The sequence below is a fragment of the Ruegeria sp. CDSC081 genome, assembly GCF_059610485.1.
The window spans coordinates 401674-458530 of record NZ_JBXWNS010000003.1; the positions used below are offsets into that span (position 1 = coordinate 401674).

Annotated in this window: 53 protein-coding genes, 1 tRNA gene and 4 pseudogenes (1 of these 58 cut by a window edge); 20 read left to right on the plus strand and 38 right to left on the minus strand. The window is 55.5% G+C overall.

What is annotated here, in order from left to right:
- Window positions 1–97, minus strand: the 5' portion of a protein-coding gene (gene nqrM / locus AC2FH9_RS07425; RefSeq protein ID WP_271948901.1) for a (Na+)-NQR maturation NqrM. 140 nt of this gene lie to the left of the window's left edge; the window shows 97 of its 237 coding nt (coding positions 1–97); the start codon lies at window positions 95–97; the stop codon falls past the left edge of the window.
- A gap of 14 nt (window positions 98–111) precedes the next feature.
- The gene (locus AC2FH9_RS07430) at window positions 112–1137 is read right to left on the minus strand and encodes an FAD:protein FMN transferase (RefSeq protein WP_281972907.1); all 1026 of its coding nucleotides are present in this window, start codon (window positions 1135–1137) and stop codon (window positions 112–114) included.
- Window positions 1138–1500: 363 nt separating this feature from the next.
- On the opposite strand from AC2FH9_RS07430, the gene AC2FH9_RS07435 reads away from it, so the two are divergent.
- Window positions 1501–2025 (plus strand): CBS domain-containing protein, encoded by a 525-nt coding sequence (locus AC2FH9_RS07435; RefSeq protein ID WP_271948907.1) that lies wholly within the window; start codon window positions 1501–1503, stop codon window positions 2023–2025.
- 3 nt (window positions 2026–2028) lie between these two features.
- On the opposite strand, the gene AC2FH9_RS07440 is transcribed toward AC2FH9_RS07435, so the two are convergent.
- Window positions 2029–2799, minus strand: a complete 771-nt coding sequence (locus tag AC2FH9_RS07440; RefSeq protein ID WP_496713631.1) for a metallophosphoesterase family protein — start codon at window positions 2797–2799, stop codon at window positions 2029–2031.
- 159 nt (window positions 2800–2958) lie between these two features.
- Here AC2FH9_RS07440 and AC2FH9_RS07445 point away from each other — a divergent pair, with 159 nt between their 5' ends.
- Together AC2FH9_RS07445 and tviB are read left to right on the plus strand one after the other, a co-directional pair.
- A complete protein-coding gene (locus AC2FH9_RS07445; RefSeq protein ID WP_271948911.1) occupies window positions 2959–3972 on the plus strand; it encodes a GDP-mannose 4,6-dehydratase in 1014 nt (337 codons plus the stop codon).
- A gap of 5 nt (window positions 3973–3977) precedes the next feature.
- Window positions 3978–5261 carry a Vi polysaccharide biosynthesis UDP-N-acetylglucosamine C-6 dehydrogenase TviB gene (tviB, locus tag AC2FH9_RS07450; protein WP_496696970.1) on the plus strand — a complete coding sequence of 428 codons (1284 nt, stop codon included), beginning with the start codon at window positions 3978–3980 and terminating at the stop codon, window positions 5259–5261.
- Between the two features lie 53 nt (window positions 5262–5314).
- On the opposite strand, the gene nqrF is transcribed toward tviB, so the two are convergent.
- From nqrF to AC2FH9_RS07480, 6 genes are read right to left on the minus strand one after another with little or no spacing between them, the layout of a single operon-like run.
- Entirely contained in the window at window positions 5315–6538 is a 1224-nt protein-coding gene (gene nqrF / locus AC2FH9_RS07455; protein ID WP_142636376.1) for an NADH:ubiquinone reductase (Na(+)-transporting) subunit F, read from the minus strand.
- Between the two features lie 10 nt (window positions 6539–6548).
- Window positions 6549–7157 carry an NADH:ubiquinone reductase (Na(+)-transporting) subunit E gene (nqrE, locus tag AC2FH9_RS07460; protein WP_142636377.1) on the minus strand — a complete coding sequence of 203 codons (609 nt, stop codon included), beginning with the start codon at window positions 7155–7157 and terminating at the stop codon, window positions 6549–6551.
- Complete coding sequence (locus tag AC2FH9_RS07465; RefSeq protein ID WP_282021773.1) at window positions 7157–7810, minus strand: NADH:ubiquinone reductase (Na(+)-transporting) subunit D; 654 nt, start codon at window positions 7808–7810, stop codon at window positions 7157–7159. The genes nqrE and AC2FH9_RS07465 overlap by 1 nt, the downstream gene beginning before the upstream one ends.
- Window positions 7810–8625: a Na(+)-translocating NADH-quinone reductase subunit C gene (locus AC2FH9_RS07470; RefSeq protein ID WP_496677034.1), complete on the minus strand. Its 816-nt coding sequence runs from the start codon at window positions 8623–8625 to the stop codon at window positions 7810–7812. Before AC2FH9_RS07470 ends, AC2FH9_RS07465 begins: the two co-directional genes overlap by 1 nt.
- A complete protein-coding gene (locus AC2FH9_RS07475) occupies window positions 8618–9826 on the minus strand; it encodes an NADH:ubiquinone reductase (Na(+)-transporting) subunit B (RefSeq protein ID WP_282027194.1) in 1209 nt (402 codons plus the stop codon). The genes AC2FH9_RS07470 and AC2FH9_RS07475 overlap by 8 nt, the downstream gene beginning before the upstream one ends.
- Before the next feature lie 5 nt (window positions 9827–9831).
- Window positions 9832–11175, minus strand: coding sequence for a Na(+)-translocating NADH-quinone reductase subunit A (locus AC2FH9_RS07480; protein ID WP_496871174.1), 1344 nt, complete (start codon window positions 11173–11175; stop codon window positions 9832–9834).
- A gap of 276 nt (window positions 11176–11451) precedes the next feature.
- On the opposite strand from AC2FH9_RS07480, the gene AC2FH9_RS07485 reads away from it, so the two are divergent.
- The 5 genes from AC2FH9_RS07485 (at window position 11452) to AC2FH9_RS07505 (ending at window position 15720) form a co-directional block, all read left to right on the plus strand.
- Window positions 11452–12567, plus strand: a complete 1116-nt coding sequence (locus AC2FH9_RS07485) for a THUMP domain-containing class I SAM-dependent RNA methyltransferase (RefSeq protein WP_496871175.1) — start codon at window positions 11452–11454, stop codon at window positions 12565–12567.
- Between the two features lie 115 nt (window positions 12568–12682).
- Window positions 12683–12759, plus strand: a tRNA-Pro gene (locus AC2FH9_RS07490).
- Between the two features lie 24 nt (window positions 12760–12783).
- Window positions 12784–13704 carry a hypothetical protein gene (locus AC2FH9_RS07495; RefSeq protein WP_496677025.1) on the plus strand — a complete coding sequence of 307 codons (921 nt, stop codon included), beginning with the start codon at window positions 12784–12786 and terminating at the stop codon, window positions 13702–13704.
- 19 nt (window positions 13705–13723) lie between these two features.
- A complete protein-coding gene (locus tag AC2FH9_RS07500) occupies window positions 13724–14152 on the plus strand; it encodes a plasmid mobilization protein (RefSeq protein WP_082643591.1) in 429 nt (142 codons plus the stop codon).
- Window positions 14146–15720 carry a relaxase family protein gene (locus AC2FH9_RS07505; RefSeq protein ID WP_496677021.1) on the plus strand — a complete coding sequence of 525 codons (1575 nt, stop codon included), beginning with the start codon at window positions 14146–14148 and terminating at the stop codon, window positions 15718–15720. Before AC2FH9_RS07500 ends, AC2FH9_RS07505 begins: the two co-directional genes overlap by 7 nt.
- A 1316-nt stretch (window positions 15721–17036) precedes the next feature.
- Here AC2FH9_RS07505 and AC2FH9_RS07510 read toward each other — a convergent pair.
- From AC2FH9_RS07510 to dctP, 14 genes are all read right to left on the minus strand, one after another.
- Entirely contained in the window at window positions 17037–17549 is a 513-nt protein-coding gene (locus AC2FH9_RS07510) for a toll/interleukin-1 receptor domain-containing protein (RefSeq protein ID WP_496677018.1), read from the minus strand.
- 2 nt (window positions 17550–17551) lie between these two features.
- On the minus strand, window positions 17552–18190 hold the full coding sequence (locus AC2FH9_RS07515) for a TIR domain-containing protein (RefSeq protein WP_496677014.1): 639 nt from the start codon (window positions 18188–18190) through the stop codon (window positions 17552–17554).
- Window positions 18191–18625 (minus strand): hypothetical protein, encoded by a 435-nt coding sequence (locus tag AC2FH9_RS07520; protein WP_480600795.1) that lies wholly within the window; start codon window positions 18623–18625, stop codon window positions 18191–18193.
- A gap of 599 nt (window positions 18626–19224) precedes the next feature.
- Window positions 19225–19788 carry a sarcosine oxidase subunit gamma gene (locus AC2FH9_RS07525; RefSeq protein ID WP_142638799.1) on the minus strand — a complete coding sequence of 188 codons (564 nt, stop codon included), beginning with the start codon at window positions 19786–19788 and terminating at the stop codon, window positions 19225–19227.
- Window positions 19781–22738: a sarcosine oxidase subunit alpha family protein gene (locus AC2FH9_RS07530; RefSeq protein ID WP_496677010.1), complete on the minus strand. Its 2958-nt coding sequence runs from the start codon at window positions 22736–22738 to the stop codon at window positions 19781–19783. The genes AC2FH9_RS07525 and AC2FH9_RS07530 overlap by 8 nt, the downstream gene beginning before the upstream one ends.
- Window positions 22735–23022, minus strand: a complete 288-nt coding sequence (locus AC2FH9_RS07535; RefSeq protein ID WP_106607275.1) for a sarcosine oxidase subunit delta — start codon at window positions 23020–23022, stop codon at window positions 22735–22737. Before AC2FH9_RS07535 ends, AC2FH9_RS07530 begins: the two co-directional genes overlap by 4 nt.
- Before the next feature lie 11 nt (window positions 23023–23033).
- Window positions 23034–24281, minus strand: a complete 1248-nt coding sequence (locus tag AC2FH9_RS07540; protein ID WP_106607585.1) for a sarcosine oxidase subunit beta family protein — start codon at window positions 24279–24281, stop codon at window positions 23034–23036.
- 320 nt (window positions 24282–24601) lie between these two features.
- Window positions 24602–25702, minus strand: a complete 1101-nt coding sequence (locus AC2FH9_RS07545) for an Ldh family oxidoreductase (RefSeq protein WP_496677006.1) — start codon at window positions 25700–25702, stop codon at window positions 24602–24604.
- A 30-nt stretch (window positions 25703–25732) separates the two neighbouring features.
- Window positions 25733–26593: a dihydrodipicolinate synthase family protein gene (locus AC2FH9_RS07550; protein WP_496701830.1), complete on the minus strand. Its 861-nt coding sequence runs from the start codon at window positions 26591–26593 to the stop codon at window positions 25733–25735.
- 50 nt (window positions 26594–26643) lie between these two features.
- Complete coding sequence (locus AC2FH9_RS07555) at window positions 26644–27792, minus strand: mandelate racemase/muconate lactonizing enzyme family protein (protein ID WP_496677000.1); 1149 nt, start codon at window positions 27790–27792, stop codon at window positions 26644–26646.
- Window positions 27793–27823: 31 nt separating this feature from the next.
- The gene (locus AC2FH9_RS07560) at window positions 27824–29089 is read right to left on the minus strand and encodes an FAD-dependent oxidoreductase (protein ID WP_496676997.1); all 1266 of its coding nucleotides are present in this window, start codon (window positions 29087–29089) and stop codon (window positions 27824–27826) included.
- Window positions 29090–29237: 148 nt separating this feature from the next.
- A complete protein-coding gene (locus AC2FH9_RS07565; RefSeq protein WP_496676995.1) occupies window positions 29238–30530 on the minus strand; it encodes a TRAP transporter large permease in 1293 nt (430 codons plus the stop codon).
- On the minus strand, window positions 30524–31111 hold the full coding sequence (locus tag AC2FH9_RS07570; protein WP_496676992.1) for a TRAP transporter small permease: 588 nt from the start codon (window positions 31109–31111) through the stop codon (window positions 30524–30526). Before AC2FH9_RS07570 ends, AC2FH9_RS07565 begins: the two co-directional genes overlap by 7 nt.
- An 81-nt stretch (window positions 31112–31192) precedes the next feature.
- The gene (gene dctP / locus AC2FH9_RS07575) at window positions 31193–32194 is read right to left on the minus strand and encodes a TRAP transporter substrate-binding protein DctP (RefSeq protein WP_496676989.1); all 1002 of its coding nucleotides are present in this window, start codon (window positions 32192–32194) and stop codon (window positions 31193–31195) included.
- Window positions 32195–32391: 197 nt separating this feature from the next.
- Between dctP and AC2FH9_RS07580 the strand changes: the two genes are divergently transcribed.
- The gene (locus AC2FH9_RS07580; protein WP_106607283.1) at window positions 32392–33402 is read left to right on the plus strand and encodes a LacI family DNA-binding transcriptional regulator; all 1011 of its coding nucleotides are present in this window, start codon (window positions 32392–32394) and stop codon (window positions 33400–33402) included.
- A gap of 219 nt (window positions 33403–33621) precedes the next feature.
- Here the strand turns inward: AC2FH9_RS07580 and AC2FH9_RS07585 are convergent.
- The 8 genes and pseudogenes from AC2FH9_RS07585 to AC2FH9_RS07620 form a co-directional block, all read right to left on the minus strand.
- A pseudogene (locus AC2FH9_RS07585) lies at window positions 33622–34535 on the minus strand (dihydrodipicolinate synthase family protein).
- An 18-nt stretch (window positions 34536–34553) separates the two neighbouring features.
- Window positions 34554–36059, minus strand: coding sequence for an aldehyde dehydrogenase (NADP(+)) (locus AC2FH9_RS07590; protein ID WP_142638776.1), 1506 nt, complete (start codon window positions 36057–36059; stop codon window positions 34554–34556).
- Window positions 36060–36071: 12 nt separating this feature from the next.
- Complete coding sequence (locus AC2FH9_RS07595; protein ID WP_106607286.1) at window positions 36072–37220, minus strand: fumarylacetoacetate hydrolase family protein; 1149 nt, start codon at window positions 37218–37220, stop codon at window positions 36072–36074.
- A gap of 38 nt (window positions 37221–37258) precedes the next feature.
- Window positions 37259–37924 carry an RraA family protein gene (locus AC2FH9_RS07600; RefSeq protein WP_106607287.1) on the minus strand — a complete coding sequence of 222 codons (666 nt, stop codon included), beginning with the start codon at window positions 37922–37924 and terminating at the stop codon, window positions 37259–37261.
- 33 nt (window positions 37925–37957) lie between these two features.
- Window positions 37958–38686, minus strand: a complete 729-nt coding sequence (locus AC2FH9_RS07605; protein ID WP_106607586.1) for an SDR family NAD(P)-dependent oxidoreductase — start codon at window positions 38684–38686, stop codon at window positions 37958–37960.
- Between the two features lie 169 nt (window positions 38687–38855).
- The gene (locus tag AC2FH9_RS07610) at window positions 38856–39698 is read right to left on the minus strand and encodes a fumarylacetoacetate hydrolase family protein (protein WP_106607288.1); all 843 of its coding nucleotides are present in this window, start codon (window positions 39696–39698) and stop codon (window positions 38856–38858) included.
- 12 nt (window positions 39699–39710) lie between these two features.
- Window positions 39711–40457 (minus strand): SDR family oxidoreductase, encoded by a 747-nt coding sequence (locus AC2FH9_RS07615; RefSeq protein WP_496676981.1) that lies wholly within the window; start codon window positions 40455–40457, stop codon window positions 39711–39713.
- A 25-nt stretch (window positions 40458–40482) separates the two neighbouring features.
- A complete protein-coding gene (locus AC2FH9_RS07620; protein WP_496676978.1) occupies window positions 40483–41655 on the minus strand; it encodes a pyridoxal phosphate-dependent aminotransferase in 1173 nt (390 codons plus the stop codon).
- A 113-nt stretch (window positions 41656–41768) separates the two neighbouring features.
- Here AC2FH9_RS07620 and AC2FH9_RS07625 point away from each other — a divergent pair, with 113 nt between their 5' ends.
- Window positions 41769–42194 (plus strand): Lrp/AsnC family transcriptional regulator, encoded by a 426-nt coding sequence (locus AC2FH9_RS07625; protein WP_496676975.1) that lies wholly within the window; start codon window positions 41769–41771, stop codon window positions 42192–42194.
- 61 nt (window positions 42195–42255) lie between these two features.
- On the opposite strand, the pseudogene AC2FH9_RS07630 reads toward AC2FH9_RS07625, so the two are convergent.
- The 4 genes and pseudogenes from AC2FH9_RS07630 to AC2FH9_RS07645 form a co-directional block, all read right to left on the minus strand.
- Window positions 42256–42555: pseudogene (locus AC2FH9_RS07630) on the minus strand (IS3 family transposase); the annotation flags it as partial.
- 125 nt (window positions 42556–42680) lie between these two features.
- Window positions 42681–42767, minus strand: a complete 87-nt coding sequence (gene mobC, locus AC2FH9_RS07635) for a plasmid mobilization relaxosome protein MobC (protein WP_367575553.1) — start codon at window positions 42765–42767, stop codon at window positions 42681–42683.
- A gap of 4 nt (window positions 42768–42771) precedes the next feature.
- Window positions 42772–42858, minus strand: a pseudogene (locus AC2FH9_RS07640) (RidA family protein); the annotation flags it as partial.
- Window positions 42852–43106 (minus strand): annotated as a pseudogene (locus AC2FH9_RS07645) (IS110 family transposase); the annotation flags it as partial. The pseudogenes AC2FH9_RS07640 and AC2FH9_RS07645, both read right to left, overlap by 7 nt.
- Window positions 43107–43781: 675 nt before the next feature.
- Here AC2FH9_RS07645 and AC2FH9_RS07650 point away from each other — a divergent pair.
- The 9 genes from AC2FH9_RS07650 (at window position 43782) to AC2FH9_RS07690 (ending at window position 52525) form a co-directional block, all read left to right on the plus strand.
- Window positions 43782–44858 carry a sugar ABC transporter substrate-binding protein gene (locus tag AC2FH9_RS07650; RefSeq protein WP_299664530.1) on the plus strand — a complete coding sequence of 359 codons (1077 nt, stop codon included), beginning with the start codon at window positions 43782–43784 and terminating at the stop codon, window positions 44856–44858.
- 80 nt (window positions 44859–44938) lie between these two features.
- Entirely contained in the window at window positions 44939–46426 is a 1488-nt protein-coding gene (locus tag AC2FH9_RS07655) for a family 43 glycosylhydrolase (protein WP_496676972.1), read from the plus strand.
- 10 nt (window positions 46427–46436) lie between these two features.
- Window positions 46437–47510, plus strand: coding sequence for a class II fructose-bisphosphate aldolase (gene fba, locus AC2FH9_RS07660; RefSeq protein WP_496676969.1), 1074 nt, complete (start codon window positions 46437–46439; stop codon window positions 47508–47510).
- Window positions 47507–48358 (plus strand): PfkB family carbohydrate kinase, encoded by an 852-nt coding sequence (locus AC2FH9_RS07665; RefSeq protein WP_299664537.1) that lies wholly within the window; start codon window positions 47507–47509, stop codon window positions 48356–48358. Before fba ends, AC2FH9_RS07665 begins: the two co-directional genes overlap by 4 nt.
- Complete coding sequence (locus tag AC2FH9_RS07670; protein WP_299664539.1) at window positions 48351–48995, plus strand: AAA family ATPase; 645 nt, start codon at window positions 48351–48353, stop codon at window positions 48993–48995. Before AC2FH9_RS07665 ends, AC2FH9_RS07670 begins: the two co-directional genes overlap by 8 nt.
- A gap of 75 nt (window positions 48996–49070) precedes the next feature.
- Window positions 49071–50303 (plus strand): ROK family transcriptional regulator, encoded by a 1233-nt coding sequence (locus tag AC2FH9_RS07675; RefSeq protein WP_299664541.1) that lies wholly within the window; start codon window positions 49071–49073, stop codon window positions 50301–50303.
- 19 nt (window positions 50304–50322) lie between these two features.
- Window positions 50323–51078 (plus strand): ATP-binding cassette domain-containing protein, encoded by a 756-nt coding sequence (locus tag AC2FH9_RS07680; protein ID WP_299664544.1) that lies wholly within the window; start codon window positions 50323–50325, stop codon window positions 51076–51078.
- 10 nt (window positions 51079–51088) lie between these two features.
- Window positions 51089–52090, plus strand: a complete 1002-nt coding sequence (locus AC2FH9_RS07685; RefSeq protein ID WP_299664546.1) for an ABC transporter permease — start codon at window positions 51089–51091, stop codon at window positions 52088–52090.
- 228 nt (window positions 52091–52318) lie between these two features.
- Window positions 52319–52525, plus strand: a complete 207-nt coding sequence (locus tag AC2FH9_RS07690; protein ID WP_496676962.1) for a hypothetical protein — start codon at window positions 52319–52321, stop codon at window positions 52523–52525.
- 422 nt (window positions 52526–52947) lie between these two features.
- On the opposite strand, the gene AC2FH9_RS07695 is transcribed toward AC2FH9_RS07690, so the two are convergent.
- On the minus strand, window positions 52948–53535 hold the full coding sequence (locus tag AC2FH9_RS07695; protein ID WP_058281576.1) for a hypothetical protein: 588 nt from the start codon (window positions 53533–53535) through the stop codon (window positions 52948–52950).
- Window positions 53535–53969, minus strand: a complete 435-nt coding sequence (locus tag AC2FH9_RS07700; RefSeq protein ID WP_131726293.1) for a helix-turn-helix domain-containing protein — start codon at window positions 53967–53969, stop codon at window positions 53535–53537. The genes AC2FH9_RS07695 and AC2FH9_RS07700 overlap by 1 nt, the downstream gene beginning before the upstream one ends.
- A gap of 353 nt (window positions 53970–54322) precedes the next feature.
- Between AC2FH9_RS07700 and AC2FH9_RS07705 the strand changes: the two genes are divergently transcribed.
- Window positions 54323–55417 carry a tyrosine-type recombinase/integrase gene (locus AC2FH9_RS07705; RefSeq protein WP_496676957.1) on the plus strand — a complete coding sequence of 365 codons (1095 nt, stop codon included), beginning with the start codon at window positions 54323–54325 and terminating at the stop codon, window positions 55415–55417.
- Window positions 55418–56271: 854 nt separating this feature from the next.
- Here the strand turns inward: AC2FH9_RS07705 and AC2FH9_RS07710 are convergent.
- Entirely contained in the window at window positions 56272–56637 is a 366-nt protein-coding gene (locus tag AC2FH9_RS07710) for a hypothetical protein (protein ID WP_496749836.1), read from the minus strand.
- Between the last annotated feature and the right edge of the window lie 220 nt (window positions 56638–56857).

The following is a 56857-nucleotide window of genomic DNA, read 5'->3' on the forward strand; positions in this document are numbered from 1 at the left end:
AGCTGCCCTTGATGGTCTTACCCATCAACATTACACCCAGCGACATGCCAACCATGATGATCAGCAGCAGAATGAAGGCCAGAATAAAAGTGCTCATCTCAGCTCAACCCGTCAGTTGGTGCCCAACGCCTCTTTGAACGCTGTGCTGTGTACCGTGATATAGGCATCCTCACCGCCTGTCACATCCCGCGAGATGAAATACACGGCAAGTTTATGCGTCTCGGCAAGTTTCAAACCCTTTTCCTGACCCAAGGCCAACATCGCTGTCGCCCAAGCATCTGCCATCATAGCATTTTCGGCCAGTACCGTGACCGAAGTGGTCCGATGCGTGATCGGGCGGCCAGTAGTTGGGTCAATGATATGCGAATACCGCACACCATCTTGTTCAAAGAAATTCTTGTAATCGCCGGATGTCGCCATACCCAGATCATCAAGTTGTACGATCAACTGCAGATTCTGCGCATCGGCCTGGGGTTTTTCGATCCCGATCCGCCAAGTCTCACCCTTATCGTTATCGCCTCTTGTGACCAGATCGCCGCCTATCTCGACCATATAGTCTTCAATCCCAGCCGTGCGCAGCGTTTCGGCCACGGCGTCGATGCCATACCCCTTGGCAATGGCGGACAGGTTAATGCCGACTCCGGCATCGGCCTTCGCCAAAGTTCCGGCATCGCGATCCAGTTGCAGCAATCTGGCCTGTCCGACCTTGCCCAAAGCCGCCTGGATGTCAGCATCTGCGGGCACCGGATCTTCCGGTTTGCGCGGACCAAAGCCCCAAAGCTCGATCAGCGGGCCGAGAGTCACGTCGAATGTACCCCCGGATTTCTCGTGCACATCATTCGCGGCATCAAGCACCAGCGCAAATTCATCCGAAACGGCTACAGGTTCAGTGCTGCCCGAGTCCGAGAAGGTCGAAACCTCGGAATTCGGGTCCCAGTTCGACATCTTTGCGTTAACTTCGGCCAGTGTCTGTTCGACCGCACCCGCCAGCGCTTCTTCATCAACATCGACACCGATGGCCGTGATGTTGAATGTCGTCCCCATCGTTTCGCCTGACAGACGTACCACCTCGGGCTCTTTGTCGAACAAGCAGCCGGAAATAAGTGTGGCGACAGCCAGGACTGGCAAGAAACGCATATGGGTCCCTCCTGAGGAAAAGCGTGCCCGGCATATGACAGCGGCCCCAATCAGAGTCAAACCTGCATCAGGCTTTCAGCGGCAGGAAGCCTAGCGCCAACAAACCGATTCCGGCGGGCACCCCGAACAGCCATGCTTTCTTCTGCCATCCCGGAGCCTGTTGTTTCCAGGTCATGCGAAAATTATGGCCACAAACGACAACCGCAAAAAATATCAGCGCGGCAACAGGGGGGGTCAGATAAAAGTTGGACAACGGGCCGGATTTCCTTGGTTTTTGGCAGTTTTCCCCGGTTAGGGCATTTGTACCCTATACAGGTCATATGGCTGCGGTAAGGTGAAAAGCAAAGCAAGAGGAGATTGCCCATGGCCCCAAGCTCTTACCAGCCACCGACACGCGGCGACAAGGCCGCGGCTGCCTCGCATAGCCAGTCGGTTGAATCGAACCTTTCTCATACACAGACAACAGTCGAAAAGCTGCTTGTTGGCAAAGGGGACGCGGTTTTTACCGTGCGCCCGAAAGACACAATTCATTCGGTGGTGAATATCCTCAAGGAAAAGCGGATCGGCGCTGTGGTGGTGACAGATCAGAATGGTACGCTTCAGGGTATCCTGTCCGAGCGTGATATTGTGCGCCGTATGGCCGATACTCCCGGCCAGACCCTGCCCCAATCTGTCGAAGATCTGATGACCCGCAGTGTACAGACCTGCGCGCCCGAGGATCTGTTGAACGATGTGCTGAAAACCATGACAGAGGGGCGCTTTCGCCACATGCCCGTCCTCAGCGATGGCCATCTTCGTGGCGTGATCACGATCGGTGATGTCGTGCATTTCCGCCTCAAAGAGCTGGAGTATGAAGCCCTTCGCATGAAGCAGATGATCGTCGGTTGACAGCTATTCCGGCTGCTCGTTGGTTGCGATGAACCGGACCTCGCCGGCGCGAATATCAGTGGCGGTCAACCTGCCACTGAAGAAGGCGCCGGTGTCGATCGAAACAACGCCATTCTCAGCGCGGGGCTCTGACGTGATCGTATGACCATGGACAACCCACTGGCCATCTTCCCGCATCTGCCGTGAGAAATTCGGATGGCCCCACAGGCGGACTTGGCGTGTCTGCTCATCCAATGGCTTGCCTGGGTCCAGCCCTGCATGCACCACGGTGACATTGCCGCTGGTCCAGGTCAGGGGACGGTCGTGCAGCCATGACAGCAAATCTTCTCCCATTGCGCGTCGCAATCTGTCAGCCACCGAGACAGCATCCGCACCAACCGTGTCTTCATCCACACCGGTAATTCCAAATGAGGCGAGCGTCTGCAGACCACCGTTTTGCAGCCAAAGCCTGCCGACCCGTTTTGGGTCATGGGTGAACCGCAACAGCATCTCCTCGTGATTACCCAGCAGGCAAATGAAATCGTTGCCCCGGACCCGGCTAAGGTGCCGTAACTGGTGCAGCACTTGGGCGCTGTAATTGCCACGATCAATGTAGTCCCCGACAAAGATCGTGGGGCAATCTGGATCCAGCCTTGCCAGCAAAGTCTGCAACAGATCCAATCGCCCGTGGATATCCCCAACGGCATAAAACCTCTGGTCAGGCGCGATGTCAGAAACTGAATTCTGTGCCGCCTGAGGTTTTTTCCACCTGGTTTTGATCCAATCCCACACCATCGCAATTTCCTACCCTGACTGGCGGGCAACAACAATCCGCAAGTGAATTCGGGTTCCGGATTGCCCCAATGGCGCGGTTTGTGGGAAAATCCCCTTGACCTTAAGGGGCTGAAAGTATCCCTGATGTTTCAAACGGTTTTGGTTTGGGTCGAGGGTTAAATGAAGCGCGTATTAGTCACAGGCACAGCAGGGTTCATCGGTTTTCACCTGGCAAAACTACTACTGGCCGAGGGGTTTCAGGTTCACGGCTACGATGGGATGACGGATTATTACGACGTCTCGCTCAAGCAGCGCCGCCATCAGATGCTCTTGCAATCCCCTGGGTTTTCCGCAACCGAGGATCTTTTGGAAAACTACGACCAGCTTGCAAAGGTCGCCGAAGAATTCCAGCCCGAAGTGATCGTGCATCTCGCGGCGCAGGCTGGTGTCCGCTATAGCCTTGAGGACCCGCGCAGCTATATCAATTCCAACGTGGTCGGCACGTTCAACGTCATGGAAATCGCGCGCGAGCATAAGGTAGACCATCTTCTGATGGCTTCGACATCCTCGGTTTATGGCGCCAACGAGGTCATGCCCTTTACTGAGGTCGAAAAGGCCGACACACCGCTGACGATTTACGCCGCAACCAAAAAGGCAAACGAGGCGATGGGCCATTCCTATGCCCATTTGTGGAACTTGCCCACGACCATGTTCCGGTTCTTCACCGTTTACGGCACATGGGGGCGACCCGATCTGGCACTCTATAAATTCGTGGATGCAATTCTGGATGACCGCCCGATCGATATCTATAACCACGGCGACATGTATCGGGATTTCACCAATGTCGAAGACCTTGTCCGCGGTATCCGACTGCTGATCGACGTCCCTCCGGTGCGGCCGGACAGCGCAGATGAGATTGAAGAAGGTGACAGCCTGTCGCCGGCGGCGCCCTGGCGCGTGGTGAATATCGGCAATGGCGACAAAGTGCGGCTGATGGATTTTATCGAAGCCATTGAGGAAGCTATCGGCAAGAAAGCCATCCGCAATTACATGCCTATGCAGATGGGTGATGTTCCTGCCACTTGGGCGAATAGTGATCTGCTGCAAAAGCTGACCGGCTATCGTCCGCAGACAAATTTCAAAGATGGAATCGCCCAGTTTGTCGAATGGTTCCGCGACTATCATGGTAAGTGACGCATATGCTTGAAACCGACCCCAATTCCCGAAAGATTGCTGTGATCGGGCTGGGTTATGTCGGCCTGCCCCTGGCCGTGGCCTTCGGCAAAATTGGCAAGGTGATCGGATTTGACATCAATGCGGCGCGGGTCGAGGCACTACGCGCTGGCGTAGATGCAACGCATGAGGTTGAGCCACATGACCTGAGCGCGGCGGGCGGCCTGAAATTCACAACCAACCCCTCGGAGATTGCCGATTGCGATACCTATGTTGTAACCGTCCCCACGCCGATCACCGCAGGTAAGCAGCCTGATTTAGCCCCCCTTCTGGCCGCGTCGGAAACAGTTGGCCACGTATTGAAACCCGGTGATTTGGTGATCTACGAATCCACCGTCTATCCCGGCGCAACCGAAGAAGATTGCGTTCCGGTGCTGGAACGCGCCTCGGGCCTGACCTTCAACACGGATTTCTTTGCAGGCTACAGCCCCGAGCGGATCAACCCCGGTGACAAGACCCACCGCATCGCGGACATCTGCAAAGTCACCGCTGGTTCAACCCCGCAGGTCGCTGATCTGGTTGACGCGCTCTATGCCCGGATCATCACCGCTGGAACCTACAAGGCTGAAAGCATCCGCGTGGCTGAGGCCGCGAAGGTGATCGAAAACACCCAGCGCGATCTGAATATTGCGCTGGTGAATGAGTTGGCAATGATTTTTGGGCGCATGGGAATAGATACCGAGGCAGTGTTGCGCGCAGCCGGAACCAAGTGGAACTTCCTGCCCTTCCGCCCCGGTCTGGTCGGCGGGCATTGTATCGGCGTGGACCCTTACTACCTGACGCACAAGGCCGAGGCCGTGGGCCACCACCCGCAGATCATCCTTGCAGGGCGGCGCCTGAATGACAGGATGGGCAGCTATGTAGTGTCGCAACTGGTCAAACGTATGACCCGTTGCGGTATCAATGTTGGCGCCGCCCGTGTTCTGGTGATGGGCCTGACGTTCAAGGAAAACTGCCCCGACCTACGCAACACCCGTGTCGTCGACATTATCGAAGAATTGCAAAGCTATGGCATCAGCGTCGATGTCCACGACCCTCATGCCGACCCCAAAGCTGCGCAAGAAGAATACGACCTGGACCTGATCGACCAACCTGAGCCAGGGCTCTATGATGGGGTCGTCCTGGCCGTCGCGCATGCGGAATATCGGGCACTCGATCCTTTGCAGTTTCGAGCCTATGGCAAAGAAAACAGCGTAGTCTTCGACATCAAATCCTGCCTGCCACGCGAGGCAAGCGACCTGCGCCTGTAATCGAACCAAAAGACCTAAAATGAAACCGGCGCCACAGGGCGCCGGATAACTGATTACCCGCCGAAATCGTCGAGCATGATATCTTCGCGGTCCACACCCAGATCCAGCAGCATGTTGATGACCGACTGGTTCATGATCGGCGGTCCGCACATGTAGAACTCGCAATCCTCGGGTGCCGGGTGGTCCTTGAGGTATTCGTCGAACAGAACGTTATGGATAAAGCCGGTATAGCCTTTCCAGTCATCCTCGGGCTGGGCATCCGACAGGGCGACATGCCATTCGAAATTGTCGAACTCTTCCGCGAGGCTGTCGAAATCCTCGACAAAGAACATCTCTTTCTTGGACCGGGCACCGTACCAGAAGGTGATCTTACGGTCGCGATTCTCAAGCCGTTTGAGCTGGTCGAAAATATGGCTGCGCATGGGCGCCATACCAGCACCACCACCGATGAAGACCATCTCTCTTCCGGTCTCGCGGGCGAAGAATTCACCGAATGGACCCGAGATCGTGACCTTGTCACCCGGTTTCAGGTTGAAGATATACGACGACATCTGGCCCGCCGGTATCCCTTCGGAACCCGGAGGCGGTGAGGCAACCCGGACGTTCAGCATGATCATGCCCTTTTCGTCCGGATAGTTGGCCATGGAATAGGCGCGTTCGATGGGTTCGGCAACGACCGAGTCGTATTGCCACAGATTGAAGCGATCCCAATCTTCGCGATATTCCTCCTCGACATCGAAATCAGTGTATTTCAGCGCATGGGCGGGGGCTTCGATCTGGATATAGCCACCAGCGCGGAAATTCACATCCTCACCTTCGGGCAGGTCCAGCGTCAGCGCTTTGATAAAGGTGGCAACGTTTTCGTTCGACCGAACCGTGCATTCCCATTTCTTGACGCCAAAGACCTCTTCGGGGACCTCGATATCCATGTCTTGTTTAACTGCAACCTGACAAGACAGACGGTCGCCACAAGCGGCCTCGCGCTTGGTGATATGGCTTTCTTCGGTCGGCAGGATCGAGCCACCGCCGGAATGGACGCGTACGCGGCATTGTGCGCAGGTCCCGCCGCCGCCACAGGCCGATGGCACGAACAGTTTCTCGGCCGCCAAAGTTTGCAGCAATTTGCCGCCGGCGGGCACGGACACAGTTTTCTCACCATTGATGGTGATGTTGACATTGCCTGTCGACACCAGCCGGGACCGTGCAGCCATGATAAGGGCGACAAGCGCCAATACGATCAGCGTGAAGAGAATGACGCCAAGGCTAAAGGTTTCCATTGCCGCCCCCTTACAGTTTCACGCCCGAGAAGGACATGAAGGCCATCGCCATCAGTCCCGCGGTGATAAAGGTGATCCCCAGACCTTGAAGGCCGTCGGGAATGTCCGAGTATTTCAGCTTTTCGCGCACGCCCGCCATTGCAGTTATCGCCAGCGCCCAGCCAAAGCCCGAAGACAGACCATAGGTCGTCGCCTCTGCAAAGTTATAATCCCGCTCGACCATGAACAGCGATCCACCCAGGATGGCACAGTTCACCGTGATCAAAGGCAGGAAAATCCCCAGCGCGTTGTAGAGCGGTGGGAAATACTTGTCCAAGACCATCTCAAGGATCTGAACCATGGCCGCGATCACACCGATATACGAGATCAGGCCAAGGAAGGTCAGGTCCACATCCGGGAACCCGGCCCAGGCCAGCGCGCCCGGCTTCAGCAGATAGGTCAGCAACAGGTTGTTGGCGGGAACGGTGATCGCCTGCACGACCATGACCGAGATCCCAAGACCCAGCGCGGTCGAGATCTTCTTGGACACGGCGATGAAGGTACACATGCCAAGAAAGAAGCTGAGCGCAAGGTTTTCGACAAAGATGGCCTTTACGGCCAGTGAGATAAGCCCTTCCATCAGTGCGCCTCTACCTGCTGGATTTTGTATTCACGTTCTTCGACCTGGTTCGGCTTCCATGTACGGAAGACCCAGATGATCAGGCCGATGATGAAGAACGCCGAAGGTGGCAACAGCAGCATACCGTTGGGTACGTACCAGCCGCCATTGTTCACAGTCTGCAAGATGGTGACACCGAACAGCGACCCGGCCCCCAACAGCTCGCGGATAAAGCCGACTAGCAGCAGGATCAGCCCATAGCCCATGCCGTTGCCAACACCGTCGATAAAAGATGCTATCGGGGGGTTCTTCATCGCAAATGCCTCGGCACGGCCCATCACGATACAGTTTGTGATAATCAGCCCGACGAAAACCGACAGTGTTTTCGAAATCTGGAAGGCATAGGCCTTGAGAACCTGATCCACCAGGATCACCAGCGACGCGATGATCACCATCTGAACGATGATCCGGATTGAGCCGGGTATCTGGTTGCGCAACATCGAAATGAACATCGACGAGAAGGCGGTCACGAAGGTCACAGCCAGCGCCATTACAAAGGCCACCTGCAACGAAGAAGTCACGGCCAGCGCGGAACAGATGCCCAGGACCTGCAGCGTGATCGGGTTATTGTCGACAAGCGGGTCGACCAGCATCTCTTTCTTGGTCTGAGACATCAAAACTCTCCTGCTTGCAGTTTGGCCAGGAACCGGGCGTAGCCCGCGTCACCCATCCAGAATTTCACCAGGTTATCGACACCAACCGAGGTCAGAGTGGCCCCAGCAAGCGCGTCGACATAGAAATCGGGACCGGCGGCGGGCTGCGACTTGGCGACGGTAATCTGCAGCTCGCCTGCATCGTCGCGCAATTTCTTGCCATTCCACAGACCTTTCCATCGCGGGTTGTCCACCTCGGCGCCAAGGCCGGGGGTCTCACCATGCTGATAGAACTGCAGGCCGTAGATGTCGTTGCCGTTACTTTCTAGAGCGATAAAACCATAGAGCGTCGACCACAGGCCATAACCATGCAGCGGCAGGATCACTTTGTCTAAATCGCCCGCATCATCGCGCAACAGATAGATCACTCGGTACTTGGCCTGACGACCAATACCCGCCGGGTCAGTGTCCAATGCTACGCTGAGTTCAGGATCACTTGCAGCAGCCTGGTCATCAAAGGTTGCCGGATCGAACTGATCGTCGACAAATTCGCCGGTGGCAAGCTCGAGCACATGCGGCTCGAACGCAGCGAAGGCTTCGGTCACGTCTATGCCCGGCTCGAAGACACCAGCCACCTGCAAAACGTTAACCTGTTTGTCCTTCAGCGCGTTGGCTTCTTGCACCGGGCGCAGGCTGACCGCAGCAGCGGAGACCACCATCGAGGCAACAAGACAGACGGCAACGGCGACGAAGATCGTCTTGCCAACCGAATCCGGCGAGGCGGCCAGAAAGCGAGCCAATGCGCCCTTGGGTTCTTGAGGTTGCGGATCAGACATGGCGACGCGCCCTCCGTTTGATATTGGCCTGCACGACGAAATAGTCGATCAGCGGTGCAAAGACATTGCCGAACAGGATGGCCAGCATCATGCCTTCGGGGAAGGCCGGATTGATCACGCGTATCATCACAACCATCACACCGATCAAAGCGCCATAGATATAGCGGCCCAGGTTGGTGTGGCTGGCGGAAACCGGTTCGGTCACCATGAAGGCCAGGCCAAATGCATACCCACCCAGAACCACATGCCAATACCACGGCATCGCGAACATCGGGTTGGTATCCGACCCGATCAGGTTCAGCAGCAGAGTAAATCCGATGGTCCCGGCCAGACAGCCAACGATCAGGCGGTAATTGGCAATCTTGGTCATCAGCAGGAAGGCCATACCAATCAAGCAGGCCAAGGTCGAGGTCTCGCCAAAGCTGCCCTGAATGGTGCCGTAAAAAGCGCTGGACCATGTGATCCCTTCGGCAGCAAGAGCCTGTACGCCCTCGGCCGCTGACACCGCCAGCGCGGTTGCACCCGAGAACCCGTCAACCGGGGTCCAAACCGAGTCACCCGACATCTGAGCAGGATAAGCGAAGTACAAAAACGCACGACCAACCAGCGCGGGGTTAAGGAAGTTCTTGCCGGTGCCGCCAAATACCTCTTTGCCGATCACCACACCGAAGATAATGCCCAAAGCCACCTGCCACAAGGGTGTAGTGGCCGGCATAATCAGAGTGTAAAGCATTGATGTTACAAGGAAACCTTCGTTCACCTCATGGCCGCGCACGGTGGCAAAGATGACCTCGAATATACCGCCTGCGACCAGTGTGACGATGTAGATAGGCAGAAAATACATCAACCCGTGCATCACATTTGCAAAGACACTGCTGGGGTCCAGCGAGATACCAAACATCTGCAGCAGAGCGATGCGCCAACCGGTGGCAGAGTCCGGCCCGAGGCTGGCGATGGCCGAGTTGGCCTGATAGCCGGTGTTCCACATCCCCCAAAGGATACAGGGAATGGTCGCGATCACGACATAGGTCATGATCCGCTTCATATCCACGTAAGACCGCGCATGCGGGGCCACAGAGGTCACGGTTTTCGGAGTGTAGATAAAGCTTTCGACCATCTCGTAGATGGGGAAATACTTTTCGTACTTGCCGCCCTTGGTAAAGTTCGGCTCGATCCGATCGAAGAAGCTGCGCAAACCCATTTGGATCAGCCCTCCTTTTCAATCTTGTTCAGGCAGTCGCGCAACGCCAGCCCGTATTCATATTTTGCCGGACAGGCAAAGCCGACAAGGCCCAGATCCTCTTCGTCCAGCTCTAGCGCGCCCAGAGCTTGCGCAGTATCGGTGTCCATCACCAGTAGTGCCCGCAGCAGTTGCGTCGGCAGATAGTCCTGCGGCATCAGCTCTTCGAACGTACCCGTAGGCACCATGGCGCGGCGCCCCCCATTCAGATTCGAGCTGAGCGCGTACAGCTTTCTGGCGAAAGCAGAACCCAGCACCGGCTGAACCGCAAATTTCGAAGGCATCGGGCGGATCCAACCCATCGGAATCTGGTCGTGGTCCTCACGGATGATGGTCATCTGCCTTGCAAAACGCCCCAGATAAGCCGTTGGGCCATCCGCATGCTGACCAGATAGGATCGAGCCCGAAATGATCCGTGCCGTGCCCTCCACATCAATCTCATCCCTGGTCAGGTCTTCGGTCGACGCTCCCATCACCGTACGGATCAGGCGCGGCTGACGGGCACCCGGGCCAGTCAGGGCGATCACCAGATTAGGGTCCAGATGGCCCGTCTGCATCAGGCGGCCAATGGCGATGACATCTTGATACCCGATGGTCCAGACCTGCTTTTCGCCCGCAAGCGGTTCGAGGAAATGGATGTGGGTTCCGGCCAAACCCGCAGGATGCGGACCAGAGAATGCCGCCGCCTCTACGTCTGGCAGATCGCTACCCGGAACTGAAGCACCGTCCTGCTGGCACAAATAGGTTTTGCCCTCGGTCAGCTTGGATACGGCTACCAGACCATCCGCAAATGCTTTGCCCGCGTCATTGATGATGAGTTCTGCATCTCCGGCCAGTGGCTCGCTATCCATGGCGGTGACGAAAATCGCTGCTGGCTTAGTGCCCGGAACTGGCATCTTGGAATAGGGACGCGTACGGAAAGCGGTCCACAACCCCGCGGCGCATAGCTTGGCGGTAACACCCTCGGCGCTGTCCGCATCACCAACACCCGAGAAATCGATACCCGTGTCGTTGGCATCCGCAACCTCGATCACAACGCTTTGCAAAACCCGGCGCGCACCACGGTTGATGGCAACGATCTTACCACTTAGCGGGGCGACCATCATCGCCTCGGGTGCGTCCTTGTGACAGAAAAGCGGAGTGCCACGTTGAACGTCATCCCCCTCCTGAACCAGCATTCGCGGTTTCAAGCCAAGGTAATCGCCCCCCAAAACCCCAACAGTCTTGAATTCTGGACCCGGATGGATGGTTTGTTCCGGTGCGCCTTGCACCGGCAGCTCCAACCCTTTTTTCAGTTTGAAAGTTTGCATGTCGCTACGGTCTTCCAAGCCTCTTTACCTGTGCCGGCTGAGCCAACACCTATCTAGTGTCAGACAATAACGCGAGAATTCCAAGCAGTCGTCGCAAAAGCGTCGAATTGCGACTGAAATCCGCGGCCGTCCCTCTGATTGTGGCCCCTTTACGCGGGGATGATACCAAAAGCAAACCTGTAACCGTCAAAATTCCCTCACGGTATTCACTTTCTTGTATCACTTTCGCTGAAATTGCCTGTCGCGCCCCGATCATGTCCGGTGTAAGCACCCTTGATGGAACAAACGAACGATCTGGAAATTTTTCTGGTAGCAACGCCCGGACTAGAGGCGCCGCTGCATGCCGAGGCCACCGAACAGGGATTCGCCGATGCTAAGGTCATTGCTGGTGGCGTGGTTTGTCGGGGCGGGTGGCCCGAAGTATGGCGTGCCAACCTTTGCCTTCGGGGCGCAAATAAAGTTCTGGTTCGAATTGGCAGCTTTCCCGCTGTCCATCTGGCACAACTGGACAAACGCGCCAGAAAATTTCCGTGGTCAGATTTCCTGCGCCCGGAAGTGCCGGTAAAAGTCGAGGCGACAAGCCGCAAATCGCGCATTTATCATGCGGGTGCCGCGCGCCAAAGGATCGAACGAGCGCTGGCCGAGACACTGGGGACTCCAATCTCGACAGATGCAGCCCTGCGCGTGCTTTTGCGGATTGAGAAAGACATCTGCACATTCTCGATCGACACCTCCGGAGAGCCCCTGCACAAGCGAGGTCACAAGACTTCCGTCGCCAAGGCCCCCATGCGCGAGACAATGGCGGCCATGTTCCTGCGCGAATGTGGCTATCACGGGACCGAACCGGTGCTGGATCCCATGTGCGGGTCGGGCACTTTCGTCATCGAGGCTGCCGAGATCTCATTGGGCCTGCTTCCCGGTCGCACGCGTAATTTTGCATTCGAAAGCCTAAGGAGTTTTGATCCCGACATCTGGTCCGACATGCGCGCCGGGTCAGAACCCCCTGCCCCCGAGGTTCAGTTCTTCGGCTCCGACAGGAATGCAGGCGCGATCGAGGCCGCAAAAGCCAACGCGGAACAAGCCGGTGTTTCGACCAATACAACATTTCATTGCCACTCCATCAGCGATCTGAAGCCCCCGCAAGGTGCTGAAGGGTTGGTGATCGTAAACCCCCCTTATGGCGCCCGGATAGGCGATGAAAAACGGCTGCGATCCTTGTATGGGAGTTTCGGCAAGGTTCTGATGTCACGCTTCAAAGGCTGGCGCGTTGGCATCGTTACAAGCACCCCATCCCTGGCCCATGCCACGCGCCTTCCTTTGCTTCCGGCAGGGCCGGTAGTGGATCACGGCGGCACAAAAATCCGACTTTATCGCACTGATCACCTGATCTGACATGGGGCTAACCACAGGGATTTTGAGCCTGTCCAAAGCCTGTTACTAATCACAAACCAGACCCAGAATCCCTCTTGCACATCCAAACCCTCAGGTATAAATCACCCGCCACGGTCGGAGTGTAGCTCAGCCTGGTAGAGCACTGTCTTCGGGAGGCAGGGGTCGGAGGTTCGAATCCTCTCACTCCGACCAATAAAATCAATCAGTTAAATACGAATGAACTGCGCCGCCACCGCAGCATACCCGGATTTTGTCCGGATTATTCTGTTTTCAGGGTCTGGTTTCCGAAGAAAAGTGAAAGAAAAACCGCTGAGGGGGCGGCCACCCACCTCAACGGTAATGCAAATTTATCCGCACGAACAGAATACCAAATTCGCAGCCGGTCCGCAATCGCGGGAGGCGCATATGTCTAGGCTCAATCGCTTTGAATGGCTCAAGGCCGTTCTGCAATGCGCTGACCTCAACTCGTCAACTAAGGTAGTTGCCTCAGCGCTTTCGGTACAGTTCGCCAACGACAGGACCGGCCAACTCAATCCCTCACTAAAAACGCTTGATGAGTTCCTGGTCGGAATGTCGCTAGCAACCATCAAACGCTGCCTCAAACAGCTTGTCGAGTTCGGTTGGCTGTTTCGAACTGAAGGGCGTGGCGCAGGCAATCACACAGAATACGACCTTCGCTCCCCAACAAAAATCATCCCGTTTCGCCGGAGGAAAAAGGATGCACCGATGAGCCTTTCAGAAGGGCGAAAGGGTTCGCCCGTGAGAGACAAAGGGCGCATGGGTGATCTTTCCTATATAAAGAAAGAACAATCCATAGAACAAAACCTCGCGCTTGAGCCGGATCTGCCGAATGGTGGGCCATCCGACTCGGCGCGCGTGGGCAGTGCGCAACCCGAATTCGTCTCGCGCCAATCTTTCGGCTGCCGCCAATGGGAGCAGTTCACCGAACGAATGTTTGGTGCTTGGATCGACCGGGTACTTCCTGAAGCCATCGAAAACAACGAGCGCGGCTACTGGCTCCCCGGCAGGTTCCCTCCAACGAACAAGAACGAGTGGCCCGTGTTGCGCAGCTGGCTCATCACCGAAGGCTGGACCCTGTTTGCACCATCGAAGCAGGAACTGTGCCATGCGGTCTGAGCAAAGAGCAAGGCGACCCATGTCATACGCTGGCGCTGCTGACACGGGACCTTGCGAGGGGTGGCAAGCCTCCCCTTCGAACCCCACCGGCGGAGGCACGCCGCCCGCCAAAGCGCCGCTCACCGAGACCTTCGTCTTTCGATGTAGCGTTGCTGAGAAGGCTGAGCTTCGCGCCAAAGCCGAAGCTGCCGGAGTGTCTGCCGCGACCCTCTTGCGCGAAGCCTTGGGTCTGACGGAAGCACGTCGTCGCAAGCCTGCGCCTCGCGTCGACCCCGCTCTGGTCCTGGCACTAGGGCGCATTGGCGGTAACCTCAACCAGGTTGCGCGGGTTGTGAATCGGGCGCTTCTGATTGGTCGGGTTGACATGGATACGCTGGCCGTCGCCCGACAACTGGTTGTGATTGAACGCCAGCTTACCAAGATCCTTGATGAGGCACGACAATGCTGATCAAGTTCTTTCCCAATGGCAAAGGCGCGGGTGCTGGTCCAGTTGGCTATCTCGTCACGCGTGAGGTCTTGGCCTATGACTCCAATCGCGATCTAATCCGCGATGCTGATGGCCAGCCCATGACGGTCATACGCGATCCTTTGCCTGAAGTGCTGCGCGGCGATTCCACCCGCACCGAGGCCCTGATCGACGCCAGTCGCAATCAGTGGACCTACCGCGCGGGCGTCATCAGCTTTGCCAGCGAGGACGCACCCACCGTAGCCCAGCAGGTCGAAGTCATGAACGCCTTCGAGGCACTGGCATTCGCTGGTATGGACAGTGAGCAATTCGACTTGCTCTGGGTCCGGCACAGCCACGAAGACCGAGTTGAGCTGCATTTCTGTACACCGCGTTTGGAGCTGACAACCGGTAAAAGCCTCAACATCGCACCACCTGGCTATCGGACAGCCTATGACAGTCTGCGCGACTTAATGAACAAGACGCACGACTGGGCCGATCCGATGGATCTGGAACGCACACAGGAGGTTCAAGCCACCGTTGAGGCCCCAACTAGGGCACAGGGCCGCGAAGAACTCCACGAATGGATCTTAGACCAGATCAGCATCGGCACCATCACCGACCGCGCAAGCATGGTCGATGCCCTGACCGACGCAGGTTTCGATATCCCCCGCGTAAGCAAAAATTACATCACGGCCAAAGACCCCGACACAGGCGAACGCTGGCGATTGAAAGGAGAGATTTTCCATGACGACTGGCAAGCCGACCCGGCTGAGCGAGAAATTGAACGCGGACTTGGACAAGATCCGAAAAGAGCACGCCGCCTTGATGGATTCTCAATTGCAGAGCTTCAGGAGCGATATTCAAGCATGTGTAACACTCGCGCGGAATACAATCGAAGCCGATACCCGCACGTTTTTGGATTGGAGCGGGACGACCTGGCAGAGTCACATCGACAAGATCAAATTCCTGATTCAGATCTCACCTTGGGCGGTGATAACGGCCTGTATGGTGTTGATCGCAGCAACCTTAGGACTGACTTTTCTGTGGAGCTGGAAACTCTCAACGATAGCCGCCTCGACGCAGCTAGAGAGGTTGGGCATCCAGGCGGTACTTCACGAGGGAGCGACTTATTTGATCCTGCCGCCAGAAACATCAAGCATGCGCACCTGTTCGGTGGCGAGCCGATTGGTTTCTTGCATCAGAGTGGAGCCAAACTAGATGGACCAATCCCTGACAGCCTTGGAGCGAGATTTGCTCGCGTGCGTCGAGCAGTTGGTGACGGCTTGCGAGACCTCCGCCTCGGAATTGCGCAATTTGGAAGAACGCTCGACGACCGGGATCGAGGCCAGGCTAAATGGCTTAACGCAGTGCATCGAGCTGCTGATGAAATCACATCTCAAGTCCGTAGCTACATTGGCCGACTTGCTGACCGAAGAACAGAACTACACCACGCTGGAAGAGAACTTGCAGACGAGTTTGAAGCTAGCGAGAGCCGCCGAAACTCTGCTGCAAGAGAGCTGAATCATGGGCTGCTTGAACGAGACCAAGACTACGGCTTCCATCTTTGATCTGAAGGAATGACGATGCCCACTCATCACGAACGCTTCACCATGAGCTTCCGCCAATCCTGCGCCTGCGGGATTGACTACAGAGAATTTGAAAGAGTCGACTCGCTACCGATAGGCATTCCACTAGTTGCAATTGCAGGGGTTTGGGGCGATTGCTACAACTTACGGTGTCTGTTTATGGACACTGACGGAAATCAGTATTTGCGGAATGTGTTCAGGACCAAAAACGGCTACTTGATACCAGAACTTGGGGTCGATGCGAAAATGATCAAAATAGGCCAAGTTGTTCTAGCCTAGCGCTCAACTGCGTATTCTCAGTGAATTGACGCCTGAATCCCAATAAAACTGCCGCCCAATCCCGTTAAGAACGTGCATCCAGACCGATGACCCTCGATCGCCGTGCCACAGGCTACTTGGCAGGAAGGCCACCAAGCAGACCTTCGCTGCGGTGGCGGCACTGATCATCACCAATGGCAGCAACGGTGCAAAAGTAGACTTTGCATAGCTCCGTGCGGCCCGTAACCGACGTAGAGCGGCGCGGTCGAATGCTGCGATTGCATTCTGCACAGCAGTCATTCATTGTTGTAGAAAACTATCCTGAAAGTTTTGGAGGCTAGGCCACCGGATTAAGAAGTGCGGCACTCTGGAAAACAAAATTTGCCAGTGCTACGAACCGTAGAATGTGCCATAGCACTCGGCGAGAACCGGTCTGTCTTGCATCAGACGGCTGTATGACGTCTCGATAATGATTGGTCCAGCCGAACTGACCGCTGAGCGCTCGTTCTATGTCCGCCAGGTAATTTTCAACTTGGTCCATATGGCGCCTAAACACCTTGGAACGTTCGTACCCCACGAACGCTACGACAATCGCCAAGGATGCTCCAAACGGAACCACGATCCAGTTTGGTATAGACGTTACATTGTCCGTAGAAAATTGAAACAGTATGATCGAAAATACAAACGCAGAGCAGGCAAGTTCATTAGCCGTCATTCGGTCAACGGTTCGATTAACTTCCTCCCTAAGAGGTTGGTACTCCACCAAAAGAAGTTCCCTGTCATCTTGAGTTATACTCTTGGTCATCTCTGCGCCTGTTGTTTTTCAAATGATGCAGGGGACGTCTAACGCGGTCAACGGCCCATAACTGACCTTCGACCAGAAAACAGGATGCTGTGTACACACGGTATTCCTGCCGTTCATGCACTGTGCAGATATTCCGAATGGAGATCGGTGGCACCGAGTGTGGAGGCGACGCGTCTGGACCTAGTCTCCGAGATTGCAAGCTGTTCAATGTATTAGAGCGGACTGTCAGGTGTGCTTAACTAGTAACCTTGTTTAGCAACACGCCACGATTGTCTGGCCTGAAAAGCCCGTATCCGCCTTCCCTCGCAGATTCTACGTGACGATATAATTCGAGATATTCGTTGCCGTGATTGCGCCCCGAGCTATCTCGCGTCGGCACAATCACAATCTTGTCTATATGCTTAACCCCATCTGCGTATCCGATCTCCCACGGGCACCATCGACTTGAAGATGAATTGGCCGTCGCCAGATACAAAAACCAATCAAGCCGCTTGATGCGTTCCTTGATCTTTTGCGCGGTCTCGCGGTTAGGGCGCGATGGCATCGATCTGTCTTCCCAATCGATGTAAACGAGCCACCCCTGCGACTGTAAAAAGCCTTGCAACCCTTTCGCCAGCTCTGCATCCCGATGACTATGTGAGAGAAAAGCAGTTTGCTTTCCTTCTCGCACGGCTCGATTCACAACAAAATCTGACCTTTGAGAACCAGCACGACTGGCATAAGTGCGAATAGTAGATTGACTGATCATATCTATCTACCCACGTCAGCGGCTGCCTGCCTCACCCAAGATGCAAAATTCGCGCCACCACCATTCGTCCTATAGCAATACAATCCGGCATAACGAGAAAGCTTGATTACAGTGTTGTCGTGTGGCTTGATCCAAGTTGCGGGAAGATCTACCGCCTGAGTATAGTCCTCATACTTCACCCATTTCCCGTTCATCCTCTCGGCCAAGCGTATTGCGTTGCCCGTATTGTACACCCCCATGTAATCAAGCGGATTAGGCCCCGCTTGAGAAGCGTATCCTTGCTGGTTGCCCATGAGATGAATCCTAACGGCCAACAACCCGTTCCCTTTGATTACTGATCTGGCGATTTCGTAACGAACCCACCTTCTCTCATAAGTTGCCGCCCCAACAAGAACGCAAGTCACTGATGTGTTTTTGATTCCCTCTCGGATCAAGCTCTTAAGAGAATCTGGCCCTGTTCGACGAGAGTTCTCCCAAATGCTTCCATCGTAGAACCCCTCTGACTCGCGCGTGTTCTCATGGTTGTAGCGCCATGAGTTTCGCACCTGGTTCACTCGCCAGATGTCGTTCTGATAATGGAAGGAAAAGAAAACCCGCCGCTTGGCGGTTTGAGCGGGTATAGCCCCGAAAATACTAGCCATTTATACCCCACAAAAAATCAATGATGCGACCGCGCCCAGCGACAGAAAAATCGCCAAATAAAACCAGCTCACGGACCACGAAAGCGCCAGCCGAAGAACTGAAGATGTATCCTGCATGAACGGTGTTGCTTCGAGGCTATAGGCTTCGATTTCTTCCCCTCTTCGCACGTGGTCGTATAGCTTTCGATAAGCTCGCTCGAGGCGTAAATACTGCGCATCCATCAGCCAAAAAATGATCATCGGCACTATGGCTGCAACCGCATAATATGGCGAAGGCGTCTCCACGGTGGCCATGACTGCAACCGCCGCGCTCCCAAACGTCGCAGCAAGAGCTTTGAGGGTAAACGAGTTTGCCCCCATTCTCGTAATGACGCCTTGCAACATGGTTAGATGCGCGATCCGAATACTCTCGTCTTGGATTTGGCTGTCCCCCATTCAATTACCTCGTTCTCTATGCGTAAATTCAATCTCAGCGTGCATTTGACTGGAATGTACTTGAGTAATCTAAGATTTCCAGCGGAAGTCGCTAGACATGACGTCTGCTTTGTTTCACAACGCGATTTGATCTCGCACCTGCAGCGAATTTTTCGCTTTCCGCACTTGGTGCAGAACTTTCAAGTCCGCTTTCGGACTACGACCAGCTGAATGCGTATGCAGCGCTCTGTTGGACCGGTAAAGTCGGGAATGGGCTCATTCGACCAATTCGGGCCCGTCGCAGAGAAAGTCCGGTGCGAGCCCAACCTGTTCCTTGGATTTTCTCGCTGCTTGCACTCGCAGCGTCAGGAATGCCAAGTGAGCAACAAGTTCGGTGCCGCTATGCAGCGGAAGCAACGGTCATTCATACAGGCTGCAGCGAGAATCACACGTGGAATTCACAAGTCGCGGACGAAGCCGAAACTGGACAACTGCGTGGTTAACCCTAAGCTTTGGTACCTAGGGCCAAAAGATCAAGCAGTTGTCATGGGAAGTCTCCTGTACGTGGTTCCGCCGCGGTCGCAGTAGCGGCGGGTTAGTTCAGAAAGTAAGCCGATATTTCAAAGGGCCGAACGGGCGGCAGTCTCCAAAGCATGGTGCAGAGAGCGCGCGTAAGAGCGCGGGCCAAGAACCGCGTAGTGGCTGGCAGTTTCAAAGCAGATGATCACACAGCTAAGGTGCTCCAGCAGCGCGCGTGTGGCGCTCCCGGGCTCCATCGCAGCCAGATTGACGCCGCTCAAACGTTCAAACACACCCCGGCACGCACCCTCCAGATCAAAACGGCACCAGCCGTCTGTTTGCTCTGTTACCGAGGCTAGGCCCTCCACGGCATCCGCGAGTTGGTAGGACATAAGTTCATGCTCCGGGATTTCTGCGGAGATCAGCCACTGATCCTGCGCAAACCAGCTAGCCGCGTATGAGCCCGCTGCGGCGTGCTTCCCGACCGCAGGCAAAGCTAATCCCAGCATGGCCTCGGCCGCTTTCCGGCCTTCGTCTTCGCGCCCCCTACGCAATGCAAGCGAGGCAAGCGCCCGGTTCGGAACCTCAGTGATTGTCAGCCCATTGAATCGGTCGACACGCGGCGTTTCTCCCCAAAGCGGGGTGATGGATTGAAGATCAAGCACGCAGGCGCCCTCCTTCCGGGTCAAAGAAATGTGTGGGAATGACCTGAGCCTTTACATCGGTTCCCCGCACGGGATCGACTACGCGGATAATCTCGCCCATGCGCTGATCACCGCCTTTGAGAAAGGCCATTCCGATGGAGTGCCCCAGATGTGGCGAGATACAGGCTGATGTCACATGCCCCTGTTCGCTGTCGATATGAACAGGCGCAGTTTCATTCACCAACTGGGAACCGGCGGTTATCACTTCGCTTTGGTTCACGGGCTTCAGACCGACAAGGCGCAATCCATTGGGATCAGTCACCCCCTCCCGCTGGTCCATTGTGCTGCCGATGCTGTCTTTTTTGCGGGACACCATGCGCCCCATACCCAGCATCAGTGCGGTGGCCCTGCCGTCGAGTTCGCGACCCGTCGGGTGGCCTTTTTCAATGCGCATGATGTCGAGCGCTTCAAGACCATAGGGAGCTACTCCAAGATCTTGCCCCAACTCTAGCATTCGGCGCCACAGCGCATCTCCATAACGGGTGGGAACAGCCAATTCATAGGCCAGTTCACCCGAGAATGAGATCCGAAACAGACGTGCCCTCAGGCCGCCGCACAGCGTCACGGAACCGCAGGCCATGAACGGGAATGCCTCGTTTGAGATATCGAACTCAGAGTCCACAATCCGCTGCAGCAGCTCGCGCGATTTCGGTCCGGCAACAGCAAACTGCGCCCAGGCCTCGGTGGTTGAGATCAGCTGCACGTCCATGTCCGGCCACAGGCATTGACGGGCGAATTCCATGTTTCTCAGAACCGCCCCGGCATTGGCTGTAGTGGTCGTGATGACGAAGTGTTCTTCCGCCAACCGTGCAGCGGTGCCGTCATCGTAACAGGCGCCATCTTCGCGCAGCATGATGCCATAGCGCACCTTACCCACTGCCAGCTTGGCAAAACCATTGGCATAGACCCTGTTCAGGAATGACGCGGCATCCGCGCCCTGAACGTCGATTTTTCCCAGTGTGGTCACATCGCAGATGCCCACATTCTTGCGCACGTTACAGGCCTCTCGGTCAGCGGACTGGCGCCAATGGGTCTCGCCCGGCTGCGGAAACCAACGCGCCCGCATCCAGTCGCCAGCAGTGTCAAAGGGCGCATTGTGTTCCCTGGCCCATTTGTCAGTCGGGGTTTCGCGCGTCGGGTGGAAGTGTTTGCCCACCGTGCGCCCGCCGATTGTGCCCAGTGCAACCGGTGTATAGGGCGGCCGGAAAATCGTCGTTCCCGTTTCGGGGATCGATTTGCCGGTCAGCTCGGCCATTATTGCCAAAGCATTGACGTTAGCAGTTTTGCCCTGGTCAGTGGCCATGCCGAGAGTAGTGTAGCGTTTGAGATGCTCGACCGATCGGTAGTTCTCCTGATGTGCCAGCTTAACGTCCTTGACGGTCACGTCGTTCTGCTGGTCCAGCCAAGCCCGGCCCTTGCCATGGGGCACATGGTAAAGTGGCTGGAGGTTATAGGCGCCGTTATCGGCGCGCGGCAGCTTCAATGCGCTGGCGGCGATACCCAGGCTTTCCAGGGCAGCCACAGCTTCTTCCGCCCCGCTGCGCAATGCGTCTTCAGTCGAAAACAGGCCTTTGGCCGCACCCGCCACCGACATGCCAACTGGGATGTTCCGGCCGGGAACGAAAGCTGCAATACTCTCAATCCAGACAGGACGGCCGCCCTGGTGGCAGGTCAGGTGGACGTTGGGATTCCAGCCGCCAGACACGCCCAAGGCGCCACAGGCTAGCGTTTCCTCGTGGCCATCCGCTTGACGGACCCGGATGCTGCTCAGGCCATGCCGCCCCTTGGTGCCGATAACATGCGCGCCACTGATCAGCCGCACATCCGTCAGTGTCGGCGCATCCAGCCGGGCATCGACGATGGCTGTGACATCAACACCTTTTGCCATCAGGTCTACCGCAGTGCGATGGCCATCATCATTGTTGGTGAAGACCGCCACCTTCCGCGCGGGGGTTGCAGCCCAGCGGTTGGCATAGGCCCGCATCGATCCTGCCAGCATCACCCCCGGACGGTCGTTGTCCGGGAAAGCAATTGGACGCTCGGTTGCCCCGGCACAAAGGATCGCGCGCTTTGAATAAACCCGCCACAATGTCTGCCGCGGCTTCCCTGCCACAGGGGTTTGCAGATGGTCCTGCACCCTCTCAACCACACCGTAAACCCCGTGGTCAAAGGCCCCCATCGCCGTGCTTCGCGGCATCAGGCGCACATTGTCCATCGCGGTTAGCTCGGCCACAGTCTGCTCAACCCATTCGACCGCAGGCTTTCCGTCGACATCTTCCTGTTCGACGTTCAGGCGCCCGCCAAAACGGCTATCTTCATCCGCGAGGATGACGTTTGCGCTTGCACGGCCCGCGGTCAGTGCCGCCATCAGGCCAGCGGGCCCACCCCCAATCACCAGCAGATCGCAATGGAGGAAGCCCTTTTCATATTCATCCGGGTCATCTTCCCCAGACAGGCGACCAAGGCCTGCAGCTGAGCGGATGATGGGTTCATAGACTTTCTCCCAGAAAGCCGCCGGCCACATGAACGTCTTGTAATAGAAACCGGCGCTCAGAATATCCGAGAACAAATCGTTCAGGGCAAGCAGGTCGTAACGTAAGCTGCCCTTGTAATTCTGTGAGCAAGCAACCAGCCCTTCGTACAGCTCCGCTACTGTAGCGCGTGTGTTTGGTTCCTGCCGGGCTCCACTGCGCAATTCGACCAGCGCGTTTGGCTCCTCGGAGCCAGCGGTGAAAATACCACGCGGACGGTGATACTTGAACGATCGACCCAGGAAACGCACGCCATTGGCCATCAGGGCAGACGCCAGCGTGTCGCCCTCATACCCCAGATAGGCACGCCCATCGAAATTGAAGTTCAGTGGCTTTCCGCGGTTGATCAGGCCGCCATTCAAACGGTTGGATTGGGTCATTTGCTGCGCCCCTGCTTGCGGGCCACATCGCTGGCCAGTTCGACATTAGTGATTTCATGCGTCACCGTGTTGCGTGTTACGACTAGCCACGAGCGGTCGCCATGCTCGTGATACCAAAGCTCGCGGTGCTCCCCGGCTGGATCATCACGCAGGTAGACGTATTCGTAAAACTGATCCATCGCGTTCCCGGCCTGCCAGTCGGGACGGTCAATCAGGCAAGCATCGCCGAGATAGGTGAATTCCTGCCGGTCACGCGGCCCCAAAAGAGGGTGATTGATAATCATTTGACCGCTCCTTACTGCCGGTTCGGGTTCGGGCCTTGGCCCTTTTCATCAAGCAGGTAGCCGGTCCGGAACCGGTCAAGACGATAGGGCTTGGCAAGTTCATGCGGCTGTTCTGTGCTTAGAAGATGAGCAAAGCATTCGCCGGCTGCGGGTGTTGCTTTGAATCCGCCGTAGCACCAGCCGCCGTTCAAATAGAGACCCTTGATCGGCGTTTCGTCGATCACCGCATGGCCATCCATGGACATATCCTGCAAACCGCCCCATGCCCGCAAAAGACGAGCGCGCGACAGCATTGGGAACAAGGTCACAGCGGCTTCAATCACCGATTCAAAGACCGGCAGGTTGCCCCGCTGGGCGCAGGAATTGTACTGATCCAGGTCGCCTCCCATAACCAGGCCGCCTTTGTCCGACTGCGAAATATAGAAGTGACCTGCGCCATAATTGACTTGGCCGGGAATGATGGGCTTGAGCCCTTCAGACACGAAAGCCTGAAGAACATGGCTTTCGATTGGGGTACGAATGCCCGCCATGTCCATCACTCGGCTGGTATTTCCAGCTACCGAGACACCAACCTTCCTTGCGCCGATGAACCCGCGGGTTGTCTCAATCCCCAGGACCTTACCTTGCTCAATCCGGAACCCCATAACTTCGCAATTCTGAAGGATATCTACTCCGCGCCTGTCGGCCGACCGCGCATATCCCCAGACCACAGCGTCATGGCGGGCGGTGCCACCGCGCCGGTGAAGATAGGCACCCGTGATAGGGAAACGTCCGTCGAAATTCATCGAGGGGTACATCTTGCGCACCTGCTCAGGCCCCAAAATCTCGCCATCTGTGCCTTGCATCCGCATGATGTTGGTTTTGCGATAGTGGTCGTCCCTCTCTGAGTCGTTGTGGTGCACGAACAACAAGCCACGCTGTGAGTGCATGACATTGAAGTTCAACTCCCGCTCCATCTTTTCCCACAGGCCAACACTGTGATCGTAGAAGCGGGTATTTGGAGGCAAAGTGTAGTCACCACGCACAATTGTCGTGTTACGCCCGGCATTGCCGGACCCAATCCAGCCTTTTTCGACCACTGCGATGCTTTTCTCACCATATTTCGTCGCTAGGTAATGTGCAGTCGCCAACCCGTGGCCTCCGCCGCCAATGACAATGATGTCGTAATTGGGTTTGGGTTCCGGATTGCGCCAAGCAGGCTTCCAACCTTTTTGGCCATTCAAGGCCTCTCTAATGACTCTTAGCCCTGAGTACCTCATGGCATTCTTTTCCTTTATGGCATGGGTGCCCATTTGGCACCCAGTTCGTGGAACCGGCCAGTTTCAACGCTGATGTGGGCAATGCCGAATCCCATGTTCTGGAACGCTTAATGCTCATAAGTTAATCGATTAACTTCCAATTCGTCAATCACCTTCAACGCCAATAGGAGTCGCAGTTCAAGTATCGCTTACAGTGCTGGGCGTTCGCCCGGGTGGGCGGACGCGTGCCCGATACTTGCGTATCGGGCGGGTAAACGCGATCAAATGCGACACCCTCCAAAAGACAACTCAGGCAACCAAATGGCGATCTTGTGCCTGATTCACGAATCGGGACGACTACAAAGCTCTTGAATGGTGGCGACAAGTTTCGCATCTATGGCACGGTTGGTTGTATCATTGCGGTTGTTGTGGCGCCTTGCGCCCGGCAGACGAGATCCCGGAATTGCCTCGTATTTTTCGAAAAACTCTTCGCAATGGCCCTCCCAACCTTCACCGGCCAGTAGTGATGGCGAAAATGCCAGGAAAAACTCTCCCCCACGGGGAGGGCCACCATCACCGTTGTCGGCATCTTGCGCTTCATAGCTAAACCGTTCACCGGTCGCACCAGCCGCCAAGAGTTCAACCATCGTTGCAATAGCAGAACCCTTGTGCCCTCCGAAGGGAAGCAAAACGCCTTTCAAGATTGCTGCCGGATCGGTGGTTTCATTGCCATTTTCATCCAATCCGGTTCCAAGGGGGACCGAATGGCCATCTCTTGCGGCAATTGCTACATCGCCGCCGGCCATTGCGGAAGTTGCCATGTCGAATACAAATGGTGGTTTGTTTTTCCGTGGCCAGGCAAAAGCGAGCGGATTGGTACCAAATAAAGGCTTGTTTGAACCATGTGGTGCGACATTTGGCATATAACTTACACAAGCCATCCCTGCCAAATTTTGTTCGGCCAATGCCTCAACTTCTGGCCAAAGGGCGGCAAAATGATGCGTGTGGGTAAGAGTCATTGCTGCGATACCGAACTCACTCGCTGCTTTCGCCAGCGCTGGAATACCTCGCTCGATTGCCAAGGGGGCATACCCATCGTCGCCATTCGCGTTAACAATTACAGGTGATTTGTTGGAAATCTGCGGATCGGCGGCGCCGTTGACCTTCCCACTACGTAGGGATGCCACATATCCGGGCACCCTGAACAAGCCGTGGGAATGAGACCCGTCTCGCTCAGCAGCAACAACCGTCCGGGTCAGGGCCCCGGCGTTTTGAGGGTCGCATCCATTTTGGGTGAATGCTTCTAGTGCGAGATCATGTATCTCACTTAGCGATAGGTTTACGACGGTCATTAGAAAAGCCTCCTCAGCCGGGCACGGAACGAAATCGAAATGTGTAGCGCAGTATTTTTCATGACTTTCTTCTTTTGGTGTTTGGGCCATTGTTCATGGCTGGTGATGTTGCGGAATATCTCAATTCAACGGTCCCAAGTGTTTCGAGAACCGGTGGATGCATGCTGCGCCGAAATCAGTCGCTGGCAATGAGGGTTCTCGACTGCCGCCAAGCTCAATTCCCAAACGCGCTGCGGCCAGCATCTTTCCATAGGTCAGGAAATGTGGAATTCCCTGCATGATAAAGCAGAGAACCGGCAATAGATCGGCATATAGCTTATCGGCCCGCTCTTCGGTCCCAGCAGTGAATTCAGCGAAAATTTCGCTGGTCTTATCTACCGTATCAATCGCCGGGATCAGCCCACTGGCACCCGCGCGCAGGTTGTCAGGTAATTCCAGTCCGCAGCGGCCATTGAAAAGCATCACGCTATCCCCGAGCTCTGACGCAACAGACTCAAGATCGACGGCGTTGCATTCCAGTTTCGCGATGGTGAAATTTTTGTGGTCATTCGCAAGCGCGATCAAGCTCTGGTTGCTTAGTCCGAAGCCAAGGAACTCCGGCGCATTCTGGACCCCAATCGGGCAATCGACCGCCGAGATAATCTCGGAGAAGAAGCCCGCCAGCTTTGCATCGTCCATTTTCTGCGAGGGAGGCTGGAGCATCAGCGCCGACGCACCGCTTTGAATTGCTCGCTTCGAAAACTCAATCTGCTCGGTGATCGTATCGCCATAGACGGTCGCTAAGAGCGGCTTGCGTCCATCAATGCGCTTCGCGACGACTTCAAGGACCTCGACGCGCTCATCGAATGAGAGCTTCGAGACCTCCGTACCCAACCCCAGAATCGCAACTCCGGCAGCCTGGGTGCCCAAAGCCGCATCCACCTGACGCCGAAACGGATCCTGGCGCAATACACCGCGATCGTCAAAGAACGCATAGAGCATTGGATAAATGCCGGGCGATACGACCGCAGGTGAATTGTCTTGCAATGCTATCATGTTACCTCCAAACCATTCTTCTTGTCGTAGGCTTCTGCGGCCCGACCAACGGCGTCCTCGTTCAGGGTAAATCCAAGGCCAGGGGCGGACATGACCGGAATTTTCCCGGCATTTGGCGTCAGATCCGGGCTTTCGACGATGTCCTCTTGCAGGAGCTGCCACATGATCTGATTGCCATCATCCAAATTCGGAACACCCGACGCAGCTTGTATCGAGGCGCAGGTGGTAATTCCGGTCTCCCAAACACCGTGAATACACACGTTGATGTCGAATACCTGAGCTATCGCAGCGACGCGGCGGAACCCAAGAATACCTCCAGTTTCGTGCAGACCCACAGTCAGCAGGCTTGCCGCACCGCTGGAGCACATCGAGTGAGCCTCCTCTAGTGTGTACACGGACTGGTCGGCGGCAATTGGGACTGAGCAGGATTGTTTCAATGCCTTCAATGCCGGAACGCCGGCAATCGCCGACACCGGCTGTTCAACCATCTCGAGATCATACTTGGCGAGCTTATTGATCATCACCTGGGCCTCCATCAAGTCCCAGGCCTCATTCGGGTCGATCCGAAGTCGCTTGTTGCCAATTGCCTTTCTGACAGCTTCGACATTGGCCATATCTTTATCGTTGGTGTATCCGGCCTTGAGGTAAATCACTTCAAAGCCGTCCGACGCCAACTGACCGGCATGTGCTGCAACCTCTTCCGTACTGTCTCCCTGGACAAACCCCATGAAACTCACCGTGTCATGGATCTTCCCACCCAACAGGGCATGAACCGGCAGATCCAACGATTTGCCAAGTGCATCCCAAAGGGCCAATTCAACACCTGCAAACGCAAAATTGCCTATTCTTGGATGAGATTGGCTGGCATAGTGATGTCCAAAATTTTGCGTAAAGAGCTGTTTCATCAAATCGGTGATCTGAGTGATGGGCTGCCCTATCAGGACCGTTTTAGCGGTTAGTAAGAGCGCATGGATCGCCTCTGGGGACGTCATCGTCGGGGCGGTTTCGCCGTAGCCGACGACGCCCGCATCCGTTTCGACCTCAATCAGGATTGTTGTTTGACCAAGATTCTTGCCCATGGCCCAGACATAGGGCGTCTTGAACTTGGAAAAGAGCCGTGTGAGGCGAATATCTTTTATTTTCATGACCTTGTCTTCCATTAGGTTTATCTTCTGTCTAGTGTGATCGAGTTACTGCATAGCTGGATGCGTCCAAGGCTGTTGGCTTGCCCATGATGAGGTCAGCAAGCAACTCTGCCGACCCGGTGGCGAGGGTCCAACCCAGATGGCCGTGCCCGGTATTGACCCAAAGCCCCTTGCTGGATGCTTCGCCGATATAGGGCAAACCGTCAGCACTCATCGGGCGGAATCCAGTCCACGGCTCGCGCTTGCAGCCGTCAAGCGTCTGCGCAAGGTTGGGGTAAACGGATTTGGTCAGGCGATCGAGTTGCCGGATTATTTTGGGGCTTAGAGTGTCGTCATGCCCGGCGAACTCGGCAATTCCAACAGCGCGCAATTTGCCATTTATTGGAACAATCCCGACATGCATCCCTTCGTCGATAACGGGATACGAAGGCAGGTCGTTGACGCCGGTTGTATCGTATGTGACCGAGTACCCTTTCACGGGGCGCACCAAGATTGATCTTGCGTCGTTTGCAGCCAATTTTCTTGTATTGGCCCCAAGGGCCAGAATGGTATTCTTCGCCCGAATATCTCCGATTGTTGTACGCGCGCCGATGACCTTTTCGCCTGACATCAGCAGTTCATTGGCTTGGCAACTAACATGTATTATCTGACCGGAAGCGACGAGGTCATCGCGGAGGATTTGACAGAATTTTCGCGATTCCGCCACCACATCAGCGGAAAAACGAATTCCGCCTGCCAGCTGCGGGGCCAGCGCTTGAAGGTGCGGCTCAGCCTCAACAGTTTGATCAGGCGTTAGTGCCTCCCAATCTAGCCCAACCTCACTGAGGTGACGATTGGATCTGATCTGGGCTTCCAGACCTGGTTGGTCGCGGTAGATTTTGATGGTGCCACATTTTTTGGGTTCGAATTGGTCTGCGTATCCTTTGTAGTATTCCTCAAAGACATCCATGGAAAAGAGCGCCAGTTCGAGCAATCGGCGCGTATGGAGTTCGTGCAGATGCGGCTTTGAGTTCTTGAGAAATTGCAGGCCCCATTTGAACAGGGACGGGATAGCTTTCGGCTTGATCCGCACTGCGGAATTTTGTGTCACGATTGACCTCAAAAGCGTGGACAATATCCCTGGCGAATTCCATGGCATAGTTTGTGAAGGCACCAGCATCGCACCGTTTGCAAAGTTGGCACCAAGACCGACATCCTCGTTGGCCTCCACCAGCACGACCGAGCAGCCGCGTTTGGCCAATCGGTGGGCCGTTGTGATGCCAATCAGCCCACCGCCGATTATGAGCGCGTCCGCCATCACGACTTGTCCGTGATATGAGCGTGGGCAGCGAAATCAAAATTGGCTTTCGGAGCCAGAATTTCAGCCACGACAACCGTCGCCCGGTTTGAAGGAACAGAGTTTTGCATACCAACTTCTTTCTATTCTGGCTGGTGTTTTCGTGTTGCTAGGAGCCGAAGAACATGTTCGGCAACCAAAGAGCGATCCCAGGGATAAATGTGGTGATCAGCAAAGTTGGCAGCCAAGCAAACACGATGAAAATCAGTGTCGGCCAGATCAGTTGTCGGACCGGCACGTCTGTCACTTGCGATCCGAGATACAGAAGCGGTGCCGTTGGCGGCGTGATGTTGCCCATGCCAAGATTAACACCAAGAACTGCGGCAAAGTGGATTGGATCCATTCCAGCTCCAACAGCGATGGGTAGCAGAAGCGATGCGCTCAGGATGATTCCGCTGATATCGTCCATCAGCATACCAATCAGAAGCATGACCAGATTGAGCATCAGGAAAATCATTATTGGGTTATCTGAAATGGAATAGATCAGATCCTCGGCGAGACCGGGAATATCTTCGAAAATCAGGAAGCGGCTGGCGATTAAGACTGTGAAGATCATGACCATGACCACGCCGATCGTGATCGCCGAGTGTTTCATACTTTCATAGAAGGTTTTGAGTGTCAGGCCGCGGTAGACGAAGAAGCCCACCGGAATGGCATAAATTACGGCGACGCCAGCGGCTTCGGTGGGCGTCATGATGCCACCATAAATGCCGCCCAGAATGATCAGTGGCATCAGGATCGCCGGTGTTGCGATGGCTGTTTTACCAGCAAGTGCACGGAAGAAACGGTCCGGAACTTCGGTAACCTGAATTTCGGTATCCTTCCGAAGGATCACGAAATTCACGATGATCAACAGGGTCGTAAGGATCAGCCCTGGTACGACCGTTGCGAGGAAACATTCAAGAACGTTCAACTGACCGACCCAGGCATAGAGCAACTGCGCGCCGCTTGGCGGGATCAATAGGCCTAAGGGGCTTGCACAGATCACCAATGCGCCGGAAATGCCTGCGGGATACCGTGCCTTGCGCAGATGCGGCATGATGATCGAACCGATGCAAGTCAATGTGGCCGCACCACTGCCCGAGATTGCGCCGAACATCGCACTGGCCACGACCGAGGCAGCACTTAGCCCGCCGCGGAGATGGCCGAACATGAGCTCGGCAATCTCAACGATCGGTTTTGCAATTTTGCCCCGCTGCATAATATCGCCAGCCATGATGAAAAGAGGAATGGCCAGCAGGATAACTGAATTCATCTTCCAGTGGCCCGTCGCGAAGAACCCAGAGACATCGTACCCTCCGGTATAGGCCAGAAGGATCAGCACACCGCCAAAGGCCAATGGAACCGAGACGCCGATTGCCAGCAGAACGCAGATAAGGATTATGGCGATGAGGATTACCATGTCACAACCTCCTCCTCATCGGGCTCTGCCCGTCGCGCATTCTCCATGGCCTCGGCATATCGATCGGGGCCCACGCGCAGCATCAGGAAGATCGACAAGGCGCTGTAGAACGCCATGAACACGAACCCCACGAAAATTCCAAAGCGTGGAACAATAAACGGAATCTTCAGGGCGATGGTGGTTTTCCATCCAGGATATGCCGCGATCTCATCCGCAATCATCAGCCAGGCCCAGTAAACAAGTACCAGCGTTATCGACAACTCGATGATCTGGATCACGAGCTTGCGAAGCCACAGCAGTGTTGAATTTTCGGTGACTGTATCAAGAAGATCAGCATTGATCTGCTTGTCGTAGTAAGTGCCAAGCGCACTGCCCAAGAAGAAGATCCAGAAGCAGATCGGCATGAGCCATTCTTCGTAGGCAAAAAGATCGCGTTCCAGAACATAGCGAAACAGCACAACGAAAAAGAATGTGATCGGCAGTATCGGTAGAGCGACGCTCACCAGGACCGACTTGATCCAAACCATCAGCCGAACGAACCGGCTCAGACCGGGTGGCAATGCATCTTCAAATAGTACCATCGAAAGTTCACTCCCCGTTAAGAGGGGGATGCCAGACAATCACGGCATCCCCAATTAATGAGCAACCAAAGAAAATCTTGGTTACTTGGCGGTCAGCTCGTCGATAAGGTCCTGCCCAACCACGTCCGCCAGTTCCGGCCAGACGTTTTCCTGGATGTGGGCAACCATCGCAGCGCGCTCTTCAGGGCTGTACTCAAGAATTTCCCAGCCAGCTTCCTTCAGCTTTTCGACGAAGCCTTGATTGCGGTCCCAGGATGTGTTGATCGCAACGTTGGCGGCTCTCTCGGCGGCAGCCCGGATAACGTCGCGCTGTTCCTGGTTCAACTTCTCCCAGGACTTGCCACTGGCATAGAATGATGACGCTTCGATAGCCGTGTTCACGGGAATAAAGTATTTCCCCACGCCGGCGGCCGCGAAGGTCGAATAGGCCCATTCCGGCGTACAGCAGATCGCTCCGTCGATGACGCCAGATTGAAGCGCTGGCAGAACCTCCGCCCAGTTCATCGTTGTCGTCCGATACCCGAGGCTTTCGGTGGTCTTTTTGGCGACCTCTGAACTCCAGACGCGGATGTTCACGCCCTTATCACCGAAACCGGCATAATCGGTAGGTTTTTCGTTCGCGACAATACCGACCAACCCTTCGCCGGTATTGGCAAGATAGACCAGCCCCAGGTCGTCCATGATCCCGGCCAGGATCTGGTTAAACTTGGAGTCCGGGTTGCCGTAGACCGCTTTCAATTCGTCAAAAGTCGTCACCAACCCTGGCAGGTTCATGACTTCCAGCCGAGGATCGGCCTGAGCGTAGATGAACGCTTGTACAAGGTCGATATTGCCGCGAATGGCATCCTCGATCAGTTCTTCGCCGGATCCCAACTGTGAGGCCGGGAAATAGGAGATTTTCACGCCTACGTCTGCGTCTTCAATCTCTTTGATCATGTTTTCGACAATCTCATGGCCGAAGTGGTTGACTGGATAGGTCCCGGCCAATTTCAGCCTGACCGTGTCGGCGAGGGCTGTTGTTGCAAGTAGGCCTGACAACGCCAGACCCGAGATTATGCCGAATGCATATTTTCCGAGTTTCATAGTTTTCCTCCCGTTGAAACTGCGCTTGCGCTCCGGAATGCGTAAACTGCTTTCCGTCGGTGCCGCTTCAAGTTAATCGATTAACTTTTACAAATCAAATTAAATCGATTAACTCTGACTTCTCATGGGCAACTTGCCCGAAAGAACGTTGGAAATTACTACCCTAGGCAACCATAACCATAGGAAAAATAATAAGAATGCAGAAGCCGACCCTTAGTCAAATCGCAAAACAGTTAGGACTTTCCACTGCAACTGTTTCTTTGGCGATGAAGGAAAACAGCCGAATCTCGGACCAGACGCGCGCCAGGGTCAAAGAAGCGCTGCGCGAATCTGGCTATGTCTATCAGCGTTCCGCGGCAGGATTGAGGAAGTCAAAGACCGACACGGTGGGTATCGTGCTTAACAACGTGTCCGACCCGTCCTTCAGCGAGATTCTGGGAGCGATTGAAGGTGAACTTGCCAAAGTAGGAAAAACGGTCTTCCTGTGCAATACGGATGAAAAAGTGGAGAGACAATCCGAATTCATCAGGAAAATGTCTGAGTACAATGCAGATGGCATCGTCCTGGTTCCTGCGATTGGAACTCAGGCGACCGACCTGGAAGAGATGAAGAAATTCAGCCCCCCAATAGTGTGTGTCTCGCGAGAGATCAGTGGCTATCCCATCGATTCAGTCGTGGCTGATGAGACACTTGCGGGTTACACGGCGGCAAAACATCTGCTTAACCTTGGTCACAGACGCATTGCCGCTGTTGGCGGCACAGTCAATATTTCCCCATTTAACCGTCGCATGAAAGGCATCAGGCAAGCATTTGACGAAGCGGGTCAAGAGTTCGATCGTGCGCTTGTTTTCGAATGCCGCCCTGTTCGTGCTCAGGGATACGAAGCAGCGGCGAGAATTCTGGATGTCGAAGATCCGCCGACTGCTGCCATCGGATATAATGCTATCGTCACCCTTGGACTGAAAGCCGGTTTGCAGAGGTTGGGAAAAAAAATCGGAGAAGATTTCTCGTTGATCGCGAACGAGGGGATCGATGAGTTGCAACACACCAATCCGCCGCTGAGTACGACAAGCATTGATCTGCAAGAGATGGGGAGAGTTGTCATTCAACATCTGCTAAGCCGTATCTCGGATCCGACAGCGCCAACTAAACTCACTCTCGTCCCGACAGAATTGATCCTGACTGATAGCGTTAGCTCACATCGTTAAAGTATGTCGCGTTCTATCGTATTGATTTCGACCAAGTGCAGTATACGGTCTCGTTGGGTTGAGAAGAATGTGGGAGCGGCCTATGTCGCGAACGTGAAAATCACCGGCTCCTCCCGCAAGGCACCAATCCAAGAACTGTTCTCATCATGCCATAGTTGGCCGAGCGGGGCAGTTGCGGCCTATGTTTTTGGTTCAACGATGCAACCGCCCAGTCTTACTTCACTTGCCCCAGGACAGGACGAGCGGATCAATCGGCCGAAGAATATCCAAGAGCCCCGCAAGGGTCTCAGGATGCAACGGTGCAATCGGGTGGCGGCAGCAGTCGGAATTGATCACCCCCCCTCCATCATCGCGGCCTTTGAGGCGCGCCAAAGGCACTGGCGGTTTTCGAAGTTGATCACCGGCAGCACCTGACGGTAGACTTCGGATGCACCTTCGCGGTTGCCTTCGGCGTGCAAAGCCAGAATGGGCTTGATCTTGTCGGGAATTGTGGCAGAGGTCATGGTGCCAGTAGCTCCGGCATCCAAGTCGGCCATCAATGTGATACCTTCTTCACCGTCGAAGGGGCCTTGAATCGCGTCACCGCCTGCAGCAATAAGCTCGCGCAGCTTACCGGTTGCCGGAATGCACTCGATCTTAAAGAGCTTCACCATCTCGATTTCGCGGGCCATCCTGACCAGAAGCGGCACAGTCAGATCATTGCCGGCCATCGGCGCATCCTGCACCATGATCGGGATGCCCACCTCGCCGACCGCTTCAAACTGCTGAAAAATTTGCTCCGGCGTCCCCCGCAGCGTTGTCCCGTGATAGGGGGGCATCAGCATCACCATGCTGGCGCCAAGCGATTTCGCGAGACGCGCGCGCTCCACCGCAATCTGGGTTGCGAAGTGGCTGACAGTCACGATCACCGGCACCCGGTGCGCCACATGTTCCAGCGACAATCGAGTCAGCACTTCGCGCTCTTCATCAGACAGCACAAACTGCTCGGAGTAATTCGCAAGGATGCAGATGCCATCGACGCCCGCATCGATCATGAAGTCGAGCACGCGCTTCATACCCTCAAGGTCGAGTGTTCCATCGTCATGAAAAGGGGTCGGGGCAACCGGCCAGATGCCTTTGTACATTTTAGCCATAATATTATCCTTGGACGTTCATTTCAGATCTTGAGGCAGCAGTGCCTCTGGCATGTTTTGGAAGCATACAGGCCGAAGGAAACGTCGGATCGACAGAGTACCCACCGAGGTCGCACCAAAATTTGTCGAGGCCGGATAGGGGCCGCCATGGACCATCGTGTCAGATACTTCGACGCCGGTCGGAAAGCCGTTGACCAAAACTCGCCCCGCCTTGCGCTCAAGGATTGGCATCAAGGCCTGCGCCTGGGCAGTGTCGTCTTCACTCATATGGACGGTGCAGGTCAGCTGCCCTTTAAGTCCCTTCGCAACAGCAGTCATTTCGGCCGCATCTTCTGCTTCGACAACCAGGCCCAGCGGACCGAAGACTTCCTCGGCCAACGCATCATTTGCCAACCACTCACGCGCAGTGACGCGGAAAAGGTACGGCGTTGCATTGCGCAGGACGCAGGTGGTGGTGAGGATTCCCTGCACGCTGGAATTGGCGCGGATCCGGTCGCGCCCATCGCGATAGGCTGCGGCGATCCCGTCAGTCAGCATTGTCTGCGCGCCAACCTGCTCCAATGCCTTGGTAGCTGCCGCAACAAAACGTTCGGCATCTGCGCCCGACTGCACGACGGCAATCCCTGGATTGGTGCAGAACTGGCCGGCTCCCATAGTCAAGGAGCCGGACCAGCCCTCGCCCATTGCCTCAGCACGGGAGGAGAGAGATCGTGGCAGCAGGAACATCGGATTGACTGAGCCAAGTTCGCCAAAGAACGGGATAGGCTCTTCGCGGGATGCGCACAGATCGAACAGGGCCCGCCCGCCACCCAGCGAACCGGTAAAGCCAACCGCCCTAACCAATGGATGCTGAACCAGCGCAGCTCCTACGTTCCGCTTGCCTCCTTGGATCAGGTTGAACACGCCAGGGTGCAGATCCATCGCCTTCACGGCCTTGTCGATGGCTTGAGCCACCAGCTCCCCCGTTCCCGGGTGCGCTGAGTGGCCTTTGACCACTACAGGGCAGCCTGCGGCCAATGCTGCTGCGGTGTCACCCCCTGCGGTCGAGAAGGCCAGTGGAAAATTCGAAGCACCAAAGACCGCAACCGGGCCAATGGGCCGCTGAACCATATACAGCTCAGGCCGCGGCAGCGGCTGCCGGTCAGGCAAGGCGCTGTCATGGCGACGGTCCAGATAATCGCCTTTCAGGATATGCTCTGCGAACAAGCGCAGCTGGCCGACAGTCCGACCGCGCTCACCGGTCAAGCGAGCCTCGGGCAAACCTGTCTCCTGGCTTCCGATCTCAGTGATTTCATCTCCAAGGGCGTCAATTTCATCCGCAATCCGGTGCAGGAACGCCGCACGTTTTTCCACGCCAGAGTAGCCATAGGACCAGAAAGCCTCTTCAGCCGCCTCACAGGCACGTCCGACAAGATCCACCGTTCCGACAGCAAAGTTATGGGCGGAGCCGTGAGCAGGCTGTGATGAAAAAGTGCTGGCGCTGCCTAGCCATTCGCCGGCAATCAGATGTTTTCCGTTTAGCATGAGTGTCTCCGTTCAGAGCAGGCCACGGCGGGCCAAATTGCGCATCAGATGCGAGGCTGCGAAGTCCCAGGGCGGGCATTCGGTAGAAAGGCGCACGGTATTGACCAAAGCACCCAGATCAGAGTTTGAAATGGTCACGACGTCGCCCATTTTGTGCGTGAAACCACCCCCGGGGTGATCACGGTCCTGGGTTGGAGCGAAAAGGGTTCCCATCATCAGCATGAAACCATCGGGATACTGGTGGTGCGCACCATAAGCCTGCCCAACCAGGTCAAGCGGGTCGCGGCTGATCTCGGCCATTGTGCTGTGACCGTCCATCACAAAGCCATCCTCCCCGGTAACCCGCAAATCAAGTTCCGCTTTACGCACATCCGCGATCGAATAGGTTCCATCAAAGAGGCGAATGGCAGGTCCTACCGAGCTGGCAGCATTGTTGTCTTTTGCCTTTCCAAGCAGCAGCGCCGAGCGGCCTTCGACATCGCGAAGGTTCACGTCGTTGCCGAGCGTGGCACCCTTGACCTCACCCCGGCTGTTTATCGCCAGAACCACCTCCGGTTCCGGGTTATTCCAGCGCGACATTGGATGCAGGCCGACGCTTGCACCCCAGCCAACCGAAGACAGCGCTTGAGCCTTGGAGAAAACTTCTGCATCCGGGCCAATTCCGACTTCAAGGTATTGCGACCAGGCTTCCTCGGCGAGAAGCGCGTTCTTCAATTGAATTGCTTGGTCTGACCCGGGAACAATCCCGGTCAGGCTATCGCCTAAAATAGTCTCGCAGCGCCCGCGGATCACCTTGGCCTTGGTAGGATCACCGAGTGCCTGCTCTTCAATCACCCGCTCCAACATTGAGGATACAAAGGTCACGCCACATGCTTTAACTGGCTGCAGATCGCAGGGCGCCAGAAAATAGGGTAATTTAGGATCAGGCCGTTCGACGGAACTCTCCTCGAGCTCGCCCAGCGTGCAAACTGCTTCGCCTGAGGCAGACTTGATCCAGCCCGCCGGATCGTCCTGCTCAAGCAGGTCGCGTACTGTTGCCACTTCACGCGAGGTCACATCGACAATGCATCCGTCGCGCAAGTGGCAAACCGAAGGCCCTGAAACCGCTGGATTCCAGACCCGCAAAACAAAACAGCCCTGGTCAGGCAAACCGATATGCATATTCGTATCTCCAAGTGCTGTTACGCCAGTTTGACCGCTCAGAAGCGCCCGTAGGTCAGGTAGGCTTCTTTCGGATCCGTCCCGCTACGGATAGCCGAGCGGACCTTGTTCTCGGTGTTCATCACTTCCTCGACCTCAACCACGATCTCTTCTGCGATTTCACCTGGGATAAGGATGGCCCCATCAATGTCGGCAATCAGAAAATCCCCGGGCTTAACGACAACGTCACCGATCTGCACAGGGACTTCCATTTTGTCGACCGACCATGCGCCCACCACATCGCGGGCGGTGTAGAAGCGATGGAAAACGGGGAAACCGATGTTACGAATGAAATTGCTGTCCCGACACCCGCCATTGGTCACATATCCGCGCACACCGCGCATCTGGAGCGTCTCGGCAGACAGTTCCCCCATCATCGCGATGTCGTCAGTGTGGCCATTGCAAACTACGACATGGCCAGACGGCGCTGTTGAAAGGAAACCCGTCCAAGCCAGCAGAGCATCATCAGCACTAATCCCAGGTTTTGGTGTTCCTGAAATTGTGAAAACGGGACCAGCAAGAACATGAGTATCGTCAATCGGCCGGATGTCTTTGGGCAGAACAGTATTGTCTATCCCTCTCTCGCGCAGGGCGTCATAAACTGCACCGCTGTAGCATTTTGCAAGGCGTTCGGTGAGAGCGGCTTTTTTGTCATTATCTGTCATGGGTTTTCCTCCAAGTGACTTAATTTACAAGAGTTAGTAGGTGGCCCGGCCGCCAGACAGATCGAATACAGCTCCAGTGGTGAAGGAGTTTTCAGGTGAAACCGCCCAAACGATCATCTTCGCGGCCTCTTCGACTTCCAGGAACCGGCCACGAGGGATTTTGGAAAGCATATAGTCAATGTGCTCCTGGCTCATCTGGTCGAAAATCCGGGTCCGGGCCGCAGCCGGCGTCACGCAGTTTACTGCAATATCGTAGCCAGCCAGTTCCTTGCCCAAGGACTTAGTCAAGCCGATCACCGCGGCCTTGGAAGCCGAATAGGCGGAAGCATTAGGATTGCCGTCTTTGCCTGCGATGGACGCGACATTCAGGATGCGTCCATAGCCTTGCTCTCGCATTCCAGGAACGCAGACGCGGTTCACATAGAATGTGCCGTTCAGGTTAATGTCGATGATCTTGCGCCAAGCTTCGGGATCGTAGGTGTCCAGCGGTTCGTTGGGACCTGCGATCCCAGCACTGTTGATCAAAATCGAAGGAATTCCCGCTGCCTCGCAAGTACGCTTGTAGGCCGCTTCCACCGAAGACAGATCGGTGATATCGCAGTCCACCGCGAAAGCATTGCCGCCCAGAGCAGCCATTGCGTCCCCGTTGCTTGCATCAATGTCCCAGCTGACGACCTTCGCACCTTTTTCGATCAGAAGCCGAGCCGCAGCCAGGCCTATTCCCTGCGCACCGCCGGTTACGATTGCAACTTGGTTTTCCATCACTTTGTCCTCCTGATGAAAATCACGGCTACAGGCAGCCTTCATTCACTGGGCTTGCCTTTTGAGACCGATATGGATGTAGGCCTCGGGAAAAGATGGACCGGGCAACCAATATAGCTGGCCCAGGAACAGCGCCAATGGGGTGAACGGCCTGGCGCCGGGGAGAAGGTCAGCACTGCACAACGTCCTGGCGCTGCACGCCCAGGCCTTCGATGCCGAGTTCCATCTTGTCGCCCGCCTTAAGGTATACGGGCTCAGGCTTGATCCCCATGCCCACACCCGGAGGTGTGCCGGTGGAGATGATGTCGCCTGGCTGCAGGCTCATGAACTGTGACAGGTAAGAGACGATGTGAGCCACCCCGAACACCATTGTGTTCGTGCTTCCGTCCTGGCGGCGCTCTCCGTTCACTTCCAGATACATCGGCAGATTCTGCGGGTCAGAAACCTCGTCGCGGGTCACCAGCCAAGGTCCAATAGGACCGAACGTGTCGGCAGATTTGCCCTTGGTCCACTGCCCTGCGCGCTTGTTCTGGAAATCACGTTCGGAAATGTCGTTGATCACGCAGTAGCCCGCAACATGTTCGAGAGCTTCTGCCTCATCGACATATTTTGCCTCTTTGCCAATTACGACGCCCAGTTCAACTTCCCAGTCGGTGGCCTTCGAGCCGCGGGGGATTTCTACCGTGTCGTTGGGACCGCAAATTGCCGAAGTCGCCTTGGCAAAGATCACCGGCTCCGGCGGCACCTCCAGCCCACTTTCCTCGGCATGGTCGGAGTAATTGAGCCCAATACAGATGAACTTGCCAACACCGCCGACGCAGGGCCCATAACGGTCGACCTCAACGGCAGGCAGCGACGACAGGTCAGCTTCGGCAATGCCGGCCAGGCCTTGATCCGTCAGAACCTCACCGGCAATGTCATCCACCAAGCCGGACAGATCGCGGACAACACCGTCAGCGTCGACGATACCGGGTTTTTCGTGCCCTTTCGGGCCATAACGCAAAAGTTTCATGATAGTCTCCGTTCAGAGGGCCCAGCCGCCGTCGATGATATGGGCCTGGCCCGTGGTGAATCCGCTGGCATCCGAGGCAAGGTAAACTGCAAGCGCTGCAATTTCGTCTGCATCGCCAACGCGCCCCATAGGCTGGCGCGCGATGAATTGCTCCCGCGCCGCCTCGCAATCGCCCGTGGCCCGCAACCGGTCGTGCAGCGATGGGCTATCTACGGTGCCAGGGCAGATCGCATTGCAACGGATGCCTTGGGTTACGTAGTCAGCAGCGATCGCCTTGGTCATGCCGATGACCGCTGCCTTGGACGCGCAATAAACAAAGCGGTTTGGAACGCCCTTCAAGGAGGATGCCACCGAGGACATGTTGATGATCGACCCCTTGCCCTGTTCAAGCATGCCCGGAAGGACTGCCTTACACAGGCGGTACATGGCCTTGGCATTCAGATCGAAGGCAAAGTCCCAATCTTCCTCGGTGCTATCCAGGATGCTGCCGGTATGGACAAATCCAGCGCAATTGAACAGCACATCCAGCCTACCAGCTTCAGGCAGTACCCGCTTGATGTCTTCGGGATCGGTTGCATCCAGTTTCCATGCGGTAATGCCGTCAATCGCATTGAGCTCAGCTAGCGAAGTCTCATTGATGTCTGTGGCAATGACCGAGGCGCCAGCCTGGGCAAAGGCCTCGGCGCTGGCACGCCCGATACCCTGCCCAGCGGCAGTAATCAGCGCGGTTTTACCCTCAAGGCTGAGTTGATACGTCATGTCTTTCCTCCCCGATATTGAGGCATCACTTCGAGAGGAACGGCTCGAGCCGCTTGAAGGCCTCTTCCAGCACTTCTGCCGGCTGCGCGTAGCAGAGCCGCAAATAACCTTCTCCCTGCGGACCGAACGCCACGCCCGGCGCTAGCCCGACCTTGGTCTGCTCAAGGATTTCACCAGCCGCAGCGAAGCTGTCAGTCAGCCCGTCAACTCGGAAGAAGCAGTAGAAAGCACCATCAGGCTCAATGAACTCCACCCGCGAAAAAGCGTTGAGGCGTTCTGCCGTGATTTCATACCCTGCCTGGATTTTGCTCAACAGGCTGGCAATTTCCTCTTCGCCGCCGCGCAGGGCTGCAATACCCGCCTCCTGGACAAAGCCGGCTGTGCAGGACGTGTTGAACTCGGTCAACTGACCCAGCTTCCCCTCGAACGCGGCGGGAGCCACGATCCAGCCAAGCCGCCATCCGGTCATCGACCAGCATTTTGAAAACGAGTTCACAGAGATCAGCTGATCCTCAGGCTCTGCAATCGACAGGAATGAGGGCGCGTGACGCCCATGGCGGTAGAGCCGGGAATAAACGTCATCGGCAACGATCCAGATGCCGTGCCGGCGGCAATGCTCCAACACCAGACGCTGCTCCTCGGCCGACATGGTCCAGCCGGTGGGGTTGTTGGGCGAGTTAATCACCACCGCTTTGGTGCCCGGTGTCAGCGCCGCGATCAGCTCTTCCACGTCGAGCGCCCAATGACCGCCCTTCGGCACGATTGCCACGCTCGCAATCTCTGCACCGGTCGCCTTGAAAGCACCGATGATATTGGGCCAGCCCGGCTCCACTGCGATAACCCGGTCGCCGGGAGTCACAAGAAATTCAGCCGTCAGCATGAGGCCTTGCATTCCGGAAGGGGTGACTGTGACCTGAGCCGGTTTCAGACGGCTGCCCAGAAGTTCGTTGCTATAAGCACAAATCGCTTGCCGCAGCGCCATCGCGCCATTGTTCGGCTGGTACATATGATTGCCAGCCTTGAGCGCGGCAATTGCAGCGTCCACAATCAGTGAATTGGTCGGCCAGGCGCCTTCACCGAACCAGAGCGGCAACACGCCGTCTTGCTTCATGCCAAGCTCTGCAACCTCGCGGATCTTGGAGGCTTCCAAAGCCCGCGCACGGGACGAAATCGAGTTCAATAGTGTTGCGTTGTCCATAACGAAGATGTCAGTCAAAACGGCCCGTCCTGTCGATTGTTAAATCGATTGAAATCATAGGCAATATGCCTATACACTAGGCAATCTGCAATTTGGGACGGGCTTGGATATCAATGCGTGATAAGATCGACGAGCAAATACTTGAAGCGCTGCGCAGGGACTCGCGTGTGCCCGTCACCGATCTTTCGAGGAAGGTTGGCCGTTCGCGCACTGCGGTGCAGGCAAGGCTTTCAAGACTGGAGCAAACTCAGCAGATTCTTGGCTACACAATCAAGGAACCTTCGACCGTTGAAACAGGCGGCATAGGGGCAATTGTACTGATAAACATGGAAATCCGCAGCAAGGGGGAAGCAGCAGCACGCGAATTTGCGACCATGCCAGAGGTTGCAAGTTGTCTAAGAATCGTAGGAGACCACGACTTCGCGCTGCTCATCAATCCCATCGAAAAGCCGCGTCTGAATCTCGTGCTGGAGCAGATCTATAAAATCGATGGTGTCAAGCGTACCGAGACGATCATGGCTCTCTCCAAAGAGTTCTAAACGACTACCGGCTTCTATGGTTACTGAACCAGACCGAGTTTACCGGAGACGTTTGAGTTTGTCATTCTACGGCGATCTTAGCCGCGCAATCTGCGTTGTAGAAGTTCCTTTCTGCTGGTGCGGGTGAGATATACCCGAGCGGGCCGAAGAGGCGCTTTTCGTTGCACCAATTGACCCAATTGAGGGTTGCCATTTCCACGTCTTTCTTGCCACTCCACGGGCCTTCGTGTTCGATGACCTCAGCCTTGTAGAGGGCGTTATCGTAACTGTCCCCGCTACTGCCGACCGAGGCACCGACCTTCGCCTCGTCAAGGCGCTCGGAATACTTGATCGACAGGTATTGAGCCCCGCGGTCCGCATGTCTTCGAGAAAGCACTTGCGCAGCGCGGGTACATAATGTTCCACCATCGGAACCTCCTGTCATCAGATTGAGAAGGTCCCAATCTGATGACAGGTGCGCCAATCTACAAAATCGCAGCACTTCGCTTACAGCACACCGCTCGCCTCGTTCAAGCGCCGCGCAATCTGGTTGACGTTGTTGCCGGTGCGATTGAGCGAAGCCGAAACCCGCAACAGATCAATCGTAGGCCGCGTCCACTATAAACTCGACCCCAAGTTCTGCACGGGCTAGCTTGGCTTCGCCGCAGGCACGGGCTGGCGCGTGACATACGGTTTGACATAGGCCGCAGGCATGAGCCGCACATCATGACCAATTTCGGTCAGCTCGCGCGCCCAGTGATGGGCCGACCCGCAGGCTTCTTTCCCGACAAGGCAACTCGGCAATTTCTCGAAGAACTTAAGCAACTGCTTGCGTCGAATTGTTCGATTGAAAACAATCGCCCCGTCTGCGGTGATGCCGTGAGCTTGGAAGACGTCCTTACCAAGATCCAGTCCAACTGTTGTAACTTCCATGGTGGGGTTCCTTTCCTGTCAGAAGATGACTTCTACAGTATGCCGCAAAGCGCGACGGTTGGCTGCAGGCGCCATCCACCCCATCCGCGTCTGAGTTGTCAGACCAGGCTGCGGCGAAACTACAGTTTCGGTCTCAGCCAAATCCGCGCTGTCGAGCGGCTGCTTCGGTGATTTGCGCTGCGCTGCCACATCGAACGTGCCGCAGATGCAAACGGATGCTGCGTCAGCAACATGCCCAAAGGCCAATGTCTGGAGAGTCCGCGTAGCAGTCGTTCAAGCAAGTTGCAGCGAATGACTGCTTCGAGCCCAACCTGCTCGTTCTTCAGGTTGCAGCGAATGGCCGATTTCAGTCGCCGTTGACAGGTGCAGACGACATCTGCGCGGATTTGTGAACGACTACGCCGATTATTACGAGGACCACGCCCAGGGCATCCACACCGCTCGGAACCTGAGTCAGGACACCGGGTCCTGCCGTACCGCGTGGTTCGCGCGGAACTTGATGCCTTGACTGCTTGAGCCGTAAAGCCTGGATTTTTGCCACTTCGCAACCTCAAAGTTCCCGGGTTGGTTCAGCGGATTGGATATATACTTGCAAACTGCATTTAATTGCAGTACGCATTAAATAGGAGTTTACCTCTCCGCAATCAACGCGAAAAACTCTCCAGGGAGGAGATCATGACCTACAAGATGCTCAAGCCTTTGCTTGTGACAGCAGCCATGTTGCCGCTTGCGAGCGTGGCAACGGCTCAAAGCGAAGCTCGTACCGATCTGGTAATCGCTGACCTTGGCCAGCCGGAAACAAACCCTTGGGTTATCAACCGCCATCGTTTTGAACGCTGCGTCGCTGAAGCGCTGGGTGTCGAGCTGAAGGAGTTTGACGATCAGAACTCGGAAGAACAGCACGCGGCGCAAGCTGAATCCATCATCGCAAGCGGCCCGGACGGGCTGATCTTCAACCCGCTGACGTCGCCGGCCGGTATCCAGGTCGCGCGTCTTCTCGAAGAGAATGATATTCCTGGTATTGCCGTCGGTCGACTGGTGGTGTCCAGCTATGACGATGACTATGAAGGTGAGGATTTCATCGCGCAGGTGACCCAGAACAATGACACTTGGGGTCAGGCAATCGGCAAAGCCACCGCAGATCTCGGACACAAGAAAGTCGCGATGGTCTGGAACCAGAAAGGTGTGACTTCTGCGGAAGAAATCTGGGCGGGAGTTCAATCGGAATTGGACGCGGCAGGGGTCGAAGTGATCGCTGAAAGTTGGGATCGTCTGAACCGGGAGAATGGCCAGAAATATGCCGAGCAGTTCATTGCCCGCTTCGGACCCGGCGAGATTGACGCGATCATCGTGCTTGGCGCGGTCGCCGGTCTCGGCAGTCAATTTGCGGTGGAACAGGCAGGGCGTGACGACATCGCCATCATAACCACCGACATTGACGAGCAGGTCGCTCAATTCATCAAGGATGGCAAACTGAGTTTCTCGATCGGTGGCCATTGGATGGTTGGCGGGTTCGGCCTTATCCAACTCTATGACTACTTGCACGGTCACCCGATTGAAGACACCCAGCCGCGGGTCGGCCTCATTCCGGTAACAGCCGACAATGTGGATACCTATGCCAACAGTCTTCTGAACGGATGTATTCTTTCACCGGAAACCGTTCGCAGCCTCAGCAAGGTCCATAATCCCGACGCTGATTTGCCCGGTTTCATCGACGCGTGGCAGGCAAACTGGCAAGACTACGTGCAATAACTCCCCTTGCACGCAGCGAGCCCTCCCCCGGTTCAATGGGTCGGGGGACTAAAAAACCAAACTCTTTTCGAGGTCCGCAGATGAGACTTTTCGGATACGCTCCGGAGCGCGGTGCTGCCGCTGGTGATACAATGCCATTCTACCACGATGGCACGTGGCATCTGTTTTTTTCCCAACCCCCTGTGGGCGCGTGGGAATATGTTGAGCGGGCGCGCGTCTCGACCGCTTATCTTCGGTCAGATGACCTCGTAAACTGGGAGGTGATGCCCGACGCTTTTGGCCCCGGCGCGCACGGTGAGTGCGACGGCGATGGGATCTGGACCGGCTCTGTCATTGAGCACAAGGGCGTGTTTCACTTCTTCTACACAGGTTACAATCGTCAATCTGCTTCACCGCAGTCAATTTGCAAGGCAACATCGACTGATCTCAAGTCCTGGGAGAAATCCGGATCCAACCCGATGATCTTCCCCGATCACCGCTGGTACGAAACCGTCGATTGGCGCGACCCCTTTGTCTACCGCGACGAAGAGGCAGGGTGCTTCAAGATGCTGATCTCAGCGCGCCTCAAGGAAGGTCCGCAGTTTCGCCGGGGCTGTGTTGCCGTTGCCACGTCCGATGATCTGGAATGCTGGGAGGTTGGCCCGCCGCTGGCGTCCTCGATGTTGACGCATTGCCCGGAATGCCCGGAAATCTTCAAGTTGGGCGACTGGTGGTATCTGGTTGAAAGCCGCTACTCGGAACGAATGCAAACAGTGTATCGGGTGTCAAAATCCCCGGATGGTCCTTGGGAAAGCCGCAAGCTCGACAGTCTTGACGGGCGTCGATTTTACGCTGCCAAATCGGCCAGCGATGGCGACCGTCGCATGAGTTTCGCATGGATACCGTTCCGCAAGCATCATGGCCCCAAGCGCAGCTGGGTTTGGGGCGGAGAACTGGGCAGCCCGCGCGAACTTGTCTCGCTGCCAGACGGCACGCTGACCTGCAAATTGCCCGATAACGTGGACCAGAGTTACGCAGAGACCGTGCCCCACAAGCTGCGCCCCATGTTGGGAGACTGGACCGGCGATGCAGACCCTCGGTGTGATGCGACAGGATCATACGGATACGCGTTCATCGACGGTCCGAACCGGGATGACGTGTTGCTCGATGTAGTGATTGAACCTGATCCCGCCACCGAAGCTGTGGGTATTCTCATCGAACCCCGAGGCGGCGATCATCTGGACAGCGGTTACAGCCTTTCAATCGAGCCCATGAAGGAGCGCGTCCTGTTTGATCGCTGGCCTGCCGCGATGGATCCACTTTGGGACAGCCTGGTGCTCAATGAGCGGCATGGCATTGAGGTCCGTCAGGAGATCGACAGCCCATTGGTCGAGCGTCCGCTCGCCTTCACACCGGAGGATGGGTGTTACCGGGTCCAGATCCTGCGCAACGGGTCGGCCATCGAGTGCTTTGTGGCCGGGCAGGTTGTTGCATCCTTCAGGGTCTATGACATCTCCAATACCGATGCCTGGGGTCTCTTTGTTCAGGAAGGCTCGGCGAAATTCCACAATCTCAACTTCCGCAAGTAAAGGCCTCGCCATGCCCCTCATAACCCTCAGACAATTGCTTGATTATGCGGCGGATCAAGGATTTGGTGTGCCGGCGTTCAACATCTCCAATATGGAGCAGGGCCTTGCGATCATGAACGCTGCGCGCGCCTGCGATGCACCGGTGATCCTGCAAGCCAGCTTGAATGTTCGCAGGGCCTATGCCGGAGATCGGATGATCGTCGCTATAGTGAACGCACTGGCGTCCATGTATCCCGACAACCCAATCTGTCTGCATCAGGACCACGGCCATGATGAGCAGGCCTGCGTCAGCGCCATCGCTGCGGGGTTCACCTCGGCCATGATGGATGGCTCCCTGATGGGCGACGGCAAGACACCCGCCAGCTATGCCCACAACGTCGATATCACGGCTCGCGTTGCACAGATCGCACATTGGACGGGTGCCTCAATCGAAGGAGAGCTGGGTGTTCTTGGATCGCTTGAAACCGGCGAGGCGGGTGAAGAAGACGGGTCCGGGGCAGAGGGCAAACTGGATCACGATCAGCTATTGACCGATCCCGATCAGGCAGCGGAGTTTGTTGCTACAACCAAGGTCGATGCGCTAGCGATAGCCTGTGGGACGTCTCATGGCGCTTATAAATTCACAAGGGAACCGGATGGCGACATCCTGGCCATCAGCCAGATTGAGGCGATCCATCGTCGCGTGCCGAATACCCATCTTGTCATGCATGGGTCGAGCTCTGTGCCACAGGGTTTGCAGGACTTGATAAACGCCTCTGGCGGTGAAATGCCACAAACCTGGGGCGTCCCCGTCGAAGAGATCGAACGCGGGATCCGGCATGGTGTTCGAAAAATCAACATCGACACCGATTGCCGCATGGCCATGTCCGGCGCAATGCGGCGCTTCTCCCGGGACAACCCATCGAATTTCGATCCTCGGGCGTTTATCTTGGCCGGGATGGCGGAGCTTGAAACGCTGGTCCGTGACAGGTTCGAGAGGTTCGGGGTGGCGGGCCACGGGCGTAAAATCAAGCCGATCCCAGTTGCAGAAATGGCAAAGCGGTATGCTGATGGCGGGCTCGATCCATCCCGGAAGGCCGCGTGAGCCGGGCGCTGTTCATAGGCCGCTCGGTGATGGATGTCACCGCGCTTGTTGAGGATTTTCCGGGTCCGGACGGGAAGACCAAGGCTTTGAGCAATGATGTGATCCCGGGCGGGTCTGCTTTGAACGCTGCCGTTACGTTCGCCCATCTTGGTGGAACGGCGGCGCTGGCCACATCGCTGGGCGCGCCGGGCCCAATGAAGACAATGCTGACGTCCGATCTGAAGGACAGGAACGTTACGGTGCACGACATCAGTAATGACCCGGACTATCGCATCCCTCTTTCGACAGTTGTTTCAACCCGGAGCCTTGGGGCCAGGATGATTGTCAATGGCGCAGGGGATGAGTGCGAAAAGGTGCGTTCTCAAGAAGGTCTGATCCTGACGGAAGGATACGGGTTGATTCAGATCGACCAGTACGAACGGCATTTTGTTGCGGCGCACGCTGACGCCTTACGTGCGTTTGAAGGGCCAATCATTTTGGATGGCGGCGGCTGGAAAGACTGGTCACCGGATTTTCTAAAGCTGGCCGATATTCCAATTGTCAGCGACGTGTTTTGTCCCGAGGGACTGCGCGCCTTTGCCAATATGTGTGAGGAACTGGACATCCAACGCTGGGCAATGACACGGGGTCACGCTGGGGTCGTCTGGCATGATCAGGGACGACGGGGCGAGATACCCGCTTTGGAGGTGGACGTTGTCGATAGCTTGGGCGCAGGAGACATTTATCACGGCGCTTTCTGCCACGCGTATCTCGAGACCGGGTCATTTGTAGATGCGTTGAATATCGCCAACCAGATCGCGGGTAAGTCATGCACCCATGCGGGTACGCGGAGTTGGATGGATGCCTGAGCACCTCGCCGACTATGCCAGCCTTCTGGGCGCAATTGAAAAGCGGATAAGTGCAGGTCAACCGCCGCTCATTGTAGCAATTGCAGGGCCTCCGGCGACGGGTAAGTCTACGCTGTCCGAGCGGCTGTCCGAGGATCTACGCGCTGCCGGGCACATCGCTGCCTACTGCCCGATGGACGGGTTTCACAAAACAAACGCCCAGCTTGAGGCCGAAGGGCTTAGAAGCGTGAAAGGCCGTATCGATACGTTTGATGGCAACGCGTTTGCCCACGCGGTGGAACGTTTGTCCAGGGGAGATGCGTTTTGGTGGCCGCGATATTCCCGGCACATACATGACCCGGTCCCAGAAGGCGCCAGGATCGAAGGAAACGAGGCCCTTTGCATAGTCGAGGGCAACTACATTCTGATGAATGAAGCGCCTTGGATTCGAGCGGCATCGCATTTCGACCTGCGTATCTTTGTAGACACGCCGGATGAACTCCTGAAGCAGCGCTTGAAGCGACGCCACGAGCGTGGCGGCAGAGGTGAAGTCGAGACGCGGGAAAAGATCACCAAGACCGACATGCCCAACGCGGAGAGGATCCGACAAAGTGCTACATTCGCCGACATCCTGTTTCAGGAGGGCGTCGATGCGTAGCACCCGAGAGTTGATTGCAGGTTGCAAGCAAAACTCGCTATGTTTGAGCCAAATTGAAAAAATTGGGGTTCGGACATGAAACTTGCTCAAAAAGGCTTGTCGATCGAAGGTATTCAAGGCCACAACAGGCGCGCCATCCTTGCAGCTTTGCACGACATGGGAGAATGCTCGCGCAAGGAAATCAGCGTAGCCACCGGATTGGATCAGGCGACTGTCACACGTGCGATAGCACCACTTATTGACAATGGCATCGTTGAGGAAGTGGGACTTGTTCGTGGGGGGCGTGGTCGGCGATCGATCAACCTCAGCTTTGTTGGTTCCGGGCGATACATCCTCTGTCTTAGATTGCAACGCCGTAGCTTTTCCATTGCTGCATTTAATCTGCGCGGTGACCTGCTGGAGACCAGTGAATTCCCCATCGCACGGGACGGGTCCGCCAAGCAGACTTTCAAGGAGATCTCCGAGACACTGGATCGCCAGATTGGCAATTTGAAACAGGTCGATGGCATTGGCGTGGCTGTTCCTGGCCCGTTCCTGGAGCGCGATGAACGTGTCATCCTCATGACTGAAAGCCCTCAATGGCAGGGCTTCGATCTGATCCCCGAGCTGCGCTCCCGCTATCCTGACATTCCTGTTCACTCCACACACGACGCCAAGGCAGCAGCCTTGACTGAATGGCGCCATCATGGCCGGGCGCTGGGGGCCAAGGTCATGTTGTACGTGTCTGCCGGTCAGGGGATCGGCTCGGCGCTTGTCGTGGATGGCCATGTGCACCGGGGTGCGCAAGGTCTTGCAGGTGAATTGGGGCATACGTCCATCAGCGTTGATGGCGAGCAGTGCAAATGTGGAAATAGAGGCTGTCTGGAACTCTTCACGTCGCGCATTGCGCTACTGCGTGCCATACGGGAGCGCGCAGAGAACGTCAGCAGTACAACATTGACTTCAGACGCTGATTTTTCTCAGGTCCTTGACGCATACGCAGCGGAAGACGGGCTTGCCAGCGAAGAGGTGCACAGGGTTGCACGCTATCTGGCGCAAGGCATCACCAACTGCATCAACTTCGTCAATCCGGATTTGGTTGTGATCGGAGATGAATATGCCGGGTTCGGTCAAAGGTTTCTGGAACACATCAAGACCCATGTAAAAGCGACGGTTTTGCCAAGCATCTACGATGCCGTCGACATCGAGCTGAGCCAGCAAAGTGAAGATACTGTGCTGCGCGGGGCCTTTCTGGACGTACTTGCACAAACCTATCTCGGTTCTCCCAGAGCCGAGCCAGAAGCCCTTGTTGCTGAAGCAAGCGGATAGGAATGAAGGAGAACCCACTATGAATGACCAGACGGCTCAACCTCTTCTTTCGGTGAAACACGTTTCGAAGTCATTTGGTGGTGTCCAGGCATTGCGTGACGGCTCCTTTGATCTTCATCGCGGTGAAGTTGTCGCGATCGTGGGCGGAAATGGTGCCGGAAAATCAACGTTGATGAAGGTTGTGGCTGGGGCCCATGTTCCGGACGGCGGACAGATCATCATCAATGGCAAGGAAGTATCCCGGGCTGAGCACAGTGTTTCGCATATGCAGGAATGCGGGATCGAAGTCGTTTATCAGGATCTGGCACTGGTTCCCAATATGACGGCGCCCTACAACCTGTTTCTGGGGCGCATCCCCCGCAAATGGGGGATTTTTGTGGATGAACGAAAGATGCGCGAAAAAACCCGTGAAGCCCTCGCGCAGCTCAATGTCACCACCGTTCAGGATCTGTCGCAACCAATCTCCTCCATGTCCGGAGGACAACAACAAAGTATCGCGATCGGGCGCGCAATTGCCTGGGGGAGCGACATCGTAATCCTTGACGAACCGACCGCCGCACTTGGACCGAATGAAACGGCGGAAGTTGAGCGATTGGTTGAGGATGTGCGCGACAAGCAGGGCACGTCATTCCTTTTGGTAAGCCACAATCTCGATCAGGTGCGCCGCCTGGCTGACCGTATCGTAGTGACCCATCACGGGGTCACATCGCGCGAATTCAAACGCGACGAGATTACCTCGGACCGGCTCGTGAAGGCCATAACTCTCGGCGAATGAGGAGAACGACATGACCGAAACAACCGCCTCCCGCCCATTCCTGACGCCCAAACGCGCCGAAATGTTGCGAGACTATGTGCCTTTCATTGCCATTGTTCTGGTAATCTTGTTGTTCTGGGCGATCTCGGGCGACCGCTTCATGTCGATGCGCAACTGGACGTTCATTGCGCAGCAAACGCCTGTCTTGATGTTACTGGCATTCGCGCAGTTGATGATCGTGACAACTGGTTCAATTGATATCTCCATCGGGTCAAGCCTGGCATTTTCGGCGTTTCTGGGTGCACTTGGAATGCTCTGGTTCGGGGATGTGGGCTTGATCCTGGGAATTGTCGCAGGTGGCCTTGTTGGCATGGTCAACGGCCTGATTATTTCACTGCTCAAGATCCCATCATTTGTGACAACATTGGCAATGCTGATCATCGTGCGCGCCGTTGTGATTATCGCATCAGACGGCACGGCGATTTATATAACGGACGATAGCGTGTCAGGCGGCACCAACATCTCGTCTGTCGCAGCACCTTGGCTTCTGTCGATGGGCAAATTCCCCGCGATCTTCATCCTCGCGGCGATTGTCGCGCTGTTTATGTGGGCCTTTTATGAGAGGACTGTTTTTGGTCAACAGTTGCGAGCCGTTGGAGGCAACGAGAAGGTTCTCCGCCTGGTCGGCATCAATGTCACGACGTTCAAGATCAAGGTCTTTGCCGCTGCAGGGCTGATGGTGGGATTGGCGGCTTGCGTCAACCTGGCAAGGGCAGGAGCGGCGACGCCCCAGGCGGGTCTGATGATTGAGCTCGACGCAATTGCTGCGGTTGCGCTTGGTGGTACGCCGCTGACAGGTGGCTATGGCAGTGTGGTCAAAACAATCATCGGGGCATTGACCCTGACAATCGTCCGCAATGGGCTGACAATCGCGGGCGTACCCCCTTCGTGGAGCCAGGTCGCCTTGGGTGTTTTGCTGATTGCTGCAATCGCTATTTCGCTAAACAGAAGCAAGGTAGACGTTGTGAAGTGACAGCGAATGACATCGTGGTGTGGCTGCCGGAGCTGTGCGCTACGATGCCGAGGAATCAAATATTGGCTGCGTGCACCGTCGACAATCGCAACGGTCAATGGTGTGCACAGAACTTGAGACATGTAACCGTGGGGAAGGACGTTAGTTGATTGCATTTACCGGCGCAACTATCATGCCAGAGGTCTAACATCGCGTGTTCCACATCGTTGGAGTGATCCCCGGATGAACATGTTCGAACTTCGCGTACCCTTCTTTCTTCCGCTCTGGCGGCGGGTTGCCGTCACACTCTTGAGCGTTGGATGGGCGATCTTGGAGCTTGTAACCGGGAACTTGTTCTGGGCCATTCTGTTTGGCGCGATTGGGACCATCGCGACCTGGCAGTTTTTCCTTTCTGGTTGGCCGGACGAGGCGTCAGATCAAGAGTCTAAAGAGTGAATCCCCGCGGTCACAGTGCCCTTGATTACTGAACGATTGTGTCACGATGTTTCTAAAGCACTGCAAAAGCAGACGTTTGATCGGTCATCATGTAGGGCAGCAAAGTCCCGCAGCCTTGCCATCCGACACTGGAATTTGAACGTCCGGAATGTGCGGTTTTTGACCTACCGCATATGCGAAAGACCGACTCTCGCTAAACGGCAGGAACGGGCTCAACGAGCCTGTCGAGGCGCTGAATATTAGCCTGAAAAAATCTCTTATTTTCAATGATCCTAACAGGACAAACACGCGCTGCAACCAAATGTTGAAGTACAAGTTCCAGGGAATGCAAATCCTAAGCCCGAGCGAAAGGCCGCAGCAGTCTGCAAATAAATCGATAGAACTAAAACTCATGCTTCCATCATACTTTTGAGGGAACCAGTCTATCCAGAAGCATCCGGACTTGAGTTCAAGATTAGATTTCTGTGTTCCAGATAGACTTGGAGAGAGGAGTTTTGCAGAAATTCAGTAGCATCATTGGTTGGGCGCGCAAGTCTTGCTTCTATAAACGCAAGAATACACACAACAACAAGCCCGGCTAGTATCCAAAGGTACGCGAAAAGCCCTAGTAGATCTGGGCTGGTAACTTGAACGGCTATCGGAGGGGTGAGAAGAAGAATTGTAAGCATCAAACCTTTTTTCAACTTCTTCTGCTTCTGCAAATAATCCGTAGATATTTCTTCAACCTCATGCTCCAGCCTACGCACCCATGACAAGTACTCGTCTTCTAGTTGGCCACGTAAATAATGGCCGCAACGACAAAACTCTCTAGAAAGATACTCAATCCCTCCGCAGGCCTCACATTCCGTGGCATTCGGGCAACCTCTAGTCGGCCTAACTCCGTTGGAGCTTCCAGGTTGGTACGGTGCATCAAGTTGGGTCTCTTCTAGGATGCTATCTACCTTGCCCAACACGCCCACTTTGCGCGGCCTCAATTGCTCGGCTTTTCGCAAAACTTCGTTCTCTAACATCAAGCGACTAACCTTAAGATGGTGTCAATTCTGGCTATATCGGGCACTTGGTTAAGGCCCTCAATCGTTTCGGGGCTCAGAGCTTCTTTGAAAAGAAAATCTATAGCGTCCCATTTCTTTTCGGGTGCTACAACAAGGCCGCGATTAATTATTCTGTGCTCAACTGCGATTCCAAGTTTACGATAGGCATGCGCCATTTCCGAATGTCGGCGGCTTTTGCCTTCAGCAGTGTCCCCTTCGAGCATCCAGAGCGGATCGACATCGAATTCTTCATAAACCTTCAGAAGTAGGGTGGCGGTTAGGTCGCGTTGGCCACGTTCATAGTACTGATATGCACTTCGACTGATGCTAAGTCGTTGCGCCATTTCTTCTTGTGACAGACGCGCCTCGGTTCGGACAGCCGCAAGGCGCACCCCTAGGTCAGGAACAGTCATGATGTACCTTTTTGTGGTTGCATTGACCACGATTATGGTTATCTCTATTCAATGTAACCGCTCATAGAGGCATTTAGTTCGTTTTAGGTAGCATTATCGTAGTTTTGTTTCGATCTGAACGCAAAACGAAAATTTTGCCTCGATATGTGTGCAGTCATTGAGGAGTTGAAATTGCAAAAAATTCTCGAGACACCAAGGGAATTAGCTGAACGAGTGGGCATCCCCGTTTCAAACGTTCGCTATCTAATCCGCGAAGACATGCTGGATCATATTTATACAGCCCCAGGCCGACGAAACCCCAAGATTCCCAATGGTGCGTGGGAACGATACCTCGATCAATTTACGGTGAAAGCATGCCCCGCAAACCGACCCCGCCCCGCCTTGCACGCGACCGAAAACGCCTCGCCGATGGCAATTGGTACATCTACTGGACCGAAGGGGGACGCAGCCGTGAGCACTCGACTGGCACTGGGGATCGCGACCAGGCTGAACTCTACTTCGCAGAATGGAAGCTAAGGCGCTTCAGGCCGGATCGCGCGGTCGAGCCACACGAATTCTATGTGACTGACGCAGTTTCGCACTATCTGGCGAAGCGATTTGACGACGTTACTGACCCGGAGCGTTTAGCCAATGCAGCAAAGCCAATCATCAGGTTTTTTGATGGCTATGCCGTGGGCGATATCAACGATGTGCTCATTAAAGAATACTGCCAGAAACGCCGGAAGAGCCGTCGAGACAAGGGGCTGAAGGACGGCACCTTGCGAAGGGAGCTCAGTTTGCTCTCCACTGCTATCCGGCGTGCCGAGGAAGATCAGCTAATCACGCGCAAAATAACGGTCCGACTACCTCCGAAACCCGAGGGTCGTATCCGATTCCTGACATGTGATGAAGCGCTAAGGCTAATCCGGGTATCGCGGAGCTTCGATACGCCTCTGGAGGATGGCGTGCCGACCGAGTCAAAGACTGAGCACCTGACTCTGTTTCTTAGGATCGGATTGCTGACCGGCCAGCGAAAGGAGGCGATCCTATCCTTGCGCTGGTCTGATATCGATTTTCATAGCAACATCATCTACTGGAACCCCGTTGGACGGCGCCGCACGAAAAAGGAACGCCCGAGTTCTAGGCTGCCTGCGCGTCTGAAGAAGCACCTGCTATGCCGACGAAGGCGGTTTCCGGTAGACGAATTCGTAGTCACCCATCGCGGCAAGTCACTGCAGAACGTCAAACGCGCATTTAGGACTGCCGTTGTGGCGGCAGACTTGGAGACCGAGGGGGACCGAAAAGTCGTTCCACACACTCTGCGGCACACCTGTGCGACCTGGCTAATGCAAAAGGGGGCGCCCAAGTGGGACGCCTGCGGCTTCCTGGGTATGACCCACGAAACGCTTGAGAAGAACTATGGGCATCATCACCCTGATCACCAGAGAGGAGCGGCGGATGCAATCTGATATCCAGATCATTTCCGGATATAGATCGGTACAAACGTGAACAAAGGAACAGTGAAATGATAGTACATTACAATAATTACAATGGGTTAAAGTCAGGCCCGTTCCTTCGGGAGGCAGGGGTCGGAGGTTCGAATCCTCTCACTCCGACCAATAAAGCAAGGTTTCAACTGCAGAGATTTTTTGCTGTTTGACCAATTAACCTTCTTTTCCGCACAAATTGGTCTGAGAATTCACTGCATGAATCCAAGGTGATAGCTGTGTGGTATGAACAGCTTTACCCCCACGAAGTCAAAACGACGAACTGGTTGGCCTACAATGAAGCGTTGAAACGGCTCGGCGCAAGGAATGAGGCCCTGCGCGCCTCTAAAAACTCTTTCGAGCCATCAGGTAAGGTTGAGACAACGATCATCGCCGGAGGCGCGTCGAGGGCAAGATAGATTGTATCAAATTGCTCGACCGGTGCTTGATGGCTTGCGACTTCAACCAGCAAGTCACAGAGTTACTGGTACTTACCGACATCCTGAACGGCTACACAGCGATCGACATACTAATCACAAAGCGCGCAGGATATATTTGCCTAGAGGAGGCGAAATCCTAAACCTTAGCCAGTTTGTGCAGCAAGGCCGGTCAGAGCCCTTTTGCAGTTGGGACTTTTGAGCGGACATAAGCAACGCCCAAGCTGATCCATGAAGTTCTCTTCGAACCTTTACAGAAGTTTCGCCGGTCTATGTGTCGTCCCTCGTGCAGTGAGCCCCAAATAGCAAAAAAGTATGTCTAGGTTTTGCTGGCTAACAAATGGCTGTAATGCGGGGCGAAGGTTGGTCCTCAACTTGTCTAAACGCCCCGCGGTGACACTATGGAGCTGGGGAATCCATGCCGCCTTGGTTTTCTGTGGGCACATGGTCGATAAAATGGGCATCCGAATTGATGTTTATTGTATTGTTGGCGGCAACGCCGTCGCTGCTTCCGATCCAGTGGGATGTTCCAACATTTTGCGCCGCCTCCAACGGGGAAAGGTTTGTTATTCGGTTAACAATTTTTCCGGTAACGGTTGGGAATTCCGTTGTTTCAGGCCTGGCGTTCCGAGACATCCCAGTCTGAGTGATATGGGCGCCAGTACCCGAGTGGTGGCCCGGCTCTGCCATGGCCATTCCGGTGGACAGGGCAATCACCAGGGTTGGTGCAACAATGAGCTTTTTGATGATGTTAATACGTTCCATTCTTGATCTCCTTAAGTTGCCGATACATTTCAAACCTAGGAACGCGACAGCTTTGGATATTGTGAGAAGAGCTCAGTTTTTTGGCATTTTCTTTCAAGTTGCCAAGCCGCGGATAGGTCGACCAACGTAGCTGCATAGAGCCACGCCTATTCGTCGGACCACCCGGCAGGAGATTAAGCTAAGGAAGAGTGGGCTTTGGTTGCCCTGTGTTGGGTCGCTA

What these genes read in the sequence shown, in the direction of transcription:
- AC2FH9_RS07430 (WP_281972907.1), bottom strand. Translation starts at nt 1,137, where the DNA reads ATGCGTTTCTTGCCAGTCCTGGCTGTCGCCACACTTATTTCCGGCTGC.
- AC2FH9_RS07435 (WP_271948907.1), top strand. Translation starts at nt 1,501, where the DNA reads ATGGCCCCAAGCTCTTACCAGCCACCGACACGCGGCGACAAGGCCGCG.
- AC2FH9_RS07440 (WP_496713631.1), bottom strand. Translation starts at nt 2,799, where the DNA reads ATGGTGTGGGATTGGATCAAAACCAGGTGGAAAAAACCTCAGGCGGCA.
- AC2FH9_RS07445 (WP_271948911.1), top strand. Translation starts at nt 2,959, where the DNA reads ATGAAGCGCGTATTAGTCACAGGCACAGCAGGGTTCATCGGTTTTCAC.
- tviB (WP_496696970.1), top strand. Translation starts at nt 3,978, where the DNA reads ATGCTTGAAACCGACCCCAATTCCCGAAAGATTGCTGTGATCGGGCTG.
- nqrF (WP_142636376.1), bottom strand. Translation starts at nt 6,538, where the DNA reads ATGGAAACCTTTAGCCTTGGCGTCATTCTCTTCACGCTGATCGTATTG.
- nqrE (WP_142636377.1), bottom strand. Translation starts at nt 7,157, where the DNA reads ATGGAAGGGCTTATCTCACTGGCCGTAAAGGCCATCTTTGTCGAAAAC.
- AC2FH9_RS07465 (WP_282021773.1), bottom strand. Translation starts at nt 7,810, where the DNA reads ATGTCTCAGACCAAGAAAGAGATGCTGGTCGACCCGCTTGTCGACAAT.
- AC2FH9_RS07470 (WP_496677034.1), bottom strand. Translation starts at nt 8,625, where the DNA reads ATGTCTGATCCGCAACCTCAAGAACCCAAGGGCGCATTGGCTCGCTTT.
- AC2FH9_RS07475 (WP_282027194.1), bottom strand. Translation starts at nt 9,826, where the DNA reads ATGGGTTTGCGCAGCTTCTTCGATCGGATCGAGCCGAACTTTACCAAG.
- AC2FH9_RS07480 (WP_496871174.1), bottom strand. Translation starts at nt 11,175, where the DNA reads ATGCAAACTTTCAAACTGAAAAAAGGGTTGGAGCTGCCGGTGCAAGGC.
- AC2FH9_RS07485 (WP_496871175.1), top strand. Translation starts at nt 11,452, where the DNA reads ATGGAACAAACGAACGATCTGGAAATTTTTCTGGTAGCAACGCCCGGA.
- AC2FH9_RS07495 (WP_496677025.1), top strand. Translation starts at nt 12,784, where the DNA reads ATGAACTGCGCCGCCACCGCAGCATACCCGGATTTTGTCCGGATTATT.
- AC2FH9_RS07500 (WP_082643591.1), top strand. Translation starts at nt 13,724, where the DNA reads ATGTCATACGCTGGCGCTGCTGACACGGGACCTTGCGAGGGGTGGCAA.
- AC2FH9_RS07505 (WP_496677021.1), top strand. Translation starts at nt 14,146, where the DNA reads ATGCTGATCAAGTTCTTTCCCAATGGCAAAGGCGCGGGTGCTGGTCCA.
- AC2FH9_RS07510 (WP_496677018.1), bottom strand. Translation starts at nt 17,549, where the DNA reads ATGATCAGTCAATCTACTATTCGCACTTATGCCAGTCGTGCTGGTTCT.
- AC2FH9_RS07515 (WP_496677014.1), bottom strand. Translation starts at nt 18,190, where the DNA reads ATGGCTAGTATTTTCGGGGCTATACCCGCTCAAACCGCCAAGCGGCGG.
- AC2FH9_RS07520 (WP_480600795.1), bottom strand. Translation starts at nt 18,625, where the DNA reads ATGGGGGACAGCCAAATCCAAGACGAGAGTATTCGGATCGCGCATCTA.
- AC2FH9_RS07530 (WP_496677010.1), bottom strand. Translation starts at nt 22,738, where the DNA reads ATGACCCAATCCAACCGTTTGAATGGCGGCCTGATCAACCGCGGAAAG.
- AC2FH9_RS07535 (WP_106607275.1), bottom strand. Translation starts at nt 23,022, where the DNA reads ATGATTATCAATCACCCTCTTTTGGGGCCGCGTGACCGGCAGGAATTC.
- AC2FH9_RS07540 (WP_106607585.1), bottom strand. Translation starts at nt 24,281, where the DNA reads ATGAGGTACTCAGGGCTAAGAGTCATTAGAGAGGCCTTGAATGGCCAA.
- AC2FH9_RS07545 (WP_496677006.1), bottom strand. Translation starts at nt 25,702, where the DNA reads ATGGCCCAAACACCAAAAGAAGAAAGTCATGAAAAATACTGCGCTACA.
- AC2FH9_RS07550 (WP_496701830.1), bottom strand. Translation starts at nt 26,593, where the DNA reads ATGCTCTATGCGTTCTTTGACGATCGCGGTGTATTGCGCCAGGATCCG.
- AC2FH9_RS07555 (WP_496677000.1), bottom strand. Translation starts at nt 27,792, where the DNA reads ATGAAAATAAAAGATATTCGCCTCACACGGCTCTTTTCCAAGTTCAAG.
- AC2FH9_RS07560 (WP_496676997.1), bottom strand. Translation starts at nt 29,089, where the DNA reads ATGGCGGACGCGCTCATAATCGGCGGTGGGCTGATTGGCATCACAACG.
- AC2FH9_RS07565 (WP_496676995.1), bottom strand. Translation starts at nt 30,530, where the DNA reads ATGGTAATCCTCATCGCCATAATCCTTATCTGCGTTCTGCTGGCAATC.
- AC2FH9_RS07570 (WP_496676992.1), bottom strand. Translation starts at nt 31,111, where the DNA reads ATGGTACTATTTGAAGATGCATTGCCACCCGGTCTGAGCCGGTTCGTT.
- dctP (WP_496676989.1), bottom strand. Translation starts at nt 32,194, where the DNA reads ATGAAACTCGGAAAATATGCATTCGGCATAATCTCGGGTCTGGCGTTG.
- AC2FH9_RS07580 (WP_106607283.1), top strand. Translation starts at nt 32,392, where the DNA reads ATGCAGAAGCCGACCCTTAGTCAAATCGCAAAACAGTTAGGACTTTCC.
- AC2FH9_RS07590 (WP_142638776.1), bottom strand. Translation starts at nt 36,059, where the DNA reads ATGCTAAACGGAAAACATCTGATTGCCGGCGAATGGCTAGGCAGCGCC.
- AC2FH9_RS07595 (WP_106607286.1), bottom strand. Translation starts at nt 37,220, where the DNA reads ATGCATATCGGTTTGCCTGACCAGGGCTGTTTTGTTTTGCGGGTCTGG.
- AC2FH9_RS07600 (WP_106607287.1), bottom strand. Translation starts at nt 37,924, where the DNA reads ATGACAGATAATGACAAAAAAGCCGCTCTCACCGAACGCCTTGCAAAA.
- AC2FH9_RS07605 (WP_106607586.1), bottom strand. Translation starts at nt 38,686, where the DNA reads ATGGAAAACCAAGTTGCAATCGTAACCGGCGGTGCGCAGGGAATAGGC.
- AC2FH9_RS07610 (WP_106607288.1), bottom strand. Translation starts at nt 39,698, where the DNA reads ATGAAACTTTTGCGTTATGGCCCGAAAGGGCACGAAAAACCCGGTATC.
- AC2FH9_RS07615 (WP_496676981.1), bottom strand. Translation starts at nt 40,457, where the DNA reads ATGACGTATCAACTCAGCCTTGAGGGTAAAACCGCGCTGATTACTGCC.
- AC2FH9_RS07620 (WP_496676978.1), bottom strand. Translation starts at nt 41,655, where the DNA reads ATGGACAACGCAACACTATTGAACTCGATTTCGTCCCGTGCGCGGGCT.
- AC2FH9_RS07625 (WP_496676975.1), top strand. Translation starts at nt 41,769, where the DNA reads ATGCGTGATAAGATCGACGAGCAAATACTTGAAGCGCTGCGCAGGGAC.
- AC2FH9_RS07650 (WP_299664530.1), top strand. Translation starts at nt 43,782, where the DNA reads ATGACCTACAAGATGCTCAAGCCTTTGCTTGTGACAGCAGCCATGTTG.
- AC2FH9_RS07655 (WP_496676972.1), top strand. Translation starts at nt 44,939, where the DNA reads ATGAGACTTTTCGGATACGCTCCGGAGCGCGGTGCTGCCGCTGGTGAT.
- fba (WP_496676969.1), top strand. Translation starts at nt 46,437, where the DNA reads ATGCCCCTCATAACCCTCAGACAATTGCTTGATTATGCGGCGGATCAA.
- AC2FH9_RS07670 (WP_299664539.1), top strand. Translation starts at nt 48,351, where the DNA reads ATGCCTGAGCACCTCGCCGACTATGCCAGCCTTCTGGGCGCAATTGAA.
- AC2FH9_RS07675 (WP_299664541.1), top strand. Translation starts at nt 49,071, where the DNA reads ATGAAACTTGCTCAAAAAGGCTTGTCGATCGAAGGTATTCAAGGCCAC.
- AC2FH9_RS07680 (WP_299664544.1), top strand. Translation starts at nt 50,323, where the DNA reads ATGAATGACCAGACGGCTCAACCTCTTCTTTCGGTGAAACACGTTTCG.
- AC2FH9_RS07685 (WP_299664546.1), top strand. Translation starts at nt 51,089, where the DNA reads ATGACCGAAACAACCGCCTCCCGCCCATTCCTGACGCCCAAACGCGCC.
- AC2FH9_RS07690 (WP_496676962.1), top strand. Translation starts at nt 52,319, where the DNA reads ATGTTCGAACTTCGCGTACCCTTCTTTCTTCCGCTCTGGCGGCGGGTT.
- AC2FH9_RS07695 (WP_058281576.1), bottom strand. Translation starts at nt 53,535, where the DNA reads ATGTTAGAGAACGAAGTTTTGCGAAAAGCCGAGCAATTGAGGCCGCGC.
- AC2FH9_RS07700 (WP_131726293.1), bottom strand. Translation starts at nt 53,969, where the DNA reads ATGACTGTTCCTGACCTAGGGGTGCGCCTTGCGGCTGTCCGAACCGAG.
- AC2FH9_RS07705 (WP_496676957.1), top strand. Translation starts at nt 54,323, where the DNA reads ATGCCCCGCAAACCGACCCCGCCCCGCCTTGCACGCGACCGAAAACGC.
- AC2FH9_RS07710 (WP_496749836.1), bottom strand. Translation starts at nt 56,637, where the DNA reads ATGGAACGTATTAACATCATCAAAAAGCTCATTGTTGCACCAACCCTG.